At 71.1% G+C, this 56,075-nt stretch carries 46 protein-coding genes and 1 tRNA gene (1 of these 47 running past the window's edge); 21 read left to right on the forward strand and 26 right to left on the reverse strand.

Annotated features, from left to right (window positions below):
• Positions 1 to 137: 137 nt before the first annotated feature.
• Together KZ820_RS12310 and KZ820_RS12315 are read left to right on the forward strand one after the other, a co-directional pair.
• A tRNA-Met gene (locus tag KZ820_RS12310) sits at positions 138 to 214 on the forward strand.
• Positions 215 to 364: 150 nt separating this feature from the next.
• A complete protein-coding gene (locus tag KZ820_RS12315; protein ID WP_219748930.1) occupies positions 365 to 1,648 on the forward strand; it encodes an Hsp70 family protein in 1,284 nt (427 codons plus the stop codon).
• A 54-nt stretch (positions 1,649 to 1,702) separates the two neighbouring features.
• On the opposite strand, the gene KZ820_RS12320 is transcribed toward KZ820_RS12315, so the two are convergent.
• The 5 genes from KZ820_RS12320 to KZ820_RS12340 form a co-directional block, all read right to left on the reverse strand.
• On the reverse strand, positions 1,703 to 1,897 hold the full coding sequence (locus KZ820_RS12320; RefSeq protein WP_219748931.1) for a hypothetical protein: 195 nt from the start codon (positions 1,895 to 1,897) through the stop codon (positions 1,703 to 1,705).
• Positions 1,894 to 2,061, reverse strand: coding sequence for a Flp family type IVb pilin (locus tag KZ820_RS12325; protein WP_219748932.1), 168 nt, complete (start codon positions 2,059 to 2,061; stop codon positions 1,894 to 1,896). The genes KZ820_RS12320 and KZ820_RS12325 overlap by 4 nt, the downstream gene beginning before the upstream one ends.
• Positions 2,062 to 2,141: 80 nt before the next feature.
• On the reverse strand, positions 2,142 to 2,639 hold the full coding sequence (locus KZ820_RS12330; protein WP_219748933.1) for a hypothetical protein: 498 nt from the start codon (positions 2,637 to 2,639) through the stop codon (positions 2,142 to 2,144).
• 16 nt (positions 2,640 to 2,655) lie between these two features.
• Positions 2,656 to 3,651, reverse strand: a complete 996-nt coding sequence (locus tag KZ820_RS12335) for an aldo/keto reductase (RefSeq protein WP_219748934.1) — start codon at positions 3,649 to 3,651, stop codon at positions 2,656 to 2,658.
• A gap of 62 nt (positions 3,652 to 3,713) precedes the next feature.
• Entirely contained in the window at positions 3,714 to 5,129 is a 1,416-nt protein-coding gene (locus KZ820_RS12340; protein ID WP_219748935.1) for a sulfotransferase family protein, read from the reverse strand.
• On the opposite strand from KZ820_RS12340, the gene KZ820_RS12345 reads away from it, so the two are divergent.
• The gene (locus tag KZ820_RS12345; RefSeq protein WP_219748936.1) at positions 5,128 to 5,958 is read left to right on the forward strand and encodes a Rossmann-fold NAD(P)-binding domain-containing protein; all 831 of its coding nucleotides are present in this window, start codon (positions 5,128 to 5,130) and stop codon (positions 5,956 to 5,958) included. The genes KZ820_RS12340 and KZ820_RS12345 overlap by 2 nt on opposite strands.
• Here the strand turns inward: KZ820_RS12345 and KZ820_RS12350 are convergent.
• Together KZ820_RS12350 and KZ820_RS12355 are read right to left on the reverse strand one after the other, a co-directional pair.
• Positions 5,868 to 6,797, reverse strand: coding sequence for a DMT family transporter (locus KZ820_RS12350; protein WP_219748937.1), 930 nt, complete (start codon positions 6,795 to 6,797; stop codon positions 5,868 to 5,870). The genes KZ820_RS12345 and KZ820_RS12350 overlap by 91 nt on opposite strands.
• 139 nt (positions 6,798 to 6,936) lie before the next feature.
• Entirely contained in the window at positions 6,937 to 7,941 is a 1,005-nt protein-coding gene (locus tag KZ820_RS12355; protein WP_219748938.1) for a threonine aldolase family protein, read from the reverse strand.
• A 324-nt stretch (positions 7,942 to 8,265) separates the two neighbouring features.
• Here KZ820_RS12355 and KZ820_RS12360 point away from each other — a divergent pair, with 324 nt between their 5' ends.
• Together KZ820_RS12360 and KZ820_RS12365 are read left to right on the forward strand one after the other, a co-directional pair.
• Complete coding sequence (locus tag KZ820_RS12360; RefSeq protein WP_219748939.1) at positions 8,266 to 10,005, forward strand: vWA domain-containing protein; 1,740 nt, start codon at positions 8,266 to 8,268, stop codon at positions 10,003 to 10,005.
• A gap of 145 nt (positions 10,006 to 10,150) precedes the next feature.
• The gene (locus KZ820_RS12365; RefSeq protein WP_183945811.1) at positions 10,151 to 10,726 is read left to right on the forward strand and encodes an opacity protein; all 576 of its coding nucleotides are present in this window, start codon (positions 10,151 to 10,153) and stop codon (positions 10,724 to 10,726) included.
• A gap of 77 nt (positions 10,727 to 10,803) precedes the next feature.
• On the opposite strand, the gene KZ820_RS12370 is transcribed toward KZ820_RS12365, so the two are convergent.
• Positions 10,804 to 13,050, reverse strand: coding sequence for a transglycosylase domain-containing protein (locus tag KZ820_RS12370; RefSeq protein ID WP_219748940.1), 2,247 nt, complete (start codon positions 13,048 to 13,050; stop codon positions 10,804 to 10,806).
• 69 nt (positions 13,051 to 13,119) lie between these two features.
• Here KZ820_RS12370 and KZ820_RS12375 point away from each other — a divergent pair, with 69 nt between their 5' ends.
• Positions 13,120 to 13,719 (forward strand): NADPH-dependent FMN reductase, encoded by a 600-nt coding sequence (locus tag KZ820_RS12375; protein WP_219748941.1) that lies wholly within the window; start codon positions 13,120 to 13,122, stop codon positions 13,717 to 13,719.
• Between the two features lie 129 nt (positions 13,720 to 13,848).
• Positions 13,849 to 15,276 carry a methyl-accepting chemotaxis protein gene (locus KZ820_RS12380; protein ID WP_219748942.1) on the forward strand — a complete coding sequence of 476 codons (1,428 nt, stop codon included), beginning with the start codon at positions 13,849 to 13,851 and terminating at the stop codon, positions 15,274 to 15,276.
• A 150-nt stretch (positions 15,277 to 15,426) separates the two neighbouring features.
• Here KZ820_RS12380 and KZ820_RS12385 read toward each other — a convergent pair whose 3' ends face one another.
• The 3 genes from KZ820_RS12385 to fdhD all read right to left on the reverse strand — a co-directional run bounded on the left by KZ820_RS12385 (position 15,427) and on the right by fdhD (position 21,633).
• Positions 15,427 to 18,318 (reverse strand): porin family protein, encoded by a 2,892-nt coding sequence (locus tag KZ820_RS12385; RefSeq protein WP_219748943.1) that lies wholly within the window; start codon positions 18,316 to 18,318, stop codon positions 15,427 to 15,429.
• A gap of 272 nt (positions 18,319 to 18,590) precedes the next feature.
• On the reverse strand, positions 18,591 to 20,855 hold the full coding sequence (locus tag KZ820_RS12390; RefSeq protein ID WP_219748944.1) for an FdhF/YdeP family oxidoreductase: 2,265 nt from the start codon (positions 20,853 to 20,855) through the stop codon (positions 18,591 to 18,593).
• Between the two features lie 7 nt (positions 20,856 to 20,862).
• The gene (gene fdhD, locus KZ820_RS12395; RefSeq protein ID WP_219748945.1) at positions 20,863 to 21,633 is read right to left on the reverse strand and encodes a formate dehydrogenase accessory sulfurtransferase FdhD; all 771 of its coding nucleotides are present in this window, start codon (positions 21,631 to 21,633) and stop codon (positions 20,863 to 20,865) included.
• A gap of 211 nt (positions 21,634 to 21,844) precedes the next feature.
• Between fdhD and KZ820_RS12400 the strand changes: the two genes are divergently transcribed.
• On the forward strand, positions 21,845 to 22,024 hold the full coding sequence (locus KZ820_RS12400; protein ID WP_219748946.1) for a hypothetical protein: 180 nt from the start codon (positions 21,845 to 21,847) through the stop codon (positions 22,022 to 22,024).
• Between the two features lie 131 nt (positions 22,025 to 22,155).
• On the opposite strand, the gene KZ820_RS12405 is transcribed toward KZ820_RS12400, so the two are convergent.
• The 7 genes from KZ820_RS12405 to KZ820_RS12435 form a co-directional block, all read right to left on the reverse strand.
• Positions 22,156 to 22,743 (reverse strand): DUF1989 domain-containing protein, encoded by a 588-nt coding sequence (locus KZ820_RS12405; protein WP_219748947.1) that lies wholly within the window; start codon positions 22,741 to 22,743, stop codon positions 22,156 to 22,158.
• Entirely contained in the window at positions 22,740 to 23,432 is a 693-nt protein-coding gene (gntA, locus tag KZ820_RS12410) for a guanitoxin biosynthesis heme-dependent pre-guanitoxin N-hydroxylase GntA (RefSeq protein WP_258048144.1), read from the reverse strand. Before gntA ends, KZ820_RS12405 begins: the two co-directional genes overlap by 4 nt.
• Positions 23,433 to 23,731: 299 nt before the next feature.
• A complete protein-coding gene (locus tag KZ820_RS12415; protein WP_258048145.1) occupies positions 23,732 to 24,787 on the reverse strand; it encodes a DUF481 domain-containing protein in 1,056 nt (351 codons plus the stop codon).
• Between the two features lie 592 nt (positions 24,788 to 25,379).
• On the reverse strand, positions 25,380 to 28,505 hold the full coding sequence (locus KZ820_RS12420; RefSeq protein ID WP_444547590.1) for a TonB-dependent receptor plug domain-containing protein: 3,126 nt from the start codon (positions 28,503 to 28,505) through the stop codon (positions 25,380 to 25,382).
• 205 nt (positions 28,506 to 28,710) lie between these two features.
• The gene (locus tag KZ820_RS12425; RefSeq protein WP_219748949.1) at positions 28,711 to 29,712 is read right to left on the reverse strand and encodes an MBL fold metallo-hydrolase; all 1,002 of its coding nucleotides are present in this window, start codon (positions 29,710 to 29,712) and stop codon (positions 28,711 to 28,713) included.
• Positions 29,709 to 31,988 (reverse strand): outer membrane protein assembly factor BamB family protein, encoded by a 2,280-nt coding sequence (locus tag KZ820_RS12430; RefSeq protein WP_219748950.1) that lies wholly within the window; start codon positions 31,986 to 31,988, stop codon positions 29,709 to 29,711. The genes KZ820_RS12425 and KZ820_RS12430 overlap by 4 nt, the downstream gene beginning before the upstream one ends.
• 2 nt (positions 31,989 to 31,990) lie before the next feature.
• Positions 31,991 to 32,503, reverse strand: a complete 513-nt coding sequence (locus KZ820_RS12435) for a CHRD domain-containing protein (protein WP_219748951.1) — start codon at positions 32,501 to 32,503, stop codon at positions 31,991 to 31,993.
• Between the two features lie 141 nt (positions 32,504 to 32,644).
• Here KZ820_RS12435 and KZ820_RS12440 point away from each other — a divergent pair, with 141 nt between their 5' ends.
• The 8 genes from KZ820_RS12440 to KZ820_RS12475 all read left to right on the forward strand — a co-directional run bounded on the left by KZ820_RS12440 (position 32,645) and on the right by KZ820_RS12475 (position 41,987).
• Positions 32,645 to 33,601 carry a cupin domain-containing protein gene (locus KZ820_RS12440; RefSeq protein WP_219748952.1) on the forward strand — a complete coding sequence of 319 codons (957 nt, stop codon included), beginning with the start codon at positions 32,645 to 32,647 and terminating at the stop codon, positions 33,599 to 33,601.
• 23 nt (positions 33,602 to 33,624) lie between these two features.
• Complete coding sequence (locus tag KZ820_RS12445; RefSeq protein ID WP_219748953.1) at positions 33,625 to 35,628, forward strand: outer membrane protein assembly factor BamB family protein; 2,004 nt, start codon at positions 33,625 to 33,627, stop codon at positions 35,626 to 35,628.
• A gap of 23 nt (positions 35,629 to 35,651) precedes the next feature.
• Positions 35,652 to 36,089, forward strand: a complete 438-nt coding sequence (locus KZ820_RS12450) for a c-type cytochrome (protein ID WP_219748954.1) — start codon at positions 35,652 to 35,654, stop codon at positions 36,087 to 36,089.
• 91 nt (positions 36,090 to 36,180) lie between these two features.
• Entirely contained in the window at positions 36,181 to 37,365 is a 1,185-nt protein-coding gene (locus KZ820_RS12455; protein WP_219748955.1) for a CaiB/BaiF CoA transferase family protein, read from the forward strand.
• Positions 37,362 to 38,138: an enoyl-CoA hydratase gene (locus KZ820_RS12460; RefSeq protein ID WP_219748956.1), complete on the forward strand. Its 777-nt coding sequence runs from the start codon at positions 37,362 to 37,364 to the stop codon at positions 38,136 to 38,138. Before KZ820_RS12455 ends, KZ820_RS12460 begins: the two co-directional genes overlap by 4 nt.
• Before the next feature lie 7 nt (positions 38,139 to 38,145).
• Complete coding sequence (locus KZ820_RS12465) at positions 38,146 to 39,291, forward strand: L-lactate dehydrogenase (RefSeq protein WP_219748957.1); 1,146 nt, start codon at positions 38,146 to 38,148, stop codon at positions 39,289 to 39,291.
• Positions 39,292 to 39,333: 42 nt separating this feature from the next.
• Positions 39,334 to 40,665 carry an amidohydrolase family protein gene (locus tag KZ820_RS12470; RefSeq protein ID WP_219748958.1) on the forward strand — a complete coding sequence of 444 codons (1,332 nt, stop codon included), beginning with the start codon at positions 39,334 to 39,336 and terminating at the stop codon, positions 40,663 to 40,665.
• Complete coding sequence (locus tag KZ820_RS12475) at positions 40,662 to 41,987, forward strand: MFS transporter (RefSeq protein ID WP_219748959.1); 1,326 nt, start codon at positions 40,662 to 40,664, stop codon at positions 41,985 to 41,987. The genes KZ820_RS12470 and KZ820_RS12475 overlap by 4 nt, the downstream gene beginning before the upstream one ends.
• Positions 41,988 to 42,005: 18 nt before the next feature.
• Here the strand turns inward: KZ820_RS12475 and KZ820_RS12480 are convergent, their stop codons facing one another.
• Positions 42,006 to 42,737 carry a GntR family transcriptional regulator gene (locus KZ820_RS12480; protein ID WP_219748960.1) on the reverse strand — a complete coding sequence of 244 codons (732 nt, stop codon included), beginning with the start codon at positions 42,735 to 42,737 and terminating at the stop codon, positions 42,006 to 42,008.
• A gap of 44 nt (positions 42,738 to 42,781) precedes the next feature.
• Here KZ820_RS12480 and KZ820_RS12485 point away from each other — a divergent pair, with 44 nt between their 5' ends.
• Positions 42,782 to 42,988: a hypothetical protein gene (locus tag KZ820_RS12485; protein ID WP_219748961.1), complete on the forward strand. Its 207-nt coding sequence runs from the start codon at positions 42,782 to 42,784 to the stop codon at positions 42,986 to 42,988.
• A gap of 160 nt (positions 42,989 to 43,148) precedes the next feature.
• On the opposite strand, the gene KZ820_RS12490 is transcribed toward KZ820_RS12485, so the two are convergent.
• The 5 genes from KZ820_RS12490 to KZ820_RS12510 form a co-directional block, all read right to left on the reverse strand.
• Positions 43,149 to 45,173, reverse strand: coding sequence for a beta-L-arabinofuranosidase domain-containing protein (locus KZ820_RS12490; protein ID WP_219748962.1), 2,025 nt, complete (start codon positions 45,171 to 45,173; stop codon positions 43,149 to 43,151).
• Between the two features lie 23 nt (positions 45,174 to 45,196).
• Positions 45,197 to 47,287, reverse strand: a complete 2,091-nt coding sequence (locus KZ820_RS12495; RefSeq protein WP_219748963.1) for a glutaminase family protein — start codon at positions 47,285 to 47,287, stop codon at positions 45,197 to 45,199.
• A gap of 32 nt (positions 47,288 to 47,319) precedes the next feature.
• Positions 47,320 to 50,091, reverse strand: coding sequence for a TonB-dependent receptor (locus KZ820_RS12500; RefSeq protein WP_219748964.1), 2,772 nt, complete (start codon positions 50,089 to 50,091; stop codon positions 47,320 to 47,322).
• 340 nt (positions 50,092 to 50,431) lie between these two features.
• A complete protein-coding gene (gene dnaN, locus KZ820_RS12505) occupies positions 50,432 to 51,535 on the reverse strand; it encodes a DNA polymerase III subunit beta (RefSeq protein ID WP_132908508.1) in 1,104 nt (367 codons plus the stop codon).
• 147 nt (positions 51,536 to 51,682) lie between these two features.
• Entirely contained in the window at positions 51,683 to 52,297 is a 615-nt protein-coding gene (locus KZ820_RS12510) for an outer membrane protein (protein ID WP_219748965.1), read from the reverse strand.
• 158 nt (positions 52,298 to 52,455) lie between these two features.
• On the opposite strand from KZ820_RS12510, the gene KZ820_RS12515 reads away from it, so the two are divergent.
• From KZ820_RS12515 to KZ820_RS12525, 3 genes are all read left to right on the forward strand, one after another.
• Entirely contained in the window at positions 52,456 to 52,920 is a 465-nt protein-coding gene (locus KZ820_RS12515) for a hypothetical protein (protein ID WP_219748966.1), read from the forward strand.
• A 282-nt stretch (positions 52,921 to 53,202) separates the two neighbouring features.
• A complete protein-coding gene (gene rlmN / locus KZ820_RS12520) occupies positions 53,203 to 54,387 on the forward strand; it encodes a dual-specificity RNA methyltransferase RlmN (RefSeq protein WP_258048147.1) in 1,185 nt (394 codons plus the stop codon).
• A complete protein-coding gene (locus tag KZ820_RS12525) occupies positions 54,380 to 55,138 on the forward strand; it encodes a sulfite exporter TauE/SafE family protein (RefSeq protein WP_219748968.1) in 759 nt (252 codons plus the stop codon). The genes rlmN and KZ820_RS12525 overlap by 8 nt, the downstream gene beginning before the upstream one ends.
• Here the strand turns inward: KZ820_RS12525 and KZ820_RS12530 are convergent.
• Positions 55,129 to 55,308 (reverse strand): hypothetical protein, encoded by a 180-nt coding sequence (locus tag KZ820_RS12530; protein WP_219748969.1) that lies wholly within the window; start codon positions 55,306 to 55,308, stop codon positions 55,129 to 55,131. The two genes, KZ820_RS12525 and KZ820_RS12530, sit on opposite strands and share 10 nt — an antisense overlap.
• A gap of 170 nt (positions 55,309 to 55,478) precedes the next feature.
• On the opposite strand from KZ820_RS12530, the gene KZ820_RS12535 reads away from it, so the two are divergent.
• Positions 55,479 to 55,718: a DUF6894 family protein gene (locus KZ820_RS12535; protein WP_219748970.1), complete on the forward strand. Its 240-nt coding sequence runs from the start codon at positions 55,479 to 55,481 to the stop codon at positions 55,716 to 55,718.
• A gap of 59 nt (positions 55,719 to 55,777) precedes the next feature.
• On the opposite strand, the gene KZ820_RS12540 is transcribed toward KZ820_RS12535, so the two are convergent.
• Positions 55,778 to 56,075: the final stretch of a flavin reductase family protein gene (locus KZ820_RS12540; protein ID WP_219748971.1), read on the reverse strand. It continues 323 nt past the right edge of the window; the window shows 298 of its 621 coding nt (coding positions 324-621); its start codon lies beyond the right edge, outside the window; the stop codon is at positions 55,778 to 55,780.

The raw sequence follows: 56,075 nt of genomic DNA on the forward strand, positions 1-56,075 counted from the left end.
CCCGACCGCGCCAATGGTACTATCGCTCAAGCGATGGAAGAGTAGGTCGCCGCCAGGCATTGAAGCCCGCGCGTTGAAACATATCCATCATCCAAGAACCCATTCACACACACCGCTCTCCACCACGGAGAGCGTGACGCGGGGTGGAGCAGCCCGGTAGCTCGTCAGGCTCATAACCTGAAGGTCACAGGTTCAAATCCTGTCCCCGCAACCAACCTTCCCCATACCAACACTCCCCCGCAGCTCAAACGCCGGCGGCGGCGCTCGTGTGAGCGCCGCGCCGGTAGCTCACCGCATCATCTCGTCGGGCTGGCCGCGCACGTCGCGCGGCGCTAGGGCACGCTCCCCCTTACCGGAGACCCGCATGACCGCGCTCGGCCTCGACTTCGGCACGACCAATACTGTCCTCGCCCGCGGCGTCGCTGGCGACGCGGCGCCCACGCTTGTCGCGCTGGACAACAACGAATCCATTTTTCGCACAGCGCTGTGCTTCTGGCACGAGGCGGGCGCACGCGACGGTCTCGCGGTGGCCGCGGGACCTGCCGCGATACGCGAGTATCTCGACTTTCCCGCCGACAGCCGGTTCCTCCAGTCGTTCAAGTCGGTCGCGGCCAGCACCTCGTTCGATACCGCGCCGGTGTTCGAGAAGCGTTACAGCTTCGAGCAGCTCGGGCGTCTGTTCCTCGCCCAACTCGCTCACGCGGCCGGCGGCGCGTTCGACCGCGTCGACCGCCTCGTCGTCGGGCGCCCCGTCACCTACGCGGGAACGCGCCCCGACGCGGCGCTCGCGCGCCGTCGCTACGATGCCATGTTCGACGGTCTCGCGCGCGAGATCCACTACGTCTATGAACCGCTCGCCGCCGCCTTCGCCGACGCCAGGGCGCTCGATCGCCCGGCGACGCTGCTGGTCGCTGATTTCGGGGGCGGTACGAGCGACTTCTCGGTCGTCCAGGTGGCCGCGCCGGGCGCGGTGCGGCGCTGTACGCCGCTCGCCCACGCGGGCATCGGCATCGCGGGCGATCGTTTCGACGCGCGCATCGTCGATCAGCTCGTCCTGCCCCAGCTCGGCAAGGGCGGGCACTACCGCTCCTTCGGCAAAGTGCTCGACATCCCCGGCGGCTGGTTCGCCGACGTCGCCGACTGGTCGCGGCTGGCGCTGATGCGCAATCGCCGAACGCTCGCCGAGCTCGAGAAGCTGCGACGCAGCGCGCTCGATCCCGAGGCGATCGCGCGCATGATCGCGCTCATCGAACATGAGCAGGGCTATGCGCTGTACGACGCGGTCGGGCGGCTCAAGCGCGCGCTGAGCGGGGCCGAGCAGGCGCGTTTCCGCTTCGAAGGCGAGGGGATCGCGATCGACACCGAGGTGCGTCGCGCCGACTTCGAGCGCTGGATCGCCGACGATGTCGCTCGCATCGCCGCCACGCTCGACACGGCGCTGGCGCGCGCGGCAGTGACGGAGGCTGCGATCGATCGCGTCTTCCTGACCGGCGGTACCTCGCTGGTCCCCGCCGTGCGCGCGCTGTTCGAGGCGCGCTTCGGTCCCGAGCGCATCGCATCGGGCGGCGAGCTCACCTCCATCGCGCACGGCCTCGCGCTGGTGGCACGGGAGGACGATCCCACCGTCTGGGTACAGGCGGAGGAATAGTCGCCCGGCGGCGCCGCCGGAGGGATCAGCGCCGCAGCCGTCGCCCTTCGCGCGTCAGTCGGCGCCGCGCTCCATCAGCGCGAGAGTCTGGGCCGAGAGCCGGCCGCGTGGTGCCGCACGCGGCAGCGTCACCAGGCGGCGACGCTCCCCGCGCGCCGCCATCGCCACGCCGGCACCCAGCGCACCGGCGACGAGCGCTCCCGCGGCGAGCAGCTGCGCCATGGCCCAGCCGAGCGTCAGCGCGCTCACGCGCCCGCCGCGCTGATCTTGGCGGCCGTGCTGCGGTAGCTGTTGCCGAGCTGGTTGCCGAGACCATTCATCGCCGAGGTCGCGGCAACCGCCACCGGTGCGGCGCTCAGCCCATATCCGATCGCGGTGGCACCGCGGCGACTACCCCAACAGCGACGGAACATGGCAGCGTATCCTCGGCGCCCGTTCGGCGGGCCGGTCGTCCTCGTCTTAACCGCGCGACGTTAACGCTTCGCCACCAGCCTCACGGCACCGAGAGAGGACCGGGCAGGGGATGGGGGAACCAGCGCAGCACCGCATCGCACAACGCGGTCGCCACCGCCTCGGGTGAGCCGGTCGCGGTGCCCGCGGCACGCGCGGTGCTCGCCTCGGCGGTCCACACCACCTGCGAGTCGGCGCGAAGCGAGACGGTGACCCGGAGCTTGGTCACCACCAACGCGTGGAGCTGCTCCTTGCGCGAGGGCAGCCCGACGGAGAAGCCGCCGCCATGATAGACCGGAGGCGCCACCTCGGCACCGCGCGAGGCCACCACGCCATTCTCGGTCGCGCTCACTGCGAGCTCGGCGACGTAGCGGCTGTGTCCGGCGTCGGGCAGCGGGGTGAAGTCGGCGCGCGCCAGCGCCGCGGTCGCCGCTTCGACGTAGCGCGCCGCGGCGGGGACCGAATCGCGATCGCGCACCACCACCGCTACCGTACCCGGGACCGGCGCCGACGCGGCAGCGAGGAGCAGCAGCGGGCTCATGCCCTTCGGCCCGCGCTCACAGGAAGCCCTGCGTGGAGTGGCCGACCACCGCGTGTGGCACATAGGCTTCCTCCAGTCGCGCGATCTCGCCCTCGCTGAGCCCCAGCTCCAGCGCCGCGAGCGCGTCGTCGAGGTGCGCCGGCTTGGAGGCGCCGACGATCGGCGCCGACACCTCTGGTTTGGCGAGCACCCAGGCCAGCGCGACCTGCGCACGCGGCACGTCGCGCTCGGACGCGACCGCCGCAACCGCCTCGACGACGCGGCGGTCGGCCGTGGCGGTATGCTCGTACAATGTCTTGCCGAATTCGTCGGTGCGCGAGCGTTCGGTCGCTTCGTCCCAGTCGCGCGTCAGCCGACCGCGCGCGAGCGGGCTCCACGGGATCACGCCGACGCCCTCGGCGGCGCAGAGCGGCAGCATCTCGCGCTCCTCCTCGCGGTACAGCAGGTTGAGATAGTTCTGCATCGTCGCGAAGCGGGTCCAGCCCTCGGCGTCGGCGACGTGGAGCATCGTGGCGAACTGCCACGCCGCCATCGACGACGCGCCGATGTAGCGCGCCTTGCCCGCCTTGACCACGTCGTGGAGTGCCTCGAGCGTCTCCTCTATCGGCACCTCGAAGTCGAAGCGGTGGATCTGATAGAGGTCGACATAGTCGGTGCCGAGCCGGCGCAGGCTGGCGTCGATCTCGGTCATAATCGCCTTGCGGCTGAGACCGCCGCCGTTGGGGCTTGGGCGCATGCGGCCGTGCACCTTGGTGGCGATCACCAGCTCGTCGCGCCGGGCGAACTCCTTGAGCGCGCGTCCAACGATCTCCTCCGACGTGCCGTCGGAATAGACGTTGGCGGTGTCGAAGAAGTTGATCCCGGCCTCCACCGCTTTCCGCAGGATCGGGCGGCTGGCCTCCTCGTCGAGCGTCCAGGCGTGATTGCCGCGGTCGGGCACGCCGAAGGTCATGCAGCCGAGGCACAAGGGTGACACGTCCAGGCCGGTGGTGCCGAGTTTGCGATAGTCCATCTGTGTGCCTCTTCTCGGGTTCGCCCCGTCCGAACGTGCGGGACTGCGCCGCGGTCCGTCGTTCACGCCGCGACCGCCGCTCCGGTCGGTAGCGTAGGCGTCGGCGCGAGCCCATAAGCGACCGGGTCGTATCGGTGAGGCGCGCGGCGCCCCGGCGCGGTGGCCGCGACATAGGCGTGCATCGCCGCGCTCACCCCGGCGGTGAGCGGCAGGCCCAGCAGTTGGTAGACGCGGCGCATCTCGCCGAGCCAGTCCGCGTCGACGTCGTCGTAGGCGAGGTCGAGCTGCGGCACGTCGGCGCGCGCCCGCGCCGCGGCGGTGCGCGTGGCGCGAAGCAAGACCTTGCGGCGCCACTCCGCGCCGATCCAGGCCGGGTCGACGTGGTGCGACTGCAGCCGCATCTGGTTGCACACCAGCGAGGCCGAGGAGGCCACCACCGCCTCGGCGTCGCGGTGCAAGTGGATCAGCCGCGCGTCGGGGAAGGCACCGAGCAGGCTGGGCAGGTCCTGCGCGAACTGTGGCACCTTGAGGATCCACGGCCGCGCGCACCGCTCGCGCCGCTGCCAGCGGATCGTCTGGAGCAACTGGCGGAACTCGGCGTAGACCGGCGCGGCATCGTCCTGCTCGACCGCGGCGGTGAAGCCCGGCACGCGCCACTGCGCCTCGAAAGCGGCGCCGAAGATGGAGACGTTGTGCAGCCCGATCTCCTCGTCGGCGGCGTCGAGGCTGGTGGGGTGGATCGCGGCGAAATCGGGGTTGAGCGCGTGCGCGCAGGCGAGCCCCACGCGCCCCTTCAGTCGGCGCGAGTCGAGTCGCGCCGTGCCCGCGCCGACCGGGTGCCAGCCCTCGTAGAAGCGCGTGTAGGTCAGCCGCGGGTCGCAGGCGAGCAGCCGCTGTACGCGCGTGCTGCCCGAGCGCATCTGGCCGACGACGATCACCGGCGCGGCGATCGGCTGCGCCGCGATCTCGGGATGGCGTCGCCACAGCGCGTGCGCGCGGAAGCGTGTCGCCAGCGCGCCGACGAGCTGGCCGTGCGCGATCGTCCGGCCGAGGCCGCTGAGCTGCGCCGGACCCTCGAGATCGTCGCACAACAGCGCGAGTCGGCGGCGCCAGCCGACCCGGTCCTCGTCCGGGGCGACCTTCGCGCGTCGCGCCGCCTTGGTGATAAGTACCGCCGGATCGAGGCTCGGCGTCTCGGCCCAGCCCGCCGCCCACAGCCGGCGGAGCGCCGCGTCGGCGACGCGGATCCGGGTCGAGGGCGGCCCCCGATGGAGCGACGGGGGCGGAACGGCGGGGGGCAGCATCGAGCGAGAACGCGCTGCGTCGCGGCGCGTGCCGTAAGCTCTCGACAGATAACAATAATTTACGAGGACACCGCGCGGCGGCACCGCCCGGCTCGCCGCCGCGTTCCGCTCGGCGGAACCGCACGCCGGCCCGCTCGTCTGCTCGCCGGGGCAGATCGAGGGGAAACACGACATGCGGCTGTTCGTCTTCGGGCTCGGCTACGCCGCGCGCGCCATCGCCGACGCAGTGGGCGCACCGCTGCTCGCCACCACGCGCGACGGGCGCGACGGCACGATCCGCTTCGACGACGCCGACGCCGTGCGCGCCGGGCTCGCCGCCGCCACGCACGTGCTCGCCTCCGTCCCGCCTGAGCACGACGGCGCCGGCGACGACCCGGTGCTCGCGCGCTATGGCGCGCTGTTCGGCCGGCAGTGGCTCGGCTATCTCTCCTCCACCGGCGTCTACGGCGACACCGCCGGCGCCTGGGTCGACGAGAGCGCCCCCGCCGATCGCGGCCGCCGCGCCGGGCGCAACCGCGCCGACGCGGCGTGGCTGGCGCTCGGCGCGCGCGTCTTCCGCCTGCCCGGCATCTACGGGCCGGGCCGCTCGCCGCTCGACCGGGTCGCCGCCGGCGCGGCGCGACGCACCGGGGTGGCGGGGCAGGTGTTCAGCCGGATCCATGTCGCCGACCTCGCGCGCGGGGTCGTCGCCGGCTTCGACGCGCCCGCGGGCGCCTATAACCTCGCCGACGACGTGCCCGCGCCGCAGGACGCGGTGCTCGAGCATGCCGCGCGGCTGCTCGGGCTGCCCGCACCGCCGGTCGTGCCGGTGGAGGCGCTCAGCCCGGCGGCCCGCGCCTTCCACGCCGAGAACCGCCGCGTCGCCAACGCCAAGGCCAAGCGCGTGCTCGGCTGGCACCCGCTGTACCCCGACTATCGCGCCGGCCTGCGCGCGCTGAGCGCCACCACCAGCCCGACCCCGGCGAGCGCCGCCCCCGCCGCGGCCAGCGTCGTCCAGCGATAGCCCTCGTACAAGGTCGACAGCAGCATCGCGATCACGGGCACGATCACGCTGTTGTAGGCCGCCTTGGCCGGGCCGATCACCCGGATTAGGCGGAAATAGAGCGTGAAGGCCAGCGCCGAGGCGGCGATCCCGAGGTACAATACGCCCGCGACATAACTCGGCCGCGGGTCGAACACCGGCGGGCCGGTGGTGAGCCAGGCCCAGCCCGCGTCCATGCCGGCACCGATCAGCATCGCGGTGGCGAGCATCGGGGTCATCGGATAGCGCCGCGCGCGCTCGGTCGCCTGCATCACGTTCGACACCGAGGCCGAGAGGATCGCCACCAGCGTGAGCGCGATGCCCAGCACGGTCTGGTGCGCGCCGTTGGCGTCCCCGCGCGCCTCGCGCACGAAGAGCAGCGCCACTCCCGCCATCGCGATCGCCGAGCCGGCGAGCAGCTGTCGCCCCAGTCGCTGGCCGAGGAAGATACGACCGAACAGCGCGTTCGGCACCAGCAGCAGCGCGAAGGTCACCGCCACGAGCCCCGAGGTGATATGCTGCTCGGCGCGGTAGACGAAGTTGAAGTTCATCACGAACTGGAGCAGCCCGACGAGCGCGGCGAAGCGCCAGAAGCCGGGGTCGCGCCGGTGCGCCCCGCCGAGCTCGCCGCGCCAGGCGGCGACCGCGGTGAGGGTCAGCCCGGCGACGAGGAAGCGGTAGCTCACCGACCAGCTCGGCGGCACGTTCGCGCCGGCGAGCTGGTCGCGGATGACGATCCAGGTCGAGCCCCAGATCAGCGTGACGATCGCGAAGGGCACCAGCACCGCGGCGCGCGTGCTGTTGGGGCGGGGCAGCGTCATCGGGCGGATGTGCCCGCGAGCAAAGCCCCTCCCCTCGAGGGGAGGGGTTGGGGTGAGGCACCTCCCCGAGCGCGCCGACCGTCGGGGCGCCCCACCCCCGACCCCTCCTCCGAAGGGGTGGGAAGAGGTTTACCCCCGCTCACAGCGCCGCGATCGCCTCGGCAAGCGGGCGAATGTCCTCGGCACGCTGGTCCCAGCTGATCACCAGTCGCGCCTCGCCCGGGCCCCAGTCGTAGAAGTCGAAGCCGAGCGACCGCAGCCGCGCCGCTTCCGCGGGCGTGACGCGCAGGAACACCTCGTTCGCCTCGACCGGGTGGACCAGCCGCTCGCCCGCCGCCTCGGCGAGCAGCGCCGCGCCCGCGTTGCTCGCACGCGCGCAGTCGCGCCACAGGTCGCCGTCGAGCATGGCGAGCAGCTGCGCGGCGAGATAGCGCCCCTTGCTCAGCAGGTGCCCGGCGCGCTTGCGGCGGAACAGCGTCTCCTCCGCCAGCTCGGGGCGGAAGAAGACGAGCGCCTCGGCGTTCATCCCGCCGTTCTTGACGAAGCCGAAGCTGAGCGCGTCGACTCCCGCGCGCCAGGTGAGGTCGGCGGGCGAGGCACCGGTCGAGACCACCGCGTTGGCGAAGCGCGCGCCGTCCATGTGGAAGCCGAGCCCGCGCGCCGCCGCCAGCGACCCGAGCGCGGCGACCTCGGCGGGCGCGTAGACCCGGCCATATTCGGTCGCGTTGGTGATCGAGAGCGCGTGCGGGCGCTGCTGGTGGACGTCGTAGCGCTGCAGGTCGAGCACCGCGGCGGCGCTCTCGGGCGTCAGCTTGGCGCCGGCCCCCTCGGCGAGCAGCAGCTTGGCGCCATGGGTGAAGAACTCGGGCGCGCCGCACTCGTCGTTCTGGATGTGCGAGTCGCGGTGGCACAGCACCGCGCCGTGCGGCGGGCACAGCGCCGCCAGCGCGAGGCAGTTGGCGGCGGTGCCGCTCGGTACCCACAGCACGCGCAGCGACTCGGTCTCGAACAGCGCGGCGAAGCGCGCGTCGAGCGCCTTGGACCAGCGATCGCCGTCATAGGCGGTATCGAGCCGGTCGGCGTCGGCGAGGGCGCGCAGCACGGCGGGGTGAACCGGCGCGGCATTGTCGGAGAAGAAGCGCATGGTCAGTGCCTTCGGTCAGCCAAGCGGGGCGGTCAAGGTGGTGCCGGCGGGCGCGAATGTTGCGAATGTTGAGTCGCTGGCGCGTGTCGGGCGGCGAACGAGCGGGCGCGAAGCGCGGCGCAGCGGAGTGCAGCGATCGTGGAGCATGCGACGGGGAATGGCATGAGCGTGGGCGTGTAGGACAGCGCCGCACGGATCTCGGTCGCGCGACGGGGCGACGCCCGCGAGGCACGGCGTCTGACCCACAGCGGTGGCGATCGCCCGCGCGGCGGCTTGTGCGGGCGGAACCGGGCTGTCACGCTGGCGTCCAAAAGGGAGAAGGTCATGTCGGGTCGCACCGTCATCGGATCGCTGGTCAGCGCCGCGCTGCTGGTCGGGGCGGCGCCGCCGCGGGAGCCGGCGCGGGCCGCGACGCCGGCACGGTCGCCCGTGCGCTGCACCCAGGCGGGAGAGCGATCCTGGGCCGGGTCCGGCGCGATCGTCACCGCCGGCGTGCCCACGCCCCCTCCGGTGTTCGCGCCTGGTGCGCCGCCCCCTCCGCCGCCTCCGCCGCCGCCCCCTCCGCCCCCGCCACCCCCGCCGCCGGGCAGCGCGCCCGCTGCGCCGCCGGCGCCGGGCTACACCGCCTCCGCCGTCGTCGCGCCGTCTGCCCCGTACGGCTCCGCCGCGAATCGCGAGCGCTACGAGGGCCGCGCCGTCGCCGCTGTGATGGACACCGCCACCGCGCCGGTCTCCACCTTCGCGATCGACGTCGACACCGGCGCCTATGCCAACGTCCGCCGCCTGCTCAACCAGGGCGCGACCGTGCCGCCCGAGGCGGTGCGGACCGAGGAGCTGATCAACTATTTCCGCTACGACTATCCGCGCTCGACCTTGCCGGGGCAGCCGTTCAGCATCACCACCGACGTCGCGGTGACGCCGTGGAACCCGGCGACCCGGCTGCTGCGGATCGGGCTACGCGGGGACGATCGCACCGCCGCCGCGCGACCGCCCGCCAACCTCGTCTTTCTCGTCGACACCTCGGGTTCGATGGCGAAGCCGGACAAGCTGCCGCTGGTGAAGACCGCGCTGCGCGGGCTGGCGGAGCGGCTGCGCCCGGACGACCGCGTCGCGATCGTCGCCTATGCCGGCAGCGCGGGGATCGTGCTCGAGCCCACCGCGGACAAGGGCTATGTCGAGGCGGCGCTCGCCTGCCTCGAGGCAGGCGGCTCGACCGCGGGCGGACAGGGGATCGAGCTCGCTTATGCCACCGCGCGCGCACACTTCCGCGAGGGCGGGATCAACCGCATCATCCTCGCCACCGACGGCGACTTCAACGTCGGCATCAGCGACACGCGCGCGCTGGAGGAACTGGTCAAGCGTCGCCGCGACGAGGGGATCACGCTGACCACGCTGGGTTTCGGTTCGGGCAATTACAATGACGCGATGATGGAGCGGATCGCCGACGTCGGTAACGGCAATTACGCCTATATCGACAATGCGATGGAGGCGCAGAAGGTGCTCGGCGACGAGCTCTCCGCCACGCTGGTGACGATCGCCAAGGACGTGAAGGTCCAGGTCGAGTTCAATCCGGCGCAGATCAGCCAGTATCGCTTGATCGGCTATGAGAATCGCGCGCTGCGCGAGGAGGATTTCCGCAACGACTCGGTCGACGCCGGCGACATGGGAGCGGGGCATCAGGTCACCGCGCTCTACGAGGTGGTGCCCGCCGGCGCGCCGGGCTGGACCGCGCCGCGCCGTTACGCCGCTCCTGCCGCCGGCGCCGCGGCGGGAGCGCGCGGCGGCGAGGCCTGTTACGTGCGGCTGCGCTACAAGGACCCGGACGGCACGCGCTCGCGCGAGCTGGCACGCGCGGTGCCGGCGCGCGCGCTGGCCGCGGCGGCGCCCGCGCGCGGCGACATGGCCTTCGTCGCCGCGGTGGCGGCCTATGGGCAGAAGCTGCGCGGCGACACGCTGCTCGGCGCCTTCACCTTCGCCGACGCGCAGCGGCTCGCCGGGCGGCAGGAGGATTATTGGCGGCAGGAGTTCGTCCGCCTCGCCGGGCTTGCCGCCGCGGCGCGCTAGACCGACGCGCTGAGGAGCGGCAGCACGGGCGTGGCCGATCGGCCACACCGGCGGTTTTTTCCAATTTCACCGGACCTGCCGCGACCGCGACCCGTTCGACCGGGTGAGGCGCCGATGGATCCCGCCTCTCTCACGAAGGTATCTCATGAAGACGTTGCTTCTGGCAGCCGTTGCTGCCGCTTTCCTCGTTCCCGCCGCCGCTCAGGCGCAGGACACCACCAGCGACGGGTCGCGCGCGTTCGGCATCGACCCGTATGTCGGCGTGATGGGCGGCTACGAGGGGTTCGAGAGCGATCCCGGCCACGGCATCCCCTATAACGCGCCGGGCAACCGCCTGAAGGGCGGGCTGGTCGAGGGCGTGGCGGGCGTCAACGTGCCGCTAGGTTCGTTCTTCGTCGGCGTCGAGGGCAACGCGGCCAAGGGCTTCACCGGCGACATCGACTGGGAATATGGCGTTCACGGCCGCGCCGGCGTGCGCGCGGGCGAGACCGGGCTCGTCTACGGCAAGGTCGGCTACCAGTGGGTCAACTTCGACCGCTACGGCTCGAACAGCGGTGACTATGGCCGCATCTCCTACGGCATCGGCGGCGAGTTCGGCCCGTCGGCGATCGGCCTCGACGGGCTGGTGAAGAAGGAGGGCGTGCGCTTCCGCGCCGAGATCTCGACGCGCGGCGACTTCGAGACCGTGCGCCCGATGGCGGGCGTGATCGCGCACTTCTGAGGCGTGCGTGCCGCCCTCGCGCGCGTGCCGTCGCGCGTGGGGGTGGTTCCCGCGAGGGCGCTGTTCCCGCCCTCCGATCAGAACGCCCCTGGTCCGCCGTCTTCCTCGAAGCCGTCGCCGCCCTCCTCGGCGCGACCCTCGTCGAGGCGCCGCCGCTCGGACACGCGCTCGCGCGGCGCGGGCGGGCGGGGCAGCTCGATCCCCATCTCGCGCAGCCGGTCGAGCGCGTCCTCGATCCGCGGCTGCGCGCCGTCGATCGCGCGGCCGACCTCACCGCCGAGGTCGACTCCCATCGAATCGAGCATGTTGCCCGGATCGATCGGGGCGGCCATCTCGTCCTCCACCGGCGCGACCGCGACCGGGATGTGCAGCGCCGACATCATGAACTGGCGCCAGATCTGGGCGGGGATGCCGCCGCCGTGCAGCCCCGGGTTGGGCGCGCTGTCGTCGCGGCCGACCCATACGCCCACCACCAGGTCGCCGGCGAAGCCGATGAACCAGCCGTCGCGGCCGCCCTGGCTCGTCCCGGTCTTGCCGAAGGCGCTGACCGGCAGATTGGCGCCGCGCCCGGTGCCGCGGATCGACGAGCCCAGCAAGGTGCGCATCTCGTCGCGGATCGTGGCGGGCATGGCGGTGTCGCGCCCCGCGATCGCCTCGTACCAGCTCGCGCCGCGCCCGCCCTCGACCCCGCGCGGCACCACCGGGTAGCGCCCGCTCGCCACCGCCGCATAGGCGCCGGTGAGCTCGAGCAGCGACACCTCGGAGGTGCCCAGCCCGATCGTCGCCTCGTTGGCGATCGGCGTGGTGATGCCGAGGTCGCGCGCGGCGCGGATCACGTTGCGCACGCCGACCTGCTGCGTCAGCCGCGCCGCCACCACGTTGGACGAGCGCGCGAAGGCGCGCTGCAGCGTGATCGGGCCGAGGTAGCGGCCGTCGTCGTTGCGCGGCTTCCACCCCGCGATCTCGACCGGCGAGTCGTCCATCACCGTCGCGGGGGTCAGACCCGATCGCATCGCGGCGAGATAGACGAACAGCTTGAAGGTCGAGCCCGGCTGGCGCTTGGCCTGGACCGCGCGGTTGAACGCGCTGGCGCCGTAATCCTTGCCGCCGACCATCGCGACGACGGTGCCGTCGGGCTTCATCGCCACCAGCGCCGCCTGCATGCCGCGCAACGTGGCCTGGCGCACGATCCGCTCGGCGGTGCGCTGGAAGCCGCGATCGAGCGTGGTGCGCACCGTCGCCTCGGTACCCGACTCGCCCGCCACCTCGCGCGCCGAGGGCAGCACCCAGTCGGCGAAGTACGTGCCGGTCGGTAGCGTCTCGGGCCGCTCGGCGAGCACGCGCTGCGGCTGCACCCGGGCGGCCTCGTCCTTCGACAGGAAGCCCGCGTCCACCATCGCGCCGACCACCACCGCCTGGCGCGCGCGCGCGCCCTTGAGGTTGCCGGTCGGCGCCAGCCGCGACGGCGCCTTGACCAGCCCGGCCAGCATCGCCGCCTGGCCGACGTTGAGCTGCATCGGGGTGCGTCCGAAATAATGCTTCGACGCCGCGGTGATGCCGTAGACGTTGTCACCGAAGTAGACGTTGGAGAGATAACGCGAGAGGATCTCGTCCTTGCTCAGCCACGCCTCCAGCCAGAAGGCGATCATCGCCTCGCGCAGCTTCCTCGCGGCGGTGCGGTCCGAGTCGAGGAAGGCGTTCTTGGCGAGCTGCTGCGTGATCGTCGAGCCGCCCTGGCGCACCCCGCCCGAGCCGAGATTCGCCCAGGCCGCGCGCGCGATGCCGCGCGGGTCGACGCCCCAGTGCGAGTAGAAGCGCCGGTCCTCGATCGCCAGGAACGCCTCGCGCACGTGCGCGGGCAGCTTGGCGGCGTCGACGGGCGCGCCGATGATCGCGCCGCGCCGCGCGATCGGCGTGCCGTCCGCCGCGGTGAGCGTGATCGAGGGCGGCGTCGGCGGCTTGAGCGAGCGCGACAGTGGTGCGGTGACCGCCAGCCAGATCACCGCGACGACGAACAGCACGATGAAACCCGCCGCGCCGCGTACCAGCCAGCGCCCCCAGCGTACGCGCCGCCACCACGGCCGCGGCGGCGGCAGCGGATCGGGCCAGCGCCGCCGCTCCTGCTGCCAGAAGCCGCCCTCGTCGCGCGACGGCTCGTCCCACGGCCGCTCGTCGCGCGGGGGAGGGGGCGGCGGCGGGGCGCCGTCGTCGCGCCACGGGTCGAAGGAGGGGAGCGGCGCGCCGTGCTCGTCGCTCACCGCGCCGGGCGAGTCGCCGCGCGCGTGATGGTAGCGGACGCGGCCGGGTTCGTAAGGGGGGCGCATGCTGCGAAGTGTCTTACAGCGATATGACAGTTGTCGCAAGGCGCGACCGCGTGCCATGAGGTCAATGGCATGAGCGACGAAACGACAGGCGCGGGCGCGCCGCTGGTGGTCGGGATCGGTGGTACGATCGGCGGCATCTCATCGACCGAGCGCGCGTTGCGCGTCGCGCTCGACGCCGCGCGCGAGGAGGGGTTCCGCACGCGGCTGTTCGGCGGCGAGGACATGGCGCGGCTGCCGCTCTACGACCCGCGCGCGACCAGCCGCACGCCCGAGGAGCAGGCCTTCGTCGAGTCGGTGCGCGGGGCGTCGGCGGTGATCATCGCCAGCCCGGGCTATCACGGCAGCATCTCGGGCGTGGTCAAGAACGCGCTCGACCTGCTCGAGGAGACCGCGCGCGACCGGCGGCCCTATCTCGCCGACCTGCCGGTCGGGCTGATCGCCACCGCCTACGGCTGGCAGGCGACCGGCTCGACGATCGCGGCGCTACGCTCGATCGTCCACGCGCTACGCGGCTGGCCGACGCCGTTCGCCGCCGCGATCAACACCCAGCTCACCAAGTTCGACGATGCCGGCGGGGTCAGCGACCCGGCGGTACGGGAGCAGTTGCGGCTGATCGGGCGGCAGGTCGCGCGCTTCGCGCCGCTCGCGGGGGCGGTACCGGCGGAGTGAAATACCACCGCGATGGATGTTATACTGCCATAGTTTCCGTAATCACTTAGCGGAATCTTAGCCGTGTCGGGCGCAGGGTGGACTCCTCGGCCGTTCATCTCGTTCGGCCGTCAGCGGGGACGGGCCCGGATGGTCGAGTGGTTCGGTCGGCACGCGCCGATTCGCGTGAAGTTCAAGGTGCTCACCTTGGTGTACCTGGTGCTGTCGGGCGCCATCGCGGGCTGTGCCGCCTACGGCGTGCTCGCCGGCGCCGCGGCCGATCCGCGCCTCGTGATCGGCGGCGCGCTCGCCGGGGTCGTCGCCGTCGTCGCGGTAACGATGATCGCGTCGCGGCTGATCTGCACGCCGTACGTCGAGACCGTCGTCCGGATGGAAGGGCTCGCCGCGGGCGACCTCGACAGCCCGGTCGACCACACCGCCAACCGCGACTGCGTCGGCCGCATGACCAAGGCGATGGCGATCTTCCGCGAGAGCTCGCTCGCCGCGCGCGAGTGCGACACGCAGCGCCAGGTGGCGCTGGCGATGGGCGAAGGGCTCGGCCGGCTCGCCGCGGGTGACCTCACCGCGCGGATCGAGGCGGAGCTCAGCGGGCCGTTCCTCAAGCTCAAGCACGACTTCAACGACGCCGTGACCGCGTTGCAGGCGACGATGAGCTCGGTCGCGCAGGTGTCGGAGGGCATCCACCGCGGCGCGGGCGAGATCAGCGCGGCGTCGGACGATCTGTCGCAGCGCACCGAGCAGCAGGCCGCGAGCCTGGAGGAGACCGCGGCGGCGATGGAGCAGATCACCGCCACCGTCCGCGAGACCGCGGCGGGTGCGGGTCGCGCCAACGAGATCGTCGGCGTCGCGCGCAGCGAGGCCGAGGAATCGGGCGCGGTGGTGCGCCGCGCGGTCGAGGCAATGGCCGGGATCGAGCGGACCTCCGCGGAGATCTCCGACATCATCGCGGTGATCGACGCGATCGCGTTTCAGACCAACCTGCTCGCGCTCAACGCGGGGGTGGAAGCCGCGCGCGCCGGGGACGCGGGCAAGGGCTTCGCGGTGGTCGCCTCCGAGGTCCGCGCGCTGGCGCAGCGCTCGGCCGAAGCCGCCAAGGACGTCAAGCAGCGCATCACCGCCTCGGTCGAGACGGTCGACGCCGGCGTCGCGTTGGTCAGCGAGACCGGACGCTCGCTCGAGCGGATCATCGGCCGCATCGGCGAGATCAGCACCTTGGTCTCCGACATCTCGGGTTCGGCCGAGCAGCAGTCGCAGGGGCTGCAGCAGGTCAACACCGCGGTCGGCGAGATGGACGGGGTGACCCAGCGCAACGCCGCGATGGTGGAGGAGGCCACCGCGGCGGCGCGCAACCTGGCGGGCGAGGCGGACACGCTCGCCGCCGAGATCGCGCGCTTCACGCTCGGCGGTGCGCCGGTGGCGGCGCCGCGCGCGACCGTTCGCGCGCTGCCGACGCGCGCGGCGAGCCCGGCGCCGGCGGCGGTACGGCGGCCCGTGCCCGTCGCACGACGCGGTAGCGCGGCGGTCGCGGTGGCGGAGGACGACTGGTCATCGTTCTGAGCCTCGCCGCGGTGCTCCTGCGCACGCAGGAGCCCAGGGTCCTGGCGTGACGCTCTGGGCTCTAGGCTCCTGCGTGCGCAGGAGCACGCGCGCGCTTTCCTGATCCAAGCGGGCGCGGGCGGTGTTCGCCGCCCACGATCACCGCTACCGTTAATAGAATAATTTTCGCAACGACAGCCGTACGGTGCGCCCGATCGGGTCGAGATAGCCCGGCTGGAAGCCGATCGGCACCTCGCCCGCCTGATCGGTGACTCGCTGGCGCGTGTTGAAGAGGTTGTCGAGCTGCAGGCTCACGCGCGCGCCGCGCATCCAGGGGTGGGCGCGGACCCAGTCGATCCGGCCGCCCAGGTCGGCGAAGAGGCGCAGGTTGGCGGTGGCGATGCTGCCGAAGTCGAGCGTCTCCGGGGCCGCCGCGGTCCCGCCATTGACCCGCGTCGCGCTCTGGTAATTGACCGAGATCCGCGCGCCGAGGCCGTTGTTGGTATAGCCGGCCTGGCCCTCGAGCTCGTGGCGCGGCTGGCCGCCGGCGCTGCCGATCGCGTCACCATCGAGCAGGTTCAGCACCGGGCCGCTGTCCGCGACCGTGACCCGCTCGGTGAGATGCCAGGTGTGGTACAGCGCGAACTGAAGCCGGCCGCCCGCCTGCGCGCCGCCGCCGCGTCCGAACCGCCCGAAGCCGCCCCCACCGGGACCACCGCCGCCGGGCCCGCCGCCAGCTCCCGCTCCGCCGGGCGCCGCGCCGCTGCCGCCGGGGGGCGGCGCGCCGTCGCCGCCGCGCGCGGCGCTGCCGTCGGGCCGGGTGCGGTCGCCCGCTCCCTCGCGGCCGCCGCCCTCGCCGCCACGCCGCTCGCCCGGCGGACGCATGCCGGCGAAGGGGTTGGGGCCGGTGCCGGCGCGGAACGCCTCGAGCTCCTTCTGGATCTTCGACTTGAGCCGGAACGACAGGTTGACGCCGTAGCGCAGCTGCGACGTCTCGCGCCGCGCGAAGTTGATCGGGCGCGTGTCGATGCGCAGCAGGTTGCCCTCGGCGTCGCGCGTGTAGCGGTCGGGAAAGGCCGCCTCGATCGCCGCGGTGGCGCTGGGGAAGCTGGCGATCGGGTCGTCGGTGGTCTGGCGGGTGTAGTCGGCGCGGAAGCGGATGTCGCGCGCGCTCCACGGCTTGACGTCGAGCCCGACCTTGAGCGCGTGGCGCTCGTCGCGGACCAGCAGCGGGTTGCCGCCGGTCACCGTCGTCACCGTCGCGGTGGTGCCGCGGACATAGTCGAACACGCGCACGCCGGGGGTCGACACCACCGGATTGCCGAGCTGCGCCGCGGTCGGCGCCTCGGCCTGGTCGGTCACCGAGGCGAGCAGCCGCACCGCCTCGATCGGGCGCCAGTTGGCGCCATAGCCATAGGTCCACAAGGTACCGAAATCGGAGACGCGGTCCGCCGCGACATTGCCGTTGAGCGAGAGGTTGCCGAGGAACGGCAGCACGCCCTCCGCGCGGCTGGCGATCGGCAGGTCGAGGTTGAGCTGGGTCGAGGCGATGTCGCGCCCGATGTCGGCCGCCACGGGCGTGCCGAAGCGCACCGAGCGGCTCGAGAAGTCGCTGGTCGAGGCGCCGACGCGCAGGCTGGCGTTGGCGTCGCCCGCGGGCAGCGCGAACAGCGGCCCGCTCGCCAGTGCGTCGAGCCCCGCGCTGGTCGCAGTCGAGCGCGCGCTGTTGTCGGCCGCGCGGCCGAGCGTGAGCGGCGCATAGGGGTTGGCGAGCGGGTCGAGCGCGTCGAGCCGCGCCTGGAAGGCGGCGGTATCGAACCCGGTCTGGGTCACTGTATCGCTGGTGTCGCGGTCGACGTTGCCGGTCAGCGACCAGCGCCACCGCCCCTTGTCGCCGTTGAGCGTGCCGCCGAGGTGGAGCTGCGTCGTCTCGACCTGCTGCGTCAACGGCGCGATCGCGTCCGAGGCGCGGGTCAGCGTCACCGGTACCGCGAAGGGCGAGAAGGGGCTGCCCACCGGCAGCGCCAAATCGAGCTCGGCCAGCCCGCGCAGCGCCTGGGTGCGGCTGTGATCGACCGTGGCGTTGAGCGTCGCCGCGACGTTGCCGAAGATCGTCGTCGCAAAGGTGCCGTTGGCGGAGAAGGTGCGCTCCTGCGGCAGCAGGGTGCGATAGGCCGACTGGTCGGTGGTGTTGCGCGTCGCGCTGAACTCGCCGAGCAGCGGCGCGCGCGTGGCGGCGATCGCGGGGACGCCGAGCGAGGTGGCGCCGCCGAACAGCGGGTCGATCGCGACTCGCCCGCGGGTCGCGACATTGCCCCCGATCGCCGCCGTGTTGGGGGAGGGCAGGATGTCGCGCTCGGCCTCGGTGAGCGAGTCGGCGCGGTTATATTCGAGGTGGAGGTTGACGCGGCCCTGCTCGCGGATGCGCAGCAGGTCGAGCTCGCCGCCCGGCGCGTTGCGCCCGCCCTCGGTGGCGAGCCGGTCCTCGATCTCGGCGGTGACCGCTCGGAAGCGGCGGCGCAGCACGAAGTTCACCACGCGCTGGTCGGCGCGGTAGCCGTATTTGAGCGCGACCTCCTCGGGCAGGATGTCGACCCGCGCGATCGCCTCGGTCGGCAGATCGCGGATCTCCTGGAAGCCCGAGATGCGCCGCCCGTTGAGCAGCACCACCGGCGCGCCACCGGCGCCGCGGCCCGAGCGGGTCTGCGGGCTGAGCTCGTTGAGCAGCTCGGTGACCGAGCTGACGCCGTAGCTGCGGATATCGGCGGGGGAGAGCTGCTCCTCGGGGGTGATGTCCCCCACCACCGCCCCGCGCTGCGTCCGCGCGCCGGTGACGACGATGTCGGCGGGCTCGTCCTCGTTCTCGGCGGCGGCGTCGGCGGGGGCAGCGGCGGGGGTGGCCTGGCTCGACTGCGCGGCGGTGGCAGCGCCGGGCGCCGGGGTGGCGGCGGCGCTGCCGGTCGGCGCGACGGTGCCGGGCAGGTCGCGCTGCGGCGGCTGCTGCGCCGCCGCGGGCGCGGCGATCGGGGCGGCGGACGCCAGCAGAAGGTAGATCACGCGCATCACTCGCTCCCTGCCGGCGTCATCGGGCCGGACGAGCGCGCTACGGCGGGTTTGTCGCACAATTATGCCGGGGGAGGTTGATGTGGGTGTGAGCGCGACGCAGCGGGCTGATCCTCTCCTACAGGGTAGATGGCGCGCCGAAGGCGCGACGGAGGGGTTTCGCCGCTGGTGAGTTCGCCGATCCTCGTGGGCCGGGTCACCCCTCCGTCAGCCCGGCGGGCTGCCACCTGATCTTACAGGGGAGGATCGTATGATCGTCGGTACGACCGATCCTAAGCCACGATCCGTACCGGCACCGACTTGGCCGCGGGCACATGGCTCTCCTCGGCGTGGTGCGCGAGCGCGATCAGCGGGTTGCACTCGGGATAATAGGCCGCGATGCAGCCCGGCGGCACGTCATATTCCACCACGATCAGGTCGCCGACGCGGCGCTCGTGATTGTCGCCGGCGTCGCTCGCCAGCGTCACCTTGGCGCCAGCGGTGAGCCCGGCGCGCGCGATGTCGTCGCGGTTCATCAGCACCACCTGGCGCGTGCCGTTGATGCCGCGGAAGCGGTCCGAATAGCCGTAGATCGTGGTGTTGAACTGGTCGTTCGAGCGCAGCGTCAGCAAGCGGTAGCGCCCGTCGCTGTCGGTGAAGCCGGTGGCGTTGAGCACCTCGGGCACCAGGAACTCGGCCTTGCCGCTCTCCGTCTCGAACACGCGCTCGGCCGCCTTGTTGCCCTTCCAGAAGCCGCCTTTCTCCTCGCGCAGCCGCTCGTTGAAGCGCGCGAAGAAGTGCGGGATCGCCTTGGCGATCTCGTCGCGCACCAGCGCGTAATCACCGACCCAGGCATCCCAGTCGATCGCGGGGTTGGGCGGCAGCAGCGCCTTGGCGATGCCCGCGACGATCGCGGGTTCGGAGAGGAGGTGCGGGCTCGCCGGGTCGACCTTGCCGAGCGACGGGTGGATCACGCTGGTCGAATCCTCCATCGTCACGCGCTGCGGGCCGCTCGCCTGGAGGTCGCGCTCGATGCGGCCGAGGCAGGGCAGCAGCCAGGTCTCGCCCGCGGCGGGGATGAGGTGGCTGCGGTTGAGCTTGGTGGCGATCTGCACCGAGAGATCCAGGTTGGCCCAGCCCTCCTCCAGCAGCTCGGTCTCGGGCGCGGCGCGGACGAAATTGCCGCCGAGCGACACGAACGCCTTCACCGTGCCGTCGATGACGCCGGCGCAGGCCTCGACCGTGTCGAGCCCCTTCTCGGTCGGCGGGTCGAAGCCGTAGAGCTCCTTGAGCTTCTCCACCGGCGCCAGCTCGGTCTTCTCGGTGATGCCGACGGTGCGCTGGCCCTGGACGTTGCTGTGCCCGCGCACGGGACAGACCCCGGCCCCGGGCTTCCCGATATTGCCGCGGAGCAGCAGCAGGTTGACCAGCATGCGCACGTTGTCGACGCCCTTGACGTGCTGGGTCAGCCCCATGCCGTAGATCGCCATCGTCGCCTTGGAGCGCGCATAGGCCTCCGCCGCCTGCTCGAGCGCGGCGCGGGTCAGCCCCGATTCGCGTTCGATCTCGTCCCAGCCGGTCGCCCGCGCGCGCGCCTCGAAGGCGGCGTAATCGTGCGTGTGCGCCGCGACGAAGTCGTGGTCGACGTGGCCGTTCTCGATCACCCATTTGGCGATGCCCATCATCGCGGCGAGATCGCCGCCCGCCTTCACCTGATGGTATTGCGTCGCGATCGGCGTCTCGCTGCGCGTCGCCATCTCGATCGGGTTCTGCGGGTCGGTGAAGCGCTCCAGCCCGCGCTCGCGCAGGGGATTGAACACGATGATCTGCGCGCCGCGCTTGTGCACCGCGCGCAGCTGGTGGAGCATGCGCGGGCTGTTGGTGGCGACGTTCTGGCCGAAGTGCAGGATGCAGTCGGTGTGGTCGAAGTCCTCCAGCGTGGTGGTGCCGACCGGCACGCCGATCGCGGCCTTGAGCCCGACCGAGGTCGATTCGTGGCACATGTTCGAGCTGTCGGGCAGGTTCTGGTTGCCGTACAGCCGCGCCATCAGCTGGTACATGTACGAGGTCTCGAGGCTGGCGCGGCCCGAGGCGTAGAACACCACCGATCGCGGCGCGAGCGACTTGAGCCTGGCCCCGATCGCGGCGAACGCCTCCTCCCACGGCGCGACGACGTAGCGGTCGGTGGCGCGGTCGTATCTCATCGGATGGGTCAGCCGCCCCGCTTCCTCGAGGCGATAGTCGCTCCAGCTGCGCAGCTCGGAGAGCGTGTGCGCGCGGAAGAAGTCGGGGGTGACGCGCTGGCTGGTGATCTCCCAGGCGGTCGCCTTGGCACCGTTCTCGCAGAACTCGGCGGGGTTGGGCGGGTAGGGCTTGGACCAGGCGCAGCTGACGCACATGAAGCCATCGGGCTTGTTCTGCCGCACCAGCTCGGCGGTGGTGACCGCTACGTTCTTCTCGCGCGGGACGATGTCCGCCAGCGAGCGCATCGAGCCCCAGCCGCCCGCCGGGCCGTCATAGGGGGTGAAATCGGGGCGATCGTCGTGCTGCTTGGTCATGCGCGTCCTAACGCGTGGGAGCGGAAAAGAGCACCGCGTCCGAGCGCGCCAACGAGACGAGTGTCAGCCCCGCCGCGGCGGCGCGGTCGAGCGCCAGGGTTGTCGCCGCCGACACCGTCACCAGCGTCGCGCAGCCCGCCAGCGCGGCCTTCTCGACCAGCTCGTAGGAGCAGCGCGACGACAGCAGAGCGAAGCCGCCGTCCCACGCCAGCCCGCCGCGCGCCATCGCGCCGATCAGCTTGTCGAAGGCGTTGTGGCGGCCGACGTCCTCGCGCGCGAGCCGGATCGCGCCCGCGGCATCGCACAGCATCGCGGCATGCGCGGCGCCGGTTGCGCGATTGAGCGGCTGATGGTCGCGCATCACCGCCAGCGCGGCGAAGATCGCGGCGGGCGCGACCGGCGCGCCGGTGACGTGCGGCAGCGCGCGGTGGACCGAGTCGAGATTGTCCATCCCGCACAGCCCGCACGAGCTGTCGCTGGCGCGGCGACGGACCCGGTCGGCCACCGCGGCGGCGCGCGCGGGCGGCACCGCGAGGCGCGCGATCACGCCCTGCGCCGTCTCGACGAGGTCGAGCTCCGCGATCTCGGCCGCGGTCGCGACGATCCGCTCCGAGAGCGCGAAGCCGGTGGCGAAATCGGCGAGATCGGAGGGAGTCGCCATCATCACCGCATAGCCGAGGCCGTTGACCTCGATCGCGACGGGGTGCTCGGCGATCACCGCACGGTGGTGCGGGGCGGCGGTGCCGTCGGCGGCGACGCGGCGGAAGTCACGGTCCATCAGCGATCCATGCCGCAGCCCTCGGCACGGCGCCAGCGCGCGGACAGTCGCGCTCGGCCGCCGCGCGACGTTGACCTAAGTAGTACTGATTCTTCTCGAGTCGCGGCGCTCTTTGTGACGAATGTTGGTGCATCGTGACCAGATGAGCGCACAATGCGGGGCGAGTCGCAGCGTATCGGGGCAGAGTCTCCTCATTTGGAGGGATCACGCGATGACCACGATGGACGATCTCGATTATTATCGCCGCCGCGCCGAGCAGGAGAGCCAGGCCGCGCGCCACGCGCGCGACGCGCCGATGCGGCGCCTCCACCTCGACCTCGCCTCGCGCTACGCCGAGCGGATCGCCGAGGCGGAGCTGCGCGCCCCGAGACCGCGGGTGGGGGTGAACTGAGCGGCGCTCCCTCTCCTGCCACCCCGGCGAACGCCGGGGTCCAGGTGGGGGACGTCGGCGGCTTTCACTAAGGCCTTCCCAACTGGACCCCGGCGTGCGCCGGGAAGTTCCAAACCTGTGATGCTAGCCGCTCACGCCACGCGATAGTGGATCGGCTTGAAGCTGCCGCCGTTCGACGCCGGCGCCGAGCAGGCGGTGAGGCCGATGATCAGGTCCATCCGCGCCTCGAGCGTGAGATGGTCGCCGGCGCGGCTGGTGGGCGGCAGCACCTCCAGCTTCCCGGTCGCCCCGTCGACCGGCACGTTCATGAAGCAGTTGAACGCCACCGGGATCATGTCCTCGGTGACGCCATAGGGCGCGAGCGCCTCGGCGAGGTTGCCGAAACAGCCACGATGCGGCGGCAGCTCGGGGTAGAAATGGTGGAACGTGTCGTAGGAGCACGGCGTCAGCAGGAAGTCGTGGCGCCCGACGGTGTCCTCCACGATCGCCAGCATCGGGCGCGAGCGGTTCGAGTAGAGCAGGTGGCCGGCGGTGAGCCGGATCGTCTCGGCATAGTCGAAGGTGCGGCCCGAGGAGATCACTTCGCGCACGTCCTCGGCATTGTACGCCAGCAGATCCGCCACCTGTACGCCGCGCGGATCGATCACGGTGAGCCGCTGTCCCGCCAGCAGGCGGAAGGCGGTGCCGCTGCGCGGTGCGATCTCGATCGTCTCGCTCATGCGGGGTCGCTTCCGCCGGCATAGTGGAACGGGCAGCGCCACGCGCCGTCGACGACTCGCCCGCTATACTGGCGCGCCTCGCTCAGCTCGCCGTGGCGCGCCAGCATCGGGTTGCGCGAGCCCGCCACCTTCTCGTCGCGCACCATGATCGCCTCGCGCATCGACTCGTAGCGGCCGTCGGCGCGCAGCTGCTCGAACTGATCGTGCAGGTTGAACACCAGGGTCGGTCGCGCGAAACGTCGCGCCGGGCGCGAGGCGTTGGGGTGGAGGCCGACGACGAAGAAGGCCTCGCCGCCAAAGCTCAGCGAGAAATGCGGGCTGTCGGGATCGTGGCTGACGCGACCGTCGTAGGACTGGCCGCGCCACACGTCCTTGTCGGAGAGCGACTGGATCCGCTCCCACAGCGCTATCTCGAAGGCGGGCTCGTCGAGCCCGTCAGGGCCCTCGAACACCACGGCGTAGCTGCGGAACAGCGTCGGCTCGGCGCGATAGGCGGCGGCGAAGCGGACCAGCCCGTCGTGGATGCGCAGATCGTCCCACGCGCTGTCGATGCGCGAGCAGGCGAGCACGTCGAGCGTCCCGCGCGCGAGCGCCGCCTTAGCGCCGACGCATGGGAAGGAACGCTCGGCGACATGGCCGTGAAGGAGGGTCTCGAGCTCCTCCTGGGCCTGGTGCGTCCAGCGGAACATCGGTGTCTCGGGGGCGGGCATAGGGTCGGGGATACGGGTGGCGGGATTGAATCGTTCCGGTAAATCAAACTGATACGGATCAATGCGGGAGGTTTGGCGCTGGCAGCGCTCGATCGCAGGTCAATGCTTCCTCTACCTGTCGTCAACCCGGACCGGGTCCGGGATCCAGACATCCGCGAGCGCAACGCCTGCGGGGCAGGCGGCACAGTGGATCCCGGACCAAGTCCGGGATGACGCTCAATTAGGTGGCGTAGGTCACCGTGAACCAGTTGCCTCGCGCCCTCCGCCGCGCGTCTTCCTCAGAAACTATACACCAGCGACAATCGGCTGAGCGTGTCGGTGCTGAGCCGTTCGTCGCGGGGCTCGCTCTCATATTGCACGGTGTAGGAGAATTTGGCCGAGAGCGGGCCGAGCAGCTTGGCCTCGAGTGCGCTGACGCTGCGCACCGTGCTGTTGTAATGTTCGAGATAGGCCGACGCCTCCTGGCTCAGCCGCAGCCCGCCGATCAGCGTCCAATTGAGGTTCATGCTGCCGCGCGCGGCGAGGCTGCTCTGCATGAAGTCATCGGTGAAGTCGGTCTGGCGGAAGGCGGGGCCGGCCTCGAGGTCGAGTGTCAGCCCCGAGCGGCGGAACACGCCGTAGCCGGCGCCGACCGAGACCGCGTAGCGGCTGACATAGCCGAGGAAGCGATCCGACTCATAGCCGAGGTTGCCGTAGATATAGGCCCGGTCGCTGACCTTGTAATTGGGCTGGTAGCCGAAGGTGTAGCGCTCGCGGCTGGTGACGCCGTCGGTGCGCTGGAAGTCGGCCTGGCCGAGCAGCCGGTGGCGCCAGCGCAGCCCCTCGCGGGTGAGATCGGCCGAGCCGGTCAGCCCGGTGATGTTCGAGTTGCCCGTGGAGATGAACCCGCCCGCCTCGACCTTGCCGGTCCACAGCTCGAACGCGCTGGCCTGCTGCAAGCGCTCGTCGTGCGCGCGCGCGCGTGCGGTGCGCCAGTCGCTCGCCTGGCGCAGCACCAGGTCGGCCGAGCCGGGGTCGCCCGCGCGCGCGTATTTGACGATGGTGGCGACGCCGGCCTCGTCGTTGGCCGCGATCGCGGCGTCGAGCATGGCGCGGATCTCGGGCGGGATCGTCGGGCCGGGTATCTTGGCGAGGGTGACGCCGACGTCGCCGAGCGTCGGCGGCGGCACCTCGGGCTCGGGCGCCTCGACCACGACCGGGGGCAGTTCGAGCTCGGGCAGGCGCAGCGTGCCGCGCGCGCGCCGCGCCGCGCGGCGGCTCCTCGCCTGGGCGAGCGGCGCCGCCGCCGCGGCGGGGGCGGCGAGCGTGAAAGCGGAGAGCGTGAGCAGGATCATCGGTCGGACGCGATCGGAGCGAGGGTCAGTCGCGCGCGATCACGCGCGCCGGGGCTGAGCTGACGATCCGACCGACATTCATCTCTCACACTCCCGAGGCCCGCGGGCGGCATCGCGCGTCCGCGTCACGGCGGACTGGTGCGGGACCGACCAGGCAACGCCGATCTCCCTGCGACAGCGCAGCGCATAGAGGGGCTTGGTCGCGGGTGGAAGGGCGTGACGCGCGCCGGCACGACGAAGCGCTGGTTATATGCCGGCTTCCCCGATCGTAGCGGCGCCGGCCGCCGGCAGCGCGCAGTTGACGGCCGAAACCGTCGCTGCGCCGACGATGCCGAGCACGGACGATCCGGGGTGTCGCCGGCTGCGGGCGGAAGCGGCCCGGTGGCGATCCACTTCGTTGGCGTGCCTAGCCTGACGAGCTACCGTCGCATCATCCTGTCGGTGGGCCGCTGAGAATCGAACGGCTGGCGACGGCCGCGCCGGCTGCCGGACGGGGGGAGCTGAGCGCGGGCTCCGTCATCGCTGGAGCCGCAAGAAAAATGGCTCCCGAGGACGGTCCTCGGGAGCCAGGGCAAGGCCAAGGGGAGGCGGCCTAGAGGCTGAGGCGCAGGCCGAGACGGAAGGTGCGGCCGAGCACGTCGTACAACACCGGGTTGAAGCCGTACGTCACGCCGTTCTGCGGCGAGGGTTCGGGCGCCTTGTTGAACAGATTGTCCACCTTGGCATAGGCGGAGATGCTCTTGCTGATGTTGAACGAGCCGCCGAGATCGACGTAGAGCGCGCCGGGCATCGTGTTGTCGTTGATGGTGGTGATGTTGCCGGTCGGATCCGGCGCCGGGCAGCTGCCCGGATCGCACTGGATATATTCGTTCGAGTAGACGCCGTCGGAGAACCAGCGCTCGGTCACCGACAGCGAGAAGTCGTCCGTGTCCCAGCTCTGGATCGCGAACACCTTCCAGTCGGGCACGTTGCCGCGGTTGTTGCCGGCCTGCTCGGTCGGGATCGTGCCGGGGAGGCCCGAAGTCTCGGTATAGTGCAGCGTACGCGTGGCGAGGCCGCGGATCGTGAAGGCGCCCGGCAGACCGACGCCGCTGAGCGGGCGGCGGTAGCTCGCCTCGATGTCGAAGCCGTTGGTGCGCACGCGCGCGAAGTTGAACAGCTGCTCGTTGACGAACAGCGGGCCGGCCGCGGCGTCGAGATTGAACGAGCCGCAGAACTGCGCGAGGTTCTGCAGGAAGCACTGGTTGATCGCCGACTGCCCGCTGAACGGCGTGATGATGCCTTCCACCTTGATGTTGTAATAGTCGAACGAGGCGCTGAAGCCCGGCAGGAAGCCGGCGGTGGTGCCGTCGAAGACGATGCCGCCTGTCGTGTTGCGCGAGGTCTCCGGCTTCAGCGCGGTGTTGCCGATCGTGTTCGACGGCGCCTGGACGAACTGCCCCGCGGTGGGCGAACTGCCCGGCGCGCGCGGATCGAGGAAGGTGGCGTTGGCGAAGGTCGGCGTGCGGAACAGCTCGGAGAGGTTGGGCGCGCGCACATCGCGCGAGGTCACGCCGCGCAGCTTGATGCCGGTGAGCGGCGTGTCCCACGTGCCGCCGACCTTCCAGCTCGTGATCCAGCCCGAGGTGCTGTAGCGCGTCTGACGGACGCCCGCGTTGATGTTGGCGCGGCCGATCTGGTCCTCGTTCGAGATTGGGATGTCGAGCTCGAGGAAGCCCTCGTGCACGTTGTAGCGGCCGGTGCCGTTCTTGTAGTTGCCGGCGTACCAGTTGCCGCCGGTCAGCGTGTTCTGCGTGGGGTCGGCGGGATAGTCGGTGGTGTTCGGGTTAGCCGCGGTGACGCCGTTGCCGTACGGATCGGCCTTGGTGCGATACCATTCGCGGCGATACTCGTAGCCGAAGGCGACCGACAGCGGCCCCGCCCAGGTCGAGACCGGCTGGCCGTTGAAGCTGATCGCGCCGGCGTTCTGCGTCGACCAGGTGTGCTGGTAGGGGCCGATCGCGGGCTTGACGTAGTTGAGCGCGGCCTCGGTCACGCCGCCGTCGCCGATGATGTTGAGCGGGACGCAGCCGGCGGCGCGCGCCGCCGCATTGGCGCAGCCGATCGTGCCGTTGGGCAGCCGCACTGCCTGGTAGGCGGCGCGGAAGCGCGAGATGTTGAGCATGTTGTCGACGTGCAGGTCGGTATAGTTGCGCCCGTACTCGTAATAAGCGTCGTAGCTCCACTCGGCGCCGAGGCCGCGGAACTTGCCGTTGGCGCCGACGACGTAGCGCAGGTTGGTGCGCACCGGCTTCACCTCGATGAAGTCGCCGAGCTGCGCCAGCGCCGAGCCGTACTGGAACTGGGTAATGCCGGCGTTGGTGCAGGCCTGCTGGATCGACTGCGGCACGAACGGGTTGGCGTTGACGTTGTTGAGGCCGCACTGGATCGTGAGGTTGGCCTGCTGGGCGTAGCCGGGGTTCGGCGAATTTTCCGAGCTGACGCGCGAGCCGTTGAAGGTGAAATACACCTCGTTGTTGGGCGCGAAATCGAAGCCGACGCGCGAGTAGTAATTGTAGCGCTCCAGCTTGGAGGCGAGGCTGGTGCCGGCGCCGACCACGCCGCTGGTGTCGCCGCCCGAGCAGAAGGAGGGCGTGCAGCCGGTCACCGCGCCGGTCCCCGTGGGCACGCCGTTCGAGCCGTACTGGAACTGATAGGGCTGGCCGTTGGCGCCGAAGGCGATGCCCTGGAGCGGGCCCGAGGTGATCAGGCCGAACTTCGAATATTGATATTGCTGCGCGTTCTGGATGTAGAAGATGCGCGGCTGGCCCGCGGGCGTGTTGGTCACGCCGGTCTGCACGAAGGCGGGCGAGTTGTACCAGTCGCGGCCGTTGGCGCCGACGATGCCGAACCCCGGGTTCGGCACGCCGCCCTGCCGGCCGTATTCGGCGCTGACCACGACGTGCAGCCGGTCCTCGTAGTAGCTGTTGCCCCAGGCCGCCTGCGCCGTGACGCCGGCGTCGTCGCCATAGGTGGTGATGCTGCCCTGCAGGTTGGCCTTGAAGCCCTTGAAGCGCTTGTCGGTGATGAAGTTGACCACGCCGCCGACCGCGTCCGACCCGTAGGAGGCCGAGGCACCGCCATTGACCACGTCGACGCGCTGGACGAGCAGCTGCGGGAACTGGCTGACGTCGGGCACGCCCGAGTAATTGGCGCCGACGAAGCGCTGCCCGTCGAGCAGCGTCAGCGTGCGGATCGCGCCGAGACCACGCAGCGAGAAGGAGCTCAGCCCCTGGATGCCGCTCGACGTGCTGCCCACCGAGGTGGCGCGGCCGGTCGATCCCTGCAGCGAGGGCAACTGCGTGACCGCGTTGAAGATGTTGGGCTGCGCCAGCCGCTGGAGGTCGGCCGCGCCGATCACCTGCGTCGGCGTGGGCGCGTTGAACCCGCTCGAGGTGATGCGCGAGCCGGTGACGATGATGTCGGAGCCGGGCTCGGCGGCCGGATCGGGCTGGGCGACCGTCGCCGCGCTGTCGGCGGTGGCAGGGTCAGCGCCCGACGGCGTCGCCGCGGCGGAGCCGGGCTGGATCGTCGGGGACGGCTCGGTCTGCGCGGCCGGCTCGGTCTGCGCCTGCGCCGGCATCGCCAACGCCAGGGCGAGCGCCGCCCCGCTCGCCGCCATCAGCGCGCCGCGGCGGCACGCCGCCATGCCGTGCCTCAGCTCCACTTCGAACGCCATCATGTCCAGACCCCTCCTCCCGTCATGGGAGAGGCAGGTCGACACTCGCGCGGCGCATCGGCGACCCGATCGGTCCGGCGGTTGTTCCGCTCGGACATGCGCTGCCGGCCGAGCGTCGCCGACCTGATCCTCTCCGTCTGCCGAGTTGTCCGACAGATCTGCATCATTGTCGACAGAAAAGTTGCAGTGTGTGCAACGTCGTTTCTTACAACGGCTGCGGCTCTCCGTTGCGCGCGATCCAGAGCCGTGTGCATTGCTCCTGCACCTGCATGTAGCGGCGATAGCGATCGCGCCCGAGGACGAAGGGATTGGTCTGACCGCCTCGCCGATAGCGGAGCAGTTCGAGCCGCTCGAGTGCCTCATAATGGAGCGGGTGGTTGCCGATCTGGCTGTCCACGCCGGCGGCGCGGGTCAGCCCGATCCAGCGCTGGATCGACCCGACCTGCGCGGCGCGCAACGCGGGTGTCCAGGGCAGGCCCGAGCCGCCGTAGAAGCCGACCACGTGGCGTCGCCCGCGATCGTGCACCGGGAAGATCGTCGAGAGCGTGCCGCGCGTGTGACCGGGGGTGACGTGGAAGCGGATCGGCACGCCGCCGATCACGCGCGATTCGCCATCCGCCACCGCGATGTCGCGGCGCGGCGGCGGTCCCCAGCCGCGCACCTCGAGCCGTCGCGGCGACTCCATCTCGTCCCAGTCGGCGGCGGAGGCGATCACGCGCGCGCCATAGGCCTGCTGGAAATGCGCCGCGCCGCCGTAATGGTCGCCGTGCGCGTGGCTGAGGATCACGTAGCGGACGTCGCGCGGATCGAGCCCCATCGCGCGCAAATTGGGCTCGATCAGCGTGCGCGCCTCGTCGGCGTTGTTGAGCGAGTCGAACAGCACGATGCCGTCGCGCGTGCGCAGCGCCCAGGCCGACACCGCCATCTGCCCGACCGAGAACAGCTCGTCGAACGCGGCGAACGGCTCGACCACGCCGTTATATTGCTCGCCCTGCGTGCGCGGCTTGTAGCGCGCGTCGAGGATGCAGCGGTGCGCGAAGTCGACGAACAGGTCGTCGCGCGCGATCCGGCGGGCGGCGTCGAACGCGCGCGCCGCGGCGGCGCGATCCTCCTTCGGAAAGGCGAGCGGGCGCGGATAGTCGGCCGCGCCGGGCGTCGGGACTGGGGTGGCGGCGAGCAGCGCGGCGAGCCAGGCGGTGAGGGTCATTTCTCCTCCGGTAGCCCGAAGACATAGACCGCGTAGCCGGTGATCGGGCGATGCACCTCGGTCAGCATCGTCCCCGGCTTGAGCTGCGGGCTGCCGCCACCCAGCGCGGTGGTGACCGCGACATATTGCCGCCCGTCGACCGCGAAGGAGACGGGGAAGCCCTGCACCGTGGTGCCCAGCCGCGTCTTCCACAGCGTCTCGCCGGTGCGCACGTCGACCGCGCGGAAGACGCGGTCGAAATCGCCGACGAAGGCGAGGTTGCCCGCGGTCGACACCACGGAGGTGAGGAACGGCGCGCGCTGCTGCACGGTCCACAGCGGCGCACGGTCGCGCGCGCGATAGGCGGAGAGCCGGCCGAGCTGCCCGCCGGTGCCGGGCATCTCGTAATAGACCTGGCTGCCGTTGCCGAGCATCAGCACGCAGCTCTGGCTGAGCGGGATCACCAAAGCGTCGCTCGGCTGGTGATAGCTCATCGCCTGCCAATTGTGCCCGCCCTCGGGGCCGGGGCAGGAGGCGAGCCACTGGTCGGACTGCTGCTTGACCACGTCGTCGCGGTAGCTCGGCCGGCCGGTCACCGGATCGATCCGCGTGAAGACGTTCTGGAACACCGTCTCGGTCGCGCCGAGGAATTTCCCGTCGCGCCGGTCGAGCTGCCACAGGATCCCGGCCTTGCCGATCGTGAAGAGCGACTTGCTTTCGCCGTGATCGACCAGCACGCGCTCGAACACCTCGTCGAGGTCGAAGGTCTCGCCCGGGGCGTGATTGAACCACCAGCGCAGCTTGCCCGTGCCGGGGTCGAGCGCCAGCGTCGAGTTGGCGTAGTCGGTCGCGCCGGTGGCGGAGCCGCGCTCGTCGCGGCGCCACGGCTTGCCCTGCGCGGTGCCCCAATAGGTGGTGTCGAGCGCGGGATCGTAGGTGCCCGCGATCCAGGTCTCCGATCCCTTGCGCTCGTCGTCGGGCAGCGCGCCCCAGCTGTCGCCGCCGGGCTGGCCGGTCAGCGCGACGGTGGTGAAGGTCCAGTCGCGCTTCCCCGTCGCTGCGTCATAGGCGCTGATATAGCAATGGTCGGGCGTGCCCTTGCGCCCGCAATTGGTCATGCCGACGATCACCTTGCCCTTGATGATGATCAGCCCGCCGGTGGAGCGGCCGACACCGGGCTTCTCGTCGGTGATGTGCGTCTTCCACACTTCCTCGCCGCTGCGCGCGTCGAGCGCGTAGACCCAGCCCTCGGGCGTGTTGACGTAGAGGTTGGTGCCCCACAGCCCCATCGCGCGCGTCTCCACCGAGGACGGGCCGGGGCCGGCGCTGGTGGGGAAGGGGCCGAGGCGGTTCTCCCACAGCAGCTCGCCGTCGCGCGCGTCGAGCGCCTGGATGACGTTGCCGACACCCCACATGTACATGATGCCGTCGTGGACGATGGGGGTGTCCTCCATCGTTCCGTTCTCGGGCATCGACCACATCCACTTGAGCTGGAGCTTCGCCACGTTGCCGGTGTCGATCTGCGCCAGCGGGCTGTAGCTCCACCCCTGGTAATTGCGGCGGAACATCAGCCAGTCGCCCGGCGGCGGGTCGCGCAGCATCGCGTCGGTGACGGGGCGATAATCGGCGATCGCGCCCTTGAGGCTCAGCCCGGGCTTGCTCGGCAGCACGAAGCGGCCGGGGTCGGCGTACTTCACCTTCTGCCCCGGCGCGGCGAAGCCCGCCGAGGTGGCGGGCGCGGCGGCGCCGCCGGGGCCGTTGGCGGGAGCGGACTCCTTGGCGCCGCCGATCTGCGCCTCCTGCGAGGCGGTGCTGCCGGCGGGCGCGCCGGTCGCGGCGGTGGCCTGGGGGTCGGCGAAGGCGTCGGCGGGGGGCTTGCCGCTTGCCACCGCGCCGAGCAGGGTCGTCGCCTTCCGATCGAGCGGCGTGTCGCCCGCGGGCGCGCCATTGGCGTAGAGGATGTAGGCGACGATCGCGTCATAGGTCGCGTCGTCGAGACTGGCGCCGCGGCCGTACGGCATCGAGGCGTGGATCTTGCTGTAGAGCGCCGCGACCGCGCGCTTGCCCCACACCGCGTTGAACGAGGCGCCGGTCAGCGCCGGCGCGTCGGTGGCGCCGGCGAGGTCGCTCTGGTGGCAGGCGGCGCATTGCTCGGCATAGGCGCTGCGTCCCGCGGCGACCTGCGCGCGCGTGAAGAGACCGCCGGGCTGCTGCGCGACCGCGATCGTGCCCGCGAGCACGGTACCGGCGGCGGCGAGCAGGAGCGCGGCGCGGGGGTGGAGGGCGAAGTGTCGCATGGTCAGCGCCGCGGCGCGTCGAGCTGCGGCAGGAACCAGCCGCCGCGCTGCGGCACGCCGGGGGTGGCGCGCGCGTGCGCGGGGAGCAGCCAGCCCCACAAAGTCCCCTTCGGTCCCCAGCTATAGCCCGGCGGCGCCTTCTCGCTGTCGATCTGGACGTACAGCCGCCCGGTGCGCAGCGCCGCGGCCTGTGCCCTGCTCAGCCGAAAGCGGCCCGCGATCGTGCCGTCGGTATCGCCGCTCACCGTCAGCGCCAGCGCCTTGCTGCCCGGCACGCCGATCGCGGGGCCGATCAGCAGGTGCGCCGCGGTGGCGCGCGAGGGCAGGCCGCGGAAGCGGCCGCTGACGGTCAGCCGCGTGCCGTCGAGCCGCGCCTCCGCCTCGCCGCGCCCCGCGATCACCGCCTTGGTCTCGTCGTCGAGCGGCATCGGACCGAGATCTGCCTGATAGTCGGCGGCGTGCAGCGGGGCGGCGAGGGTCGCGGTCAACAGCAGCCCCGCCAGCGTCCAGCGCATCCCGATCCTCCCCACCACCCCGGCTCGTCCCCGCCGATGATCATCGTCAGTGTGCTTGACGTGGTCTCAGATCGCATACAAGATTGCACCTGTCCATACAAACGGTGCGCCCACGGGCAGCGTCGCAAAAAGGAGAGTGGGATGAAAGGGTTGCTGTACCTGTGCGGCGCGCTCGCCGCGCTCGGCGGCGGGGTCGCGGCCTCTGCCCAATTCTCCGGGCGCGAGGATCCCATGCCGGTCACGCAACCCAAGATGCCCGGCGAATATTGGGCGCCCAAGCCGACGCAGCCGACCGCTTACAGCGCCCCCAACAAGGTCCATTGGAAGCTCGCCGACATCCGCGCGGCGCATCGCGGCCAGAGCGACTGGGTCCAACCCGTGGTGCGCAACCCCGAGCAGGACGCGGATTACGTCTCGCTCGGCGCCGGCAAGAAGACCAAGCCGCGCTTCTTCGCCGACGACCGCATCATGTTCATCGTGTGGGACGGCAGCCTGCGCGTGACGATCGACGGCGCCGAGCCCTTCACCGCGACCAAGGGCTTCATGGTCAGCGTGCCGTTCCGCCACGTCTATTCGGTCGAGAATGTCGGGCAGCAGCCCGCCGTCTGGTTCGAGGTGCGCCAGGCCGGCACCGCGCCGCTCTATCCCGCCGGCGAGACGCCCGACCCGGTCAAGGGCCGCACCTATGTCAAGGTGACGGGCAACCCCGGCCCGGCGAAGGATCGCGACACCAACCCGATCTACGTCGACTTCTTCAAGACGATCGCGGTCGGCGACAAACCGTACAACGGCAAGTTCGTGTGGGACGATCACTGGACCTCGAACATCCTGCGCGGCAAGGCCGCCGACGCGGTGCCGCCCGACACCAACAAGGGCCATTTCCACACCGAATGGACCGAGTTCTGGTTCATCATGGAAGGCAAGATCGGCTACAAGATCGAGGGCTATCCCTATTTCACCTCGGAGCCGGGCGACGTGGTGACCGCGGCACGCGGGCGCTGGCACCGCGCCGGCAACGATCCCAGCGCGCCGATGTCGACCCGCATCCCGATCAACCCGCGCCCCGTCATCCTGCACAATTTCGAGCCGGCGCACTGAGGCCTTCGGCAGGGGACCGCGCGATGCGCTTCACCCGACGCGCGCTGCTGGCGCTGCCGCCGCTCACGCTGCTGGCGCTGCGCGCGCCCGTCGCGGCGGCGCAGGTCAGCCCGCGGCAGCGAGCCCCCGGCGACACCGACTGGCTGCATTACGCCAACGATCTGGCGAGCACGCGCTACGCCGCGCTCGACCAGATCAACGCGGCGAATTTCGACAGCCTCGAGGTGGCGTGGCGCTTCCGCACCGACTCGCTCGGCGCGCGCCCCGACTATCAGCTCGAGGCGACGCCGCTGGTGGTCAACGGCGTGATCTACTCCACCGCGGGATCGCGCCGCGACGTGGTCGCGCTCGACGCGGCGACCGGCGAGCTGTTGTGGATCCATCGCGAGGACGAGGGCGAGCGCGCGCGCAAGGCGCCGCGCCAGCTCTCCGGGCGCGGCGTGTCCTACTGGACCGACGGCACGGAAGAGCGGCTGCTCTACGTCACGATCGGCTATCGCCTGATCGCGCTCGACCCGCGCACCGGCCAGCGTGTCCCCGGCTTCGGCAGCGACGGCGTGGTCGACCTCAAGACCGAGTTCGACCAGGACATCGACCTGATCGAGAGCGACGTCGGGCTCAACTCGACCCCGCTCGTCGCCAAGGATACGGTCGTGGTCGGCGCCGCGCACACCGCGGGCAACGTGCCCAAGACGCGCGACAACGTCCGAGGCTACGTGCGCGGATACGACGCGCGCACCGGGCGGCGGAAGTGGATCTTCCACACCATCCCGCGCCCCGGCGAGTTCGGCTATGACACTTGGCTCGACGGCACCGCGGCGATCGGCAACGCCGGCATGTGGTGCCAGATCTCGGCCGATCCCGCGCTCAACCTCGCCTATCTCGGCATCGAGCTGCCGACCGGCGACGTCGGCGGCCAGTATCGTCGCGGCCCCGGCCTGTTCGGCGAGAGCATCGTCGCGGTCGATCTCGATAGCGGCGAGCGCAAATGGCACTATCAGCTCGTCCACCACGGGCTGTGGGACTATGACATCCCCTGCGCCGCGATGCTGCTGGACGTGCCGGTCGGCGGGCGCACGCGGCAATTGCTCGCGCAGCCGACCAAACAGGGCTTCCTCTACGTGCTCGACCGCGCGACGGGGAAGCCGATCTGGCCGATCCCCGAGCGCAAGGTGCCCAAGGGCGACGTGCCCGGCGAGTGGTACGCGCCGACCCAGCCGATCCCGTCGCGCCCGGCGGCGTATGACGTCCAGGGCGTCGGCGACGACGACCTGATCGACTTCACCCCGGAGCTGCGCGCCAAGGCGCTGGCGGTCGCGAAGAACTATCGTCGCGGCCCGCTCTTCACCCCGGCCTCGATGTTCGACCGCGAGGGTACCTGGGGCACGCTCACCGCGCCCAACCTGACCGGCGGCACCAACTGGCCCGGCGGCGGCGCCGACCCCGAGACGGGCGTGGTCTACGTCTATTCCAAGACCGTGGCCGACGTGATGAGCGAGCTGCCCAACGACGATCCGAAGCGCTCCGACTTCGCGGTCATCAACGTGCGCGGCATGCCCGACGCGCCGCGCCGCGGCGAGCATACGTACGGCGCGCTGACGGTGGAGGGGCTGCCGCTGCTCAAGCCGCCTTACGGTCGTATCACCGCGATCGACCTCAGGCGGGGCGCGCATCTATGGCAGGTGGCACACGGCGAGACCCCCGACACGGTGCGCAACCATCCCAAGCTCAAGGGCCTGACCATTCCCAAGACGGGGCGCTCGGGCAATGTCGGGCCGCTGGTGACCAAGACGCTGGTGATCTGCGGCGAGCCCGGCGTCTTCACGCTGCCGGACGGGCGCCGCGGCGCGATGCTGTGCGCCTATGACAAGGCCAGCGGCGAGCAGAAGGGCGCGGTCTACATGCCCGCGGGCCAGACCGGCGCGCCGATGACCTACATGCTCGATCATCGCCAGTACATCGTCATCGCGATCGGCGGCGGCGCGTACAGCAGCGAGCTGGTCGCCTTCCGTCTCCCCGCCGCGTGAGCGGCCCGTCCCCAGAGGTGCGCATGACCCATCCGTCGCTCCGCCCGTTGCTCGCCGTCGCGCTGGTCGCGCTGCCCGCGGTGGCGCTGTCGCAGGCCGCGCCGCGCAGCGTCTGGGACGGCGTCTATACCGCGGCGCAGGTGCAGCGCGGCGCCGCGGTCTACGCCGCCCACTGCGCGAGCTGCCACGGCGACGCGCTCGGCGGCAACGACCAGGCGCCGGCGCTCGCGGGCGGCGGCTTCCTCGCCAATTGGAACGGCCAGACCGCGGCGGCGCTGTTCACGCGGATCAAGACGACCATGCCGCTCGACAATCCCAACTCGCTCGGCGCCGCCAAGGTGGCCGATGTCGAGGCGATGATCCTGTCGAAGAACGGCTTCCCCGCGGGCAGCGCGGACCTGCCCAGCGACTCGGGGGCGCTAGGCACGATCGCGATCACGCAGGACAAGCCGGGCGCGTGAGCGCGCGCCGGCCCTTGCCGCCGCTCGCGGAAGTTGTATGCAAGCTGCATAAGATGAATACACTTGAGTGCCGAGGGGCGGGGCGGGGATAATGACGGGCGATCAGCCACTGGCGGGGATCCGCGTGCTCGACGTGTCGCAGGTGATGGCGGGGCCGTTCTGCTGCATGCTGCTGGGCGACATGGGCGCCGACGTCATCAAGGTGGAGCCGCCGCACGTCGGCGACAGCTCGCGCCGCTCGATGGGCTTCCGGCTCAAGGGCGAGGACAGCCCCGGCTTCCTCGCGCTCAACCGCAACAAGCGCAGCATCGTGCTCGACCTCAAGGACGCGGCCGACCGCGACACCTTCTACGCCCTAGTCGACACCGCCGACGTGCTGGTGGAGAACGGCCGCCCCGGCGTCGCGGCGCGGCTGGGCATGGGTTACGAGACGCTGCGCGCGCGCAACCCGCGGCTGATCTACGCCAGCATCTCGGGCTTCGGCGCGAGCGGCCCCTGGGCGGCGCGGCCCGGCTACGACCTGATCGCGCAGGCGATGTCGGGGCTGATCAGCGCGGTCGGCCTCCCCGACGCCGAGCCGGTCAAGAACACCACGCCGGTGGGCGATCTCGGCTCGGCGCTGTTCGCGGCCTATGGCATCCTGTCCGCGCTGCTCGTGCGCGAGCGCACCGGCGAGGGCCAGCTCGTCACCGCCTCGCTGTTCGAGGCCGCGCTCGGCCTGTCGGTGTGGGAGACCGCGGAGCTGTGGGGCACCGGCAAGAGCCCGCGCCCGCTCGGCAGCGCCAACCGCATGTCCGCGCCCTATCAGGCGGTGGAGGCGGCGGACGGCTGGTTCGTCTTCGCCGCCGCCAACCAGAAGCTGTGGCTCGCGCTGCTCGGCGTGATCGATCGCGCCGAGCTGGCGGACGATCCGCGCTTCGTCGACAACAGCGCGCGCGTCGGCAACGCGCGCGAGCTGATCGAGCTGCTCCGTCCCGGCTTTCGCGCGCGGACCGTCGCCGACTGGGTCGACGAGCTGCTCGCCGCGGGCGTGCCGGCCGGGCCGATCCTCGACTACGCGCAGTCGACCACCAGCGAGCACGCGCAGGCACGCGCGATGGTGCAGGACATCCCGCACCCGGTGGAGGGCAGCATCAAGGCGCTGGGCTTCCCGGTGAAGCTGTCGGCGACGCCGCAGCAGGTGCGCTATCCGCCGCCGTTGCTCGACGAGCACGGCGACGAGATCCGCGGCGAGCTGCGCGCGGCGGGCCGGCTGGCGCAGGGCGCGACGGCGTGAGCGCGGGCGTCACCCGCTACGAGAAGCAGGGTGCGGTCGCGCACATCACCTTCGACCGCCCCGCGGCCTATAACGCGCTGACCTGGGACATGTGGCGCGGGCTGGGCGAGGCCTGCGCCGCGATCGCCGCCGACCGCGATGTGCGCGTCGTCACGCTGCGCGGCGCGGGCGGCAAGGCGTTCGTCTCGGGCACCGACATTGCCGGCTTCCGCGACTTCACCGGCGGCGAGCAGGGCGTCGCCTATGAGGCGGAGATGGACGGCTATGTCGGGGCGGTCGAGGCGCTGCCCCAGCCGGTGATCGCGATCGTCGACGGCTGGGCGGTCGGCGGCGGGCTGGCGCTGGCGTTCGCGAGCGACTTCCGCGTCGCCGCCGCGGGCGCGCGGTTCGGCTCGCCGCTGGCGCGGACGATCGGTAACTGCCTGTCCGCGCGCGGCTATGGCCGGCTGGTCCAGCATGCCGGCGTGGCGATGGCGAAGCGGCTGCTGCTCGGTGCCGAGATCGTCGACGCGGCCGAGCTGCACGCGCTCGGGCTGGTCAACGCCGTGGTCGCGCCCGAGAAGGTCGACGCCACCGTCGCCGCGCTGGTCGAGCGGCTGCTCGCGCACGCGCCGCTGACGATGGCGGTGAGCAAGGAGGCGATCCGCCGCGCCGCGGCCGCCGCGCAGCCCGACATCGCCGACCTGATCGCGCGCGTCTACGGCAGCGCCGACTTCGCCGAGGGCGTGCGCGCGTTCCTCGCCAAGGACGCGCCGCAGTGGCGCGGCGCGTGAGCGGGCGATGATCGCCGCCTCGGTCGACGATTTCCGCGCGATGGCGCGGCGGCGCCTGCCTGACTTCCTGTTCGAATATATCGACGGCGGCTCCTACGCCGAGGAGACGCTGCGCGCCAATACCGCCGATCTCGCCGCGCTGAAGCTGCGCCAGCGCGTGATGCGCGACGTCGACGGACTGAGCCTGGCCACGACGCTGATGGGTCAGGCGGCGGACTTCCCGGTGGCGCTCGCGCCGATCGGGCTCGCCGGGCTGTACGCGCGGCGCGGCGAGGTCCAGGCGGCGCGAGCGGCGGCGGCGGCGGGTGTGCCGTTCATCCTCTCCTCCTCGTCGTGCTGCGGGATCGAGGAGGTGGCCGCGGCGGCACCGGTGATGCTCCAGCTCTACATCATCAAGGACCGCGGCTTCATGGAGGACCTGCTCGCGCGCACCGCCGCACTGGGGGTCGAGACGCTGGTGCTGACGGTCGACCTGATCGTGCACAGCCCGCGGCGCCGCGACGTGCGCACCAGCCTGACCGGCGACCAGGGCGCGGCGGCGCGGCTGCGGCGCGCGGTCGAGATCGCGCGGCATCCCGCCTGGGCGTGGGACGTCGGCGTGCGCGGGCGGCCGCACACGCTGGGCAACTACGCCGCCAAGATGCCGGGCGGCGCCGGGCTCGCCGAGTTCACCGCCTGGGTCAGCCGCAACTTCGACGCCTCGGTCACCTGGGCCGATCTCGAGTGGCTGCGCCGGCATTGGCGCGGGCGGCTCGTGATCAAGGGCGTGCTCGACGCCGAGGATGCGCGCGACGCGGTCGCTGCCGGGGCGGAGTCGATCATCGTCTCCAACCACGGCGGTCGTCAGCTCGACGGTGCGCCCTCCGCCGTCGCGGCGCTGCCGCGCGTGGTGGAGGCGGTCGACGGCCGCGCCGAGGTGCTGATGGACGGTGGCATCCGCTCGGGGACCGACATCCTGCGCGCGCTCGCGCTCGGCGCGCGCGGCGTGCTGCTCGGGCGCGCCTGGGCCTATGCGCTCGGCGCGCAGGGCGGGGCGGGGGTGACGCGGATGCTCGCGCTGCTGCGCCACGAGCTGGCGGTCGCGATGGCGCTGGCGGGGCAGCGCGAGGTGACAGCAGTGGGGCGTGACGTGCTGGTCGCGCCGTCGCGCTGAGCGGCCCGCCGCACGATGCTGGAACAGCCTGGGAGGATGACGATGCGACGGACGATGACGGGTGCGGCGCGGGCGTCGCTCGCCGCCCTGCTGCTGGCGGGCGCGGCGCAGGCGGAGCCGGTGCTCTACCGCGGCTTCACGCTGATCGACGGCACCGGCGCGGCGCCGCGCGCGGGGCAGGCGATGCTGGTCGACGGCGCCCGGATCCGCTGGGTCGGCGCGCAGGGCAAGGCGCCGAAGCGGCGCGGCGTGCGCACCGTCGACCTCGGCGGCAAGTATCTGATGCCGGGGATCATCGATCTCCACATCCACATCGGCACGGTGCGCGACCTCGTTCAGAAGGCCGAGTATTTCACGCCCGAGTCGGTGCGGCGCGACCTGCGCACCTATGCCGCCTTCGGAGTGACCACGGTGCAGTCGATGGGCACGGACAAGGACAGCGTGCTCGCGATCCGCGATGCCGGCCGGGACGGTCCGCAGACGATGGCGCGGCTGCTGACCGCGGGGCAGGGGCTGGTGTTCAAGGGCGGCTATGGCGGCGTGCCGGGGATCAACCATCCCGTCGCCACGCCCGAGGAGGCCGCCGCCGAGGTCGACGCGCAGGCGCGCAAGGGCGTCGACTATATCAAACTGTGGATGGACGACGAACTCGGCGCGATGCCGAAGATGCCCTATGCGATCAGCAAGGCGATCATCGATGCCGGCCACCGCCGCGGCAAGCGCGTGCTCGCTCACGTCTTCTACCTCGCCGACGCCAAGATGCTGGTGGCGCAGGGGATCGACGGCTTCATGCACAGCGTGCGCGACAAGCCGGTCGACGCCGAGCTGATCGACGCGATGAAGGCGCGCGGCGTGTGGCAGGGCGCCGGCACGCTCAGCCGCGAGGCCGCGGTCTATGCCTTCGCCGCGGACAACCCGCGCACGCGCGACCCGTTCTTCCGCCAGGCCGCCGATCCCGCCACGATCGCCGGGCTGGAGAGCCCCGAGCGCGAGAAGTCGATCGCGTCGAGCCGCATCTATCCCGCGCTGCCCAGGATCGACGAGCAGGCGCGCGACAACGAGATGGCGCTCGCGCGCGCCGGTGTGCGCTACGGCTTCGGCACCGACGCGGGGCCGCCGGGGCGGCTGCCGGGCTATTCCGAACATTGGGAGCTGGAGCAGCTGGTGAAGGCAGGCTTCACCCCGGCACAGGCGATCCACGCCGCGACCGGTCGCTCGGCGCAGTGGCTCGGCACCGGCGACCGCGGCGTGATCGCGACCGGACGACTCGCCGACTTCGTCGTGCTCGACGCCGACCCGACGCGCGACATCCTCAACAGCCGCCGCATCGCCGCGGTCTATGTCGGCGGCACCAAGGTGCCGTCGGTCCGATGAGCGGGGTGCCGCTCGCCGCGGCGCCCGCGCCCGATGCGGCCGGCGCCACCGCAGCGATGCGCCCGACGCGGGTGCGCCACGTCGTGCTGTGGCTCACCGTGCTGGCCTATATGATCACCTACATGGACCGCGTCGTGATCTCGGTGACCGGTCCGATGATCCAGCAGGAATATGGCATCGGCGACCGCGCCTGGGGCTGGGTGCTGGGCGTGTTCCAGATCGGCTATGCCTTGTTCCAGATCCCCGGCGGCTGGCTCGGCGACCGCTTCGGCCCGCGCCGCGTGCTCACCGCGGTGGTGGTGTGGTGGTCGAGCTTCACCGCGCTGACCACCGCGACGTGGAGCATCGGCTCGCTGATAGTGTGCCGCTTCCTGTTCGGCTGCGGCGAGGCGGGCGCCTTCCCCAACGCGACGCGCTCGCTCAGCCGCTGGATGCTGCCCTCCGAGCGAGGCTTCGCGCAGGGGGTGACGCACGCGGGCGCGCGGCTCGGCGCGGCGCTGACGCCGCTGCTGGTAGTGTGGCTGATGATCCACTTCGGCTGGCGCGCGCCGTTCCTGATCTTCGCCGGGCTGGGGCTGGTCTGGGCCGCGGTGTGGTTCGGCTATTACCGCGACCGGCCGCAGGATCATGCCGGCACCAACGCCGCCGAGCGCGAGATGATCGCGGCGGCGCTGGCGCCGCAGGCGGCGGCGGGTGCGACGGCGCGGGTGCCATGGCGGCGAATCCTGGCGCAGCCGCAGCTCTGGCTGATCTCGGCGATGTATTTCTGCTACGCCTATTCGATCAACATCTTCCTGACGTGGTTTCCCAAGTATCTCGGCGAGGTGCGCGATTTCGAGCTGGCGCGGATGGGGCTGTTCGCCAGCCTGCCGCTGATGGCGGGCGTGATCGGCGACGTGGCGGGAGGCTGGGTGTCGGACCATCTGCTGCGGCGCACCGGCCGCGTCACCTGGGCGCGGCGCGCGGTGGCGGTGGCGGGCTTCGCGCTCGCCGCGGTGGCGATCCCTGCCGGGGTATTGAGTGACTCGCCACTGGTGAGCGTGGCCTGGTTCGCGCTCGCGGTGTTCGGGCTGGAGCTGACCGTCGGCGTCTCCTGGGCGCTGACGCTCGACGTCGGCGGGATCTACGCCGGGTCGGTCTCCGCGGTAATGAACACGTTCGGCAACATCGGCGGCGCGCTCGCGGCGGTGATCACCGGCTATATCCTCCACTGGAGCGGGTGGAACGCGGCGATGTACGTGCTCGCCGCGCTGTCGGCGCTGGGCGGGCTGCTGTTCCTTCGGATCGACGCGTCGCGCCTGCTCTATCGCGACGCCGGCTGAACCCGCGTCGCGGCGCCGTCACTCGGCGCCGGGCGCGCTCCTGTACGCGCGCGAGCGCTGCTCGCGCCGGGCGCGCTTGCGCGCCTCCTGGATGCTGGCGGCGCCATTCTCGAAATGCGCCTCCATCAGCCGCGCGATCGCGTCGAGGTCGCGCGCGCGGAAGGCACGCTCGATCTCGACATGCTCCTGGAACGCCTCGGCCCAACGCGCGTGATCGAGCGTGCTGACATGGCGTGCCCGCTCGGCCCGCGGCAGCAGCAGCCGCCACGCCAACACCAGAGAGGAATTGCCGGAGGACTCGACGATATGCTCGTGGATCAGCCGGTTGGCCTCCAGATAGCGCGGCCGGTCGCGCACCTCGAAATAATGCGCCAGATCGCCCTGCAACTCGGAGAGCACCTCCATGTCCTCGGGCCGCATCCGCTCGCACGCGAGCCGTGCCGCGAGCGACTCGAGCGCGCCGAGCACGCTGAAGACGTCGGAGGCGGCCTGTTCGTCGAGCTGGCTGACCTGCACCGTCCGGTTGGGCAGCAGCGTCACCAGTCCTTCCGCCGCCAGTGTCCGCAACGCTTCGCGGACGGGCGTGCGCGACGTCCCGAACTGCTCGCTGAGCGCGACCTCCCGGAGCGGTTCGCCGGGGGCGAGCTCGCCGGAGAGGATCATCCGGCGCAGCAGCGTGACCGCCTCCTGATGACGGTCGCCCTTGCGCGCAGGCACGCGGACATCGGTGGTAGGAACCTCGGCGGACATTGCATGCTCATAACTGAACGTGTCGACAACGGCAAACCGGGGCGATGATCGGGCGCGACCCGCGCGCGCTGATCCAGGCTCCGTGGCGAGCGGGGGAAGACGCGCTGCCCCGCCCCGCCGCGCAGCTCGAGCCCGCCGGCGGGTGGCGACCCGAGCAGATGAGCGCGCGCTTCGACGAGCTCGCGCGCCGTGTCGTCGCCTTCCGCGCGCGGACCGGACCGGACGCCGCGGCGCGCGGACGATCGCTTTGACGCAAAGAGAAAGATAAGCTGACAGGCCATGCATCGCGCCTGCTGATGATGGCGGTCTGACAGACCAGCGTGTCAGTCGGATGAACAGCCCGACTGCGTACACTCGAAGCCGCTCCTCACTGCTCTGCCCGCGGTGCGGCGCGCTCGCTGGTCGGGTCGATCAGAGGATGCGCGATGGGAAGGCGGTGATGCGGAGCTTGGGCGCGCCGTAAGGCATCAGGACGAGCGTACGCGCGGCACCGGCGGGTTTCGCTGTCGCCGGCGGTGGGCTCGCCGCACCATCCGCGATCGCCCAACCGTCGATCGGCACTGCCCGTGTAGTGAGGAGCACCGCGGGCGAGCGACGCGAGAAGGGTACTGGCCCGACCGACCGCTCGACACGCTCGAGGGGAGCGTCGGATGTCACCCCGAACGCCCAGCGGCTGGCCGGGCGGATCTCCCAGTCGGCGGTGAGCCCGCGCTGGCGCACCTTGGTCCACTTCTCCTCGATCGGCAGCGCGAACACGAGGGCACCGTCCTCGAAGCTGGTCCAGCCTTCCGGAGAGACGACCGCGCGAGGGCGGCTGGCGAAGGCGAGCTCGATGCGATCGCCGGGGCGCCACTCGCGCTCGAGGCGGACGAAGCCCCGGTCGGTCCGCGCCGACTGCGCCTCGCCGTTGACGAGGACGGTCGTCTGCTGGGACCAGCCCGGGATCCGCAGCCGGATCGGGAAGGTCAACGGCCGATCGGGCTCCACCGCGATGGCGACGGCATGTCGGAAGGGGTAATCCGTCTCCTGCCGCAGCGTGACGGGCGCGTCGCGCACCCGCGTCGCGACGGTGCAGGGCGCGTAGAGCGTCGCCGCCAGCCCGCCGTCGGCCGAGGCCATCCACAGGTGGGTGGTCAGCTTGGGCCAGCCCTGGTGGAAGTTGGCGGTGCAGCAGCCGAAGTGCGGCTCAAGCCCGAACATGTTCGATTCCGGCCCGTTGGTGGTCCAGGGGCCGGGGCCGTGGACGCATTGCACCTGATTGGGCTGCTGGTCGTACTGGTGCGCCCACATGTCGTCGGTGAAGGTGGCGGGCAGCGCGTTATAGGCGAGCCGCTCGATCCGGTCGGCCAGCGCCGCGTCACCGGTGATCGCCAGCGCCTGTTCGAGCGAGTACATCGCCTCGACGATGGCGCACAGTTCGACCCCCTGGCTCGGGCTGCGCCCGGCGAGATGCTCGTCGGCCGAGTAGATGCCGATCGGCAGCCCGTGATAGCGGTCGAGTGCGCCGAGCTGGCGCTGGATCGCGGCGCGGTCCGCCGCGTCGCCGGACACCACCGACCAGACCGGCGAGACCTTGAGCGCCTGCGCGTTGTTGACGCCGTGGACCGACAGCGCCGGGTCCTTCAGCCCCTCGGGCACCTGGCCGGGGACGTCGGGCCTGTCGAGCCCGATCGCCTGCTTGCTGGTCTTGGTGCGATAGGGATAATCGGCGAACAGCCCCTGCCAGTCATAGCCCTGCCGCTTGAGCAGCGCGGCGAGGTCGAGCAGCTTGGCGTCGCCGGTGCGATTGTACAGCCAGATCACCGAGACGACCTGGTCCTGCCAGCGGAACTTGCCCCAGTCCTTCAGCGGCCGCGCGGGCAGCGCCTCGAGCTGGTGCGCGAAATAGGCGGTCATCAGCCGCAGCACGCGCGGGTCGCCGGTCAGCTCGTGATATTGGGTCAGCGCCTTGAGCATCACCATGCGCGGCCACCAATCGTCGTTGCTGGCGGGGCCGAACATGCCGTCGGCGCGCTGGCTCGCCAGCGTCCAGTCGACGAAGCGCTGCGCCTTGGCCTTGAGCGCGGGATCGTCGAGCTGCCACGCCAGCGGCAGCAGCCCGTCGAGGAAATAGGGGCCGCGCTCCCAGCTCTCGCCGCTGCCGCCGAGCCAGCCGCTGTTGGCACCGACGTCGGGCCAGGTCTCGTCGAGCCGCCCGCCCATGCCACGCGCCTGGATCTCGAGCTGGCGCCGCAGCCAGCCGGCGGGCTTGATCGCGCCGGTCGGCAGCGGCTGGAACGGCTGCGGCGCGAGCGGGGCGCGGTTCTGCGTCAGCGGTGCGGCCCCGGGCGCGGCCTTGGGCGCGGCGTGGAGCGGGGCGAGCCGAGCGACGCCGGCGAGCGCCGCGCTGGCGGTGGTGGCGCGGAGCAGCGCGCGGCGGCCGATCGGATAAAGCATGTCTCTCCTCCTAGCTGTCCGGCTCACTTGGCGGCGCGCGCGGCCCACTTGCGCCACAGCGCCGGGTCGTCGAGCATCTTGATGTACACGCCGCCGACCACCGCGCGCGCCTGGAAGCCGACCTGCGCGCCGTCCGTGGTCTCGTACCAGTCGCTCAGCGGCACGCGCGTCGGCGTCTCCTGCATGTAGCGGTGGAGCGGCTCGACCAGGCCCTCGAAGGTGGCGCGGTCGTCGGCCAGCGTCGCGCTCCACGTGATCCAGTCGAGCTTGGTGTAGGTCTTGCGGCTGTCGAGCGGCAGGCCGTACTTGCCCTGGTGGCGCTGGTAGAAGGCCAGCTCGCTGCGCCGGAGCGACGCCGGGAACAGCCCGCGGCCCAGCACCTTGTCCCAAACCAGATTGTACTTCTGGCTCCACGTGCCGGGCTGGTCGAAGGCCAGCTTGGTGTGATCGCCGTCCTGCGCCATCACCTGCCAGCGCGCCGCCATCTGCTGGGCGGTGGTGCGATAGCGCGCCGCGTCCTGCTTCTTGCCGAGCAGCCGCGCCAACTCGGCATAAGCGTCGAGCGCGCTGATCGCCTTGATCGACAGGTTGGTGTTGTGCGCGAGATGCCCGGCGAAATCGTCGGTGCTGAGCTGGTTCTCGGGGTCGAGACCCTTGTCGCGGAGGAACTCGGCCCATTTCGTCAGCAGCGGCCAGTAGTTCCGGGCGAAGTCGGCGTTGCCCTGCACCTTGGCGAGCGCGCCGATCATCAGCAGCATGTTGCCGCTCTCCTCGACCGGCATCTGGTCGTCCTCGCTGCGCTCGCCGCCGCCATAGACCTGGCCGTTCGCCTGGGGATAGGTGCCGATGTCGTGCGGCGCGAACGGGAAGCGCCACCGCGGCATCGTGGAATAGTCGAGGATCGGGCGCAGCTGCGCCTCGAGCAGGCGCGGGTTGAGCAGCAGGTAGAAGGGCGAGGTGGGATAGGTGATGTCCACCGTCGCGATGCAGCCGTTGCTGAAATTCTCCTTGGAGAAATAGAGCGGCGTGCCGTCGATGTCGGCGACCAGTTTGTGCGCGGCGAGCGTCTGGCGATAGGCCAGCACCGCCAGTTCGGCATAGGCACGGCCGCCGGCCTGTTCGAGATCGGCGGTGAGCTCGCGGTCGAAGGCGGCGGCGCGCTCGCGCAGCACCGGCTCGTCGCGCTCGGCGATCTGGAGCAGCTGCGCCATCGTCATGCCGTCGCGGCGCCAGTAAGCGGGTAGGCGTCGCTTAAAATATTCGATCGAGTCGATGTCGTCATAGGCGAGCATCGCGCGCCGCGTCACCGCCTCGGCGCCGACGCTCCCGAGGTCGAAGCGCGCCGCCAGCAAAGGGCGGTTCTGGTGCGCCAGCCGCGGCATGGCGAGATCGTCGGGCACCGGCGCGGCGCCGTCGCGGAAGGCGGCGCGCTCGCCCTCGCCGATCGTCGCGGTGGTGGTGCCGGGCTGCTGCGGCACCGCGAGCTGCGCCCAGCCCCAGTCGATCCGCACGTTGTCGCCGACCTTCTGCAGCACCTGCTGCGAGGTGGTGCCGACGCGCAGCACCGCCATGTCGCCGACGCGGCTGCTGCCCCAGACCACCTGCTGCTGGTCGTCGTTGACCGCGAGCTGGGCGCTGGCGTCGACATAGACCTGCACCGCGTGCGCGCGCCCGTCGGTCGAGCGCACCGTCCAGCTCAGATAGGTGACCGGGCGCGAGACCAGGTCGAGGTCGTCGGGCAGCGCGGGCGAGAGGAAGGTGGCGGTGAGCCGCACCCCACCGCCGTCGAACTCGTAGCTGGTGCGCGTCGGGGTAAGTTCGCGCGAGACCTGCGTCATCGCGTCGCCGCGGCCGCCGCCCATGAAGCGCAGCGCCTTGCCGTCGACGCGGACCCAGCCGCTGATCTGCTGCTCGCTCCCGGTCCAGTGCCGCGTCGGCGCGTCGTTGAGCTTGTCGGTCAGGCTCCACAGGCTGAAATACGGGTCGTGCGCCACCAGCGGCGTGGCGGGCGTGCGGACGGTGACCGGCGCCTGCGCGCGGAGCGGCGCGGCGAGCGGCAGCGCGACGAGGCAGCCGAGCGTGAGCGCGCGGGCGGCGAGACGGGTGGCGGGCATCCTGGCTCCTGCGTGAGAATGAGGCGTCGGCATCAGAAGCGGAAGCGCGCGCCGAGCGAGAAGGTCCGCGCCTCGTAGCGGATGTCGCGCGGGTAGCTCTGCGTGTCGCTGAAGTTGCGGACGTTCTGGAACGGCACCCCGGTCAGGTTGGTGGCGTCGAAGGTGAAGGTCAGGAATTCGACCGGGGTGAAGGCGGCGGAGAAGTCGAGCCGCGCGGTCGCGCGCGTATATTCGCCGGCGACCGCCGACTCGCTCTCGGTGTTGTTGTAGAAGTTCACCCAGTCGGTGCGGTAATTGTATGCCAGTCGCGCCGATACCGGTCCCTTTTCGTAGAGCAGGTTGGCGTTGTAGGTCCATTTCGAGGTGTTCGGCACGCGCACGAGCCGGCCCTGTTCGCCCAATACCGTCGGCAGCGCCTGCTTGCCGTCGAGATAGGTGCCGTTGAGCTGGGTGCCGAAGCCGCTCAGCACGCCGGGCAGGAAGTCGAAGAAGGTGGTGAAGGCCAGCTCGACGCCCTGGATCCGCCCCTCGCCGGCATTCTCGGGGCGGGTCACCTGGATGTTGCCGAAGCCGGGGACCTGCTGGAACACCGTGTAGTTGCTGATGAAGCCCTTGAGGTCGCGGCGGAACACCGCGCCGGTCAGCGATCCGGTGCGGCTGAAATACCATTCCAGCGAGGCGTCGTAGTTCTTCGACTGGATCGGCTCGAGGTCGATGTTGCCGCTGCTGCCGTTATAGTCGCCGAGGTTCACCGAATCGCGCTGGAGCACGAAGGCGGGGTTGCTCTGGCCGAAGGTGGGGCGCGTGCGCGTCTCGGTGGCGGAGGCGCGGAACTGGAGCTGGTCGGTCAGCCGCGCGCGCAGGCTGACATTGGGCAGCACGTCGACGTAATTCTTGCGATCGTCGGTGAGGCGGACATCGCCGTCGACCGAGCCGAGCCCGACCGTCTGGATCGTGGTGTTGACGACGCGCGCGCCGACCACGCCGTCGAGCGGGATGCCGCCGAGCTCGAAGGCGTAATGAAGCTGGCCGTAGAAGGCGTAGGACTTCTCGTCTGCGGTGAACTGCGTGGTATAGGGCGGTAGCGCCGGGTCCCACAATTCGGGGCGCTGGTCGGCGTTGCCGAGGTTGCTGATCCGCAGCCTTTCCTGCGCGAAGGCGCGGAGTGCCTCGATGTTGTCGAAGACATCCTGGCCGCTAGGCGCGTACCATTGCCGCGTCGGCTGCGCGTTGCTGCCGCGGAAGCCCTCCTTCACCAGCCCGCCCATGCCGATCGGCGCCGCGGTCAGCGGCACACGCTGCGCGCGGATGTTGGCGTATCGCGTGCCGTCGGCGAAGCTGCTCTTGCGCGTGGTGAAGCGCGTGCCGAACTGGATCTTGTCGATCCCGTCCAGATCGAAGTCCAGTTCCAGATCGTTGCGCCACTGCCAGCCCGAGCCGCGCCCCTCGCGCCGCCGGTCGAAGATACCGCGGATCACGTAATTGTTCGGGTCGGTCAGGTCGAAGCCGGGCAGCGCGAACTCGACGCCGCCATAGTCGCGGTCGATGTCGAAGCTGATGTCGGCGGTCGCCGGATCGCGCGCGGCGAAATCGAAGCCATAGTCGGTGAAGTAGTTGCGCGTGTCGGTATAGGCGAGATCGGTGCTGAACCGGGCGTGCTCGCCCTTGATGCTGCCGCCGCCGGCGAACTGATAGGTGTTGGTGGTGCTGTGCGGCACGCCGCGGAAGAGGTCGGTGCCGATCGATCCCTCGCCGCCCGAGCGGGTGAGGCTCTTGACCTTGCCCGGATCGTCCTCGTCGAGCACGACGTTGCTGAAGGTCGGGTTGCCGTTGCGCAGCCGGATCGCGAGCTCGCTGTTCTGTTCGCGGCCGCGATAGCCCTGGTAGAGGCCCTCGAGATACAGCTCGACGTTGGCGGCCGGGCGCCATTGCAGCGAGCCGTTCACCGACGGGCGCCAGCGCTTGCCGTTGTTGTAGAAGATGCCGACCGACTCCGGGATCTTGAAGTCGCGGCCGACGCCGGGGGTGGTGATGACCTGGCCGTCGACCGGCGTGTCGACGTCGCCGCTGTCCCATCGCGCCGAGGTGAGATAGTTGGTCTGCGTGTAGGACACGTTGATCAGCGCGCCGAACTCGCCGATCGGCGTGTCGAAGCGGTCGGTGACCAACAGGCTGCCCTGCGGATCGACCCTGCGCGCCTGGTCGCCGTAGATGCCGCGGACCGAGCCGGCGATCTCGAACCCATCGAAGTCGAACGGGCGGCGCGAGCGGACGTTGACCAGCCCGGCGATACCGCCCTCGACCAGGTCGGCGGTGGTCGCCTTGTAGACCTCGAGCCCGGCGAGCGAGGCGGCCGGGAAGTCCTGGAACGCCACCTGGCGCCCCTCCGCGGTGTAGAGCTCGCGCCCGTTGAAGGTGGTGGTGACGTCGGGCAGGCCGCGCACCGAGACGCCGTTGGCCTCGTCCTGCGAGCGCGATACCTGCACGCCGGTGATCCGCGCCAGCGCCTCCGCGGCGTTGTTGTCGGGCAGCTTGCCGATGTCCTCGGCGACGACCGCGTCGAGGATCTGGTCGGAGTCGCGCTTGAGCGCCTGCGCCCCCTGGACGCTGCGGCGCAGGCCGGTGACGACGATGTCCTCCTCGCCGACCGCCGAGGGTGCGCTCGCGTCGGCGACGGCGATTTGGCCGTCGGTCGACGGTGGGGCCTCCCGCGTCGATGTCGCCTGATCCTGGGACCAAGCGGCCGATGTCCAGCTGAGCGCGCACGCCACCGCGAGCACGGACGCAGAGTCCCTGATTGTCATTCTCTCTCTCCCGCGGCCGCTTTTTCAGCGGCTTACGGGGAGGAGTAACGTGCACCGATGATAAAAGAAAGCATATAATCAGATTATTCTGGAAGCGTTCTCACGCGTCGGAACGGGTCCACGTGCGGGGCGAGCGACGTCACCCGCGCGCGCGCGTCTGGGTTCAAGCAACATGGACGAACGGACGCGGGATGGTGTTTCACGAGGCGAACCGCCGCGTTCCCATGCGGTCGCGCCGGCGCGTGCCGTCGATCGTGGAGATGGAGCAAGCGACAAGGCCGATATCGATCGCTCCGTCGGGGCGACCTTGTCGGTGCTTACACTGCCGCTTGCCCGCGCCTCACACCCGCATCGGCATCAGCACGTAGAGTGCGGGGCTCTTGTCGTTCTCGCGGATCAGCGTCGGCGCGGCGGCGTCGGCGAGATGGACCTCGACCAGGTCGGTGTCGATCTGACCGAGGATGTCGAGCAGGTAACGGCTGTTGAAGCCGATCTCGAACGGCATCGCGGCATAGTCGCCGGGCACTTCCTCGGCGGCCGTGCCGTTCTCCGGGCTCGTCACCGACAGCGTGATCTTGTCGCGATCCAGCGCCATCTTCACCGCACGGGTCTTCTCGGTGGCGATGGTCGACACGCGGTCGACGCCCTGCATGAAGCTCTTGGGGTCGAGCTTGAGGATCTTGTCGTTCGCGGTCGGGATCACGCGGCTATAGTCGGGGAAGGTGCCGTCGATCAGCTTGGAGGTGAGGATCGCGCTGCCCAGGTCGAAGCGGATCTTGGTGCCCGACAGCGACACGCCGACCGAGCCGTCCACCTCGTCGAGCAGCTTGCGCAGTTCGGCGATGCACTTCCGCGGCACGATCACGTCGGGCATGCCCGATGCGCCCTCGGGCTGGTCGACCGTCACCCGCGCCAGCCGGTGGCCGTCGGTCGCCGCCGCCTTGAGCACGCCCTCGGCGACGTGGAGGAAGATGCCGTTGAGATAGTAACGCGTCTCCTCGGTGGAGATGGCGAAGCGCGTCTTGTCGATGATCTGCTTGAGCGTATCGACCGGCAGCTCGAACTGGACCGGCAGCTCGCCCTCGGCGATCACCGGGAAATCATCGCGCGGCAGCGTGCCGAGCGAGAAGCGAGCGCGCCCCGCCACGATCGTGACGCGGCCCTCGGCCGCGGCGAGCGACACCTGCGATCCCTCGGGCAGCTTGCGCGCGATGTCGAACAGGGTGTGCGCCGAGACGGTGGTGGCGCCGGGCTGATCGACCGCGGCGGCGACGCTCTCGTTGATCTGGAGGTCGAGGTCGGTCGCCATCAGCCGCAACTGGCCCTCGGCGGTGGCCTCGAGCAGCACGTTGGACAGGATCGGGATGGTGTTGCGGCGCTCCACCACCGATTGCACGTGGCTCAGCCCCTTGAGCAGCGTCGCGCGTTCGATCGTCGCCTTCATCGTCACGTCCCCCGGGCCCGCAGGTCACTCACCAGGGGCAATTGGCCGACTCGTCCTAGCCAAAAGTGAAGGGCCGGAGCAAGCGCCCCGGCCCCTCGCGTCTATATGAAGCGGCTGTGATCCTCCCTTGGGGGAAGGATCGTCCGCTCAGAAGCGGATGCCGAGGCCGGCCATCAGCTGGTGACGGTCGAGGTCGATGTTGTAGCCCTCGATCTCGCCGTAGTGCGAGTAGCGATACTCGCCCTTCACGAAGGCGGTCGGCGTGAGCTTATACTCGAGCCCGGCGCCCAGGCGGAAGCCGTCGAGATCGGCCTTGTCGACCAGCTCGCTGTCCGCGCCGGTGTTGGGCTGGTAGCGGCTCTCGACGCGCGCGTTGGTGTAACCGCCCTTGGCGTAGATCATCGCCGCGGGCGAGATCACGTAGCCGAGCCGGCCGCCGACGTAGAGGTCGCGCCCCGCCTCGACCGAGAAGCGGTCGCCCGCGGTCACCTCGTTGTAGCTGCGGCTCTTGGTGGTCGCGTCGGTGATCTCGCCGTCGATGCCGTACACGATGTTGCCGCGCTGGAAATCGTAGCCGAGCAGCGCGCCGTAGGTGAAACCCTCGCGGCCCTCGGAGTCGCCGTCGCCGCCGTCCTGCAGGTTGTCGTAGCCGGCGAGCGCCTCGAGCCGCGGGCCGCTGAAGTCACCGTTCTGTGCCAGCGCGGGGGTTGCCAGCGCGACGCCGAACGCGGCCGCGGCGGTGGCAAATGCAAGCTTACGCATGTCTCACTCCAGTCCTCTCGCCCCGACCCTGGGGCGTGGGGGGTCAATTAGTTAACGCGCGCGTCGTTGCATGAACCTCACATAAACAGGAAAAACCGTTGCTCTTGGGCCACAGCGCTTCCTAGGTGGGGCGAGGAGGCGCGGATGGGGGCAGGGTCTTGTTGATCGCGGCGGCGCTGGCACTGGCGGCGGAGCGCGGCGCGCTCGGCGTTTGGCAGCGCTGGGCGGCGCTGCGTGAGGGCGCGCCGCCGCGCTGCTTCGCGATCGCGCAGCCGGTGCGCGACGACGGCACCACCGATCGCCGCGGCGGTTTCGCCAGCGTGGTGGCACGCGCGGGGGCGACGCGCACGCCCAGCGTCTACTTCCGCTTGTCGCGTCCGCGCGGCCCCGACGCGCGCGTGACGCTGGCGGTGGGCGAGCGCCGCTTCGCGCTGACGGGCGACGTGACGAGCGCGCGCGCGCCCGACGTCGCGACCGACCGCGCGATCATCGCGGCGCTGCGCGCGGGGCGGCTGATGACGTTGACCACCGCCGATCGCGTGGGACGGCCGATCGCGGACAGCTACACGCTCGCCGGCGCGCCCACCGCGATCGACGCGGCGCAACTGGGGTGCGCGGGCTAGGCGACCGCGCCTCCCTTGGCGCGAGGCACGGCATCGAGCCCATCCTTTCCTGCAAGGGTAGGTGGCAGCCCGCGGCGCGACGGAGGAGTGTCGCGGTTCGTGAGTCCTGCGGCACTCGTCCGCCGTCTCACCCCTCCGTCAGCGCTTCGCGCTACCACCTCTCCCTGCGGGGAAGGGCGGCGGACGCCTCCTCCACGACTCAGCTCTCGCGCCCACACCGAACTGGAAAAACCCTCGCACATCGCCTATGTGCGCGCGATGCTGACAGAGCCGGCCGCCCCCATGCCCATCCCCGGGCACATCGATCCCGTGCCCGTCCCGCGCGCCGCGGCGACGCGCCCCGACGGTCGCATCGACCTGATCGGTCTGTCCAAAGAGCAGTTGCGCGAGACGCTCGCCGCCGCCGGGCTCGAGCCGCGCCAGGCCAAGCTGCGCGCCAAGCAGATCTGGCACTGGATCTACAATCGCGGTGCCACCGACTTCGCGCTAATGACGGACATCGCCAAGGCACAGCACCCGTGGCTGACCGAGCGCTTCGTCATCGGCCGCCCCGAGGTGGTGGAGGCGCAGGTCTCCAGCGACGGCACGCGCAAGTGGCTGCTGCGCTCGCCCGACGGGCAGGACTATGAGGCGGTGTTCATCCCCGACGCCGATCGCGGCACGCTCTGCGTGTCGAGCCAGGTCGGCTGCACGCTCAACTGCACCTTCTGCCACACCGGCACGATGCGGCTGGTGCGCAACCTGACCGCGGGCGAGATCGTCGGTCAGGTGATGCTGGCGCGCGACTCGCTCGGCGAGTGGCCGAGCCAGCCCGAGGGCCGCATGCTCACCAACATCGTGATGATGGGCATGGGCGAGCCGCTCTACAATTTCGACGCGGTACGCGACGCGCTCAAGCTCGTCATGGACGGCGACGGCCTCGCGCTCAGCAAGCGCCGCATCACGCTCTCCACCTCGGGCGTGGTGCCGATGATGGCGCGCGCGGGGGAGGAGATCGGGGTCAACCTCGCGGTGTCGCTCCACGCGGTGACCAAGGAGGTGCGCGACGAGATCGTGCCGCTCAACCGCAAATACGGCATCGAGCAATTGCTCCAGGCCTGCGCCGACTATCCCGGCGCCAACAACGCGCGCCGCATCACCTTCGAGTACGTGATGCTCAAGGACAAGAACGACTCCGACGCCGAGGCGCACGAGCTGGTGCGGCTGCTGCGCCACTATCAGCTGCCCGCCAAGGTCAACCTGATCCCGTTCAATCCCTGGCCCGGCGCGGCTTACGACACGTCGACGCCCGAGCGCGTGCGGCGCTTCAGCGAGATCATCTTCGAGGGCGGCATCTCCGCGCCGGTGCGCACCCCGCGCGGCCGCGACATCGACGCCGCCTGCGGCCAGCTCAAGACCGCGGCCGAGAAGAAGAGCCGCGCCGAGCTCGACCGGATCGCGGCGGAGAAGCAGGCGGCGCTTGGCTGAGTGGGGCGCGGTCGCGCTGGCGGCCGGGGCGGGCGCGGTCGGCGGCGCGATGAACGCGCTGGCGGGCGGCGGCACCTTCGCCACCTTGCCGGCGCTGCTCGGCCTCGGCCTGCCCGCCAATGTCGCCAACGCCACCTCCAACGTGGCGCTGCTGCCGGGCGCGGGCGCGAGCGTGTGGAGCTTTCGCGACGAGCTCGGCCCGGTCGCGGGCGTGTCGCTGCGCCGGTTGGCGGCGGTGACCTTCCTCGCCGGACTGGTCGGCAGCACCCTGCTGGTGGTGACGCCCAGCCGGGCCTTCGACCTGATCGTGCCGTGGCTGCTGCTGGTGGCGCTGGTCGCGATCGTGCTCGGCCCGGCCGGGGCGGCGTGGTTGGCGCGGCGGGTCACGATCGGGCGGCGCAGCCTCTTCGTCGCACAGGCGCTGCTCGGCACCTATGGCGGTTATTTCGGCGGCGGGGTCGGGATCATGCTGACCGCGACCTACGGCCTGCTCGCCGGCGCGAGCCCGCGCGCTTTGTTCGCGCCGCGCACGCTGATGCTGGCGATGGCCAATGCCGCCGCGGCGCTGGTGTTCATCACCACCGGGCTGGTGCGCTGGCAGGCGGGCGCGCCGATGCTGCTGGGCGGGATCCTCGGCGGCTGGGCCGGCGCGAGCGTGGGCAAGCGTCTGCCCGCGGGCGTGGTGCGCGGCTGGACGATCCTGGTCACCGCCGCCACCACCGCGGTGTTCTTCTGGCGCGCCTACGGCTGAGGCCGGCGCGGCACCCCGCCGGGCTCGCCGGCGCGCTGCTGCTTCGCCAGCGAGCGGTAATGGGCGATATTCTCGCCGACGAAGACGATGATCCATACCAGTGCGACGAAGGCGGCGAGGATCGCCAGGAAGCGCAGCGCGCGCCGGCTCGGCAGCTTGGGATCGGTCATGCGCGACTCCGTCGAGGGGCGGGCGGCCGAGCCTAGGCGTCGACGCCGCGCGCGCACTCACCTCGATCAGACGATGTGCGCGGCGTGCGCGGAAGAAACGGCAACCTTCCTAACCTTCATTGAAGACCCTTGATCGAGATCAAGGCTAGTTGGGCGGAAAGGAGCCGCTGATGCAGCGCTATTTCTTCAACGTGCGCGACGGCGTCTCGCATCCCGACGCGATCGGCCAGGAATACAGCACGTTGGCCGACGCCCGCGTGGCGGCGGTGCGCTTCGCCGCCGACGTGATGCGCGACGAGGTCGATGCGCTGCTGCGCGGCGAGGACTGGCGGGTCGAGCTGGTCGACGGCGACGGCGGGCTGCTGTTCTCGGTGATCGTCGCCACGGTGGGGACCGAGCCGGTGGCGTAGTGGGCGAGGATCCTCCCCGCTCGCGCATCGGGTGTCGGGCAGGATCTCGATCCCGTCGCTCATCCCTTCGGCCGCTCCAGCCGGAACAGCTGCTCGGGTGTGATCTCGAAATAATCGGCGGGGCCGCCGCCGCGCGTGATCGGGCGTGCGCGCGCGGTCTGGTAGACGCCGTCCTCAATCAGCGCGCGGTCGACGTGCACCGCCACCGCCTCGCCGAGCACGAGCCACGACGGCAGGTGATCGCCGCCGCGGGCCTCGAGCTGGACGACCTGGGTGACCACGCACTCGAACTGCACCGGGCTGGCGGCGACGCGCGGCGGCCGCACCTTGGCGGAGGGGAGCGTCTCCAGCCCCGCC

It is taken from the genome of Sphingomonas citri, from assembly GCF_019429485.1.
Lineage (GTDB): Bacteria > Pseudomonadota > Alphaproteobacteria > Sphingomonadales > Sphingomonadaceae > Sphingomonas > Sphingomonas citri.

What these genes read in the sequence shown, in the direction of transcription:
- KZ820_RS12405 (WP_219748947.1), bottom strand. Translation starts at nt 22,743, where the DNA reads ATGAGCGAGACGATCGAGATCGCACCGCGCAGCGGCACCGCCTTCCGC.
- KZ820_RS12360 (WP_219748939.1), top strand. Translation starts at nt 8,266, where the DNA reads ATGTCGGGTCGCACCGTCATCGGATCGCTGGTCAGCGCCGCGCTGCTG.
- KZ820_RS12530 (WP_219748969.1), bottom strand. Translation starts at nt 55,308, where the DNA reads ATGACCGATCCCAAGCTGCCGAGCCGGCGCGCGCTGCGCTTCCTGGCG.
- KZ820_RS12330 (WP_219748933.1), bottom strand. Translation starts at nt 2,639, where the DNA reads ATGAGCCCGCTGCTGCTCCTCGCTGCCGCGTCGGCGCCGGTCCCGGGT.
- KZ820_RS12450 (WP_219748954.1), top strand. Translation starts at nt 35,652, where the DNA reads ATGACCCATCCGTCGCTCCGCCCGTTGCTCGCCGTCGCGCTGGTCGCG.
- KZ820_RS12315 (WP_219748930.1), top strand. Translation starts at nt 365, where the DNA reads ATGACCGCGCTCGGCCTCGACTTCGGCACGACCAATACTGTCCTCGCC.
- KZ820_RS12370 (WP_219748940.1), bottom strand. Translation starts at nt 13,050, where the DNA reads ATGCGCCCCCCTTACGAACCCGGCCGCGTCCGCTACCATCACGCGCGC.
- KZ820_RS12340 (WP_219748935.1), bottom strand. Translation starts at nt 5,129, where the DNA reads ATGTCGTGTTTCCCCTCGATCTGCCCCGGCGAGCAGACGAGCGGGCCG.
- KZ820_RS12325 (WP_219748932.1), bottom strand. Translation starts at nt 2,061, where the DNA reads ATGTTCCGTCGCTGTTGGGGTAGTCGCCGCGGTGCCACCGCGATCGGA.
- rlmN (WP_258048147.1), top strand. Translation starts at nt 53,203, where the DNA reads ATGCCCATCCCCGGGCACATCGATCCCGTGCCCGTCCCGCGCGCCGCG.
- KZ820_RS12445 (WP_219748953.1), top strand. Translation starts at nt 33,625, where the DNA reads ATGCGCTTCACCCGACGCGCGCTGCTGGCGCTGCCGCCGCTCACGCTG.
- KZ820_RS12440 (WP_219748952.1), top strand. Translation starts at nt 32,645, where the DNA reads ATGAAAGGGTTGCTGTACCTGTGCGGCGCGCTCGCCGCGCTCGGCGGC.
- KZ820_RS12420 (WP_444547590.1), bottom strand. Translation starts at nt 28,505, where the DNA reads ATGGCGTTCGAAGTGGAGCTGAGGCACGGCATGGCGGCGTGCCGCCGC.
- KZ820_RS12415 (WP_258048145.1), bottom strand. Translation starts at nt 24,787, where the DNA reads ATGATCCTGCTCACGCTCTCCGCTTTCACGCTCGCCGCCCCCGCCGCG.
- KZ820_RS12485 (WP_219748961.1), top strand. Translation starts at nt 42,782, where the DNA reads ATGATCGGGCGCGACCCGCGCGCGCTGATCCAGGCTCCGTGGCGAGCG.
- KZ820_RS12430 (WP_219748950.1), bottom strand. Translation starts at nt 31,988, where the DNA reads ATGCGACACTTCGCCCTCCACCCCCGCGCCGCGCTCCTGCTCGCCGCC.
- KZ820_RS12365 (WP_183945811.1), top strand. Translation starts at nt 10,151, where the DNA reads ATGAAGACGTTGCTTCTGGCAGCCGTTGCTGCCGCTTTCCTCGTTCCC.
- KZ820_RS12350 (WP_219748937.1), bottom strand. Translation starts at nt 6,797, where the DNA reads ATGACGCTGCCCCGCCCCAACAGCACGCGCGCCGCGGTGCTGGTGCCC.
- KZ820_RS12510 (WP_219748965.1), bottom strand. Translation starts at nt 52,297, where the DNA reads ATGCGTAAGCTTGCATTTGCCACCGCCGCGGCCGCGTTCGGCGTCGCG.
- KZ820_RS12380 (WP_219748942.1), top strand. Translation starts at nt 13,849, where the DNA reads ATGGTCGAGTGGTTCGGTCGGCACGCGCCGATTCGCGTGAAGTTCAAG.
- KZ820_RS12465 (WP_219748957.1), top strand. Translation starts at nt 38,146, where the DNA reads ATGATCGCCGCCTCGGTCGACGATTTCCGCGCGATGGCGCGGCGGCGC.
- KZ820_RS12500 (WP_219748964.1), bottom strand. Translation starts at nt 50,091, where the DNA reads ATGACAATCAGGGACTCTGCGTCCGTGCTCGCGGTGGCGTGCGCGCTC.
- KZ820_RS12455 (WP_219748955.1), top strand. Translation starts at nt 36,181, where the DNA reads ATGACGGGCGATCAGCCACTGGCGGGGATCCGCGTGCTCGACGTGTCG.
- KZ820_RS12435 (WP_219748951.1), bottom strand. Translation starts at nt 32,503, where the DNA reads ATGCGCTGGACGCTGGCGGGGCTGCTGTTGACCGCGACCCTCGCCGCC.
- KZ820_RS12385 (WP_219748943.1), bottom strand. Translation starts at nt 18,318, where the DNA reads ATGCGCGTGATCTACCTTCTGCTGGCGTCCGCCGCCCCGATCGCCGCG.
- KZ820_RS12400 (WP_219748946.1), top strand. Translation starts at nt 21,845, where the DNA reads ATGACCACGATGGACGATCTCGATTATTATCGCCGCCGCGCCGAGCAG.
- KZ820_RS12345 (WP_219748936.1), top strand. Translation starts at nt 5,128, where the DNA reads ATGCGGCTGTTCGTCTTCGGGCTCGGCTACGCCGCGCGCGCCATCGCC.
- KZ820_RS12480 (WP_219748960.1), bottom strand. Translation starts at nt 42,737, where the DNA reads ATGTCCGCCGAGGTTCCTACCACCGATGTCCGCGTGCCTGCGCGCAAG.
- KZ820_RS12335 (WP_219748934.1), bottom strand. Translation starts at nt 3,651, where the DNA reads ATGGACTATCGCAAACTCGGCACCACCGGCCTGGACGTGTCACCCTTG.
- KZ820_RS12375 (WP_219748941.1), top strand. Translation starts at nt 13,120, where the DNA reads ATGAGCGACGAAACGACAGGCGCGGGCGCGCCGCTGGTGGTCGGGATC.
- dnaN (WP_132908508.1), bottom strand. Translation starts at nt 51,535, where the DNA reads ATGAAGGCGACGATCGAACGCGCGACGCTGCTCAAGGGGCTGAGCCAC.
- KZ820_RS12495 (WP_219748963.1), bottom strand. Translation starts at nt 47,287, where the DNA reads ATGCCCGCCACCCGTCTCGCCGCCCGCGCGCTCACGCTCGGCTGCCTC.
- KZ820_RS12490 (WP_219748962.1), bottom strand. Translation starts at nt 45,173, where the DNA reads ATGCTTTATCCGATCGGCCGCCGCGCGCTGCTCCGCGCCACCACCGCC.
- gntA (WP_258048144.1), bottom strand. Translation starts at nt 23,432, where the DNA reads ATGTTCCGCTGGACGCACCAGGCCCAGGAGGAGCTCGAGACCCTCCTT.
- KZ820_RS12535 (WP_219748970.1), top strand. Translation starts at nt 55,479, where the DNA reads ATGCAGCGCTATTTCTTCAACGTGCGCGACGGCGTCTCGCATCCCGAC.
- fdhD (WP_219748945.1), bottom strand. Translation starts at nt 21,633, where the DNA reads ATGGACCGTGACTTCCGCCGCGTCGCCGCCGACGGCACCGCCGCCCCG.
- KZ820_RS12425 (WP_219748949.1), bottom strand. Translation starts at nt 29,712, where the DNA reads ATGACCCTCACCGCCTGGCTCGCCGCGCTGCTCGCCGCCACCCCAGTC.
- KZ820_RS12355 (WP_219748938.1), bottom strand. Translation starts at nt 7,941, where the DNA reads ATGCGCTTCTTCTCCGACAATGCCGCGCCGGTTCACCCCGCCGTGCTG.
- KZ820_RS12475 (WP_219748959.1), top strand. Translation starts at nt 40,662, where the DNA reads ATGAGCGGGGTGCCGCTCGCCGCGGCGCCCGCGCCCGATGCGGCCGGC.
- KZ820_RS12470 (WP_219748958.1), top strand. Translation starts at nt 39,334, where the DNA reads ATGCGACGGACGATGACGGGTGCGGCGCGGGCGTCGCTCGCCGCCCTG.
- KZ820_RS12390 (WP_219748944.1), bottom strand. Translation starts at nt 20,855, where the DNA reads ATGACCAAGCAGCACGACGATCGCCCCGATTTCACCCCCTATGACGGC.